The following is a 55553-nucleotide window of genomic DNA, read 5'->3' on the forward strand; positions in this document are numbered from 1 at the left end:
ATCCTGTTCATCAGATTCATCCTGTTCATCAGATTCATCCTGTTCATCAGATTCATCCTGTTCATCAGATTCAGCAACATCCTGAATTACACCAGATTCAGCATCAGATTCATCCTGTTCAACAATTACAGATGCTTCTTCTTGCACATCTTCTTCAACCTTTTCAGGAATAGGAATAAGTATTGATGGGAATTTTTTAGCAACTTTCTCATCTACAAAATTTTCACCAACTTTAATAGGAAGTTTCCTATCATGATTGTCAACAACTAGGTTTGTTGGCACACCTAGTGCATTAAAGTATCTCTTTTTCATCTCTTAATATCCTCCTTTATTCGATATTACCAAATATATTGTTTTCATCAAAATTCAACACATCAGACTTTTGAGCATCAAATTCATCAGATTCATCACTATTATTTATATCAAAAAGATTTTCAACTGCATCAATATCAGTGTTACCAGTGTTAAAATCTTCATGACTATATTCAAATTCTACAACATCAAATTTGTATACCATCTTTTTACCAAATATATAAAAAGCTGTATGTTCATCTTCAATATGTTTTATTTCCATTATCTTATCAGCAAATTCAAAATAAATCAAGTCTGAAACTTGTGGTTTACCACCTAACAAATTATCCACATAGTCTATTTGTGCCGTCCATGTTTGTCTGTCATCAACTTGAAATCCAAATTTACCATATAAATCATTTTGACCAGCAAATTCTGTATATGACTCCAAATATAATTTCATATCTATAGCTTGATTAAACTGTGATAAAGTATCTTCACCAAGTATATAATCAGGATTGACAAGTGTGCGTGGTAAATACTTTACAGGCGCACCATACAGGTCAACACATTCAGCAGACATATTATTATACAAATCATACTCTTGATTATTATCAAAAAAATTAAACATTGTCAAGCCCAAAACATATCAACATTACCAGCATATTCATCTAAAAGTTGTGCTTCAAGCTCATCTTTCATTTCTTTATACTGTGACTGTATATTCTGCCAATTTATAGATATACCCGAAGGTAATGGAGAACCATCATATTTACTAATGTTTCTACCCCATACTATACCAGCAAGTGCTATTGTATACTGCTTAAGCCATCTGTTGTTATATATTGTTTCAACATTTGGAATCTTATGCACAAACAAAGCAACTTTATTACCAACTATATCTGAAACATCATAAAGATAAAATCTTTTTGTTGTACCATTATAATCAAATAAAAGCTTTTTGTCAAAGTAATTAGCTGTTTCTTCATACCTCATTCTGGATATAACAGTATCTACAAGAGAATAGCCACCAGAATAATAGACAAACTCATTTACATACATAGGCTGTGTTACAAGCAATGGTTCATCATTTAAAACTTCTCTTTCTGGAAAAACATATTCAACTGTATATATTTCATCTGGTAGTGTATATTCATTTGTATCAGAATTAGTATCCACAATCAATATACCGTTATCAAGACCATCTACATGATGTTCATAGAATCTATCCAATCCATCCTGTATAACATGTTCCAACTGATTATCAGTTATTTCTATGTTAATGTTTGGACTTCCCAACTCTTCAAGTATATATGTTTTAAATTGAGCCTTTGTTGTAATCATTATTCACCTTAGAATAAGCTTAATATTTCTATAGCACCAGCAATTGTTGTATTACCACCAATAGGAGTAACAACAATTGTTAATGTTTCAGAATCGGTTGCATCATAATTAACTGTTAGAACTTTTTTAGACTTTGCTGAAGCAAGTCCTGTTACTGGTGAAGTATTTGTAGCACCAATATAACCTGAAAAAATAACTGTTCCACCTGTTATAGCTGTTGCGCTAATATCTTTTTCACCTATACAATCTGTATCTATACCAACAAAATTAGCACCAGTTAATGTTCCATTTAAAACAATCTCAATATAACATCCATAGTTACCATTATTAAAAAGTTGATATGATTGTGGTTTAATAATGCCTCTGTTTTCTTTACCATTAAAATGTGTTTTTGGTCTAACAGAAACGATAGGTGTTCTAACACCATTAGAAACTGCTTTTAAAGTTGTGCCTGAATCAGCACTTCTAAAACATCCAGCAACATCAGAAACACCACCTTCAGACATAACAGATGAACATATTTGTTTCATTGAACATGGCTCTGTTGAACTAATATTTTCTATTTCATATCTAACAGGTAAATTAGCAGTAGTCATATAAACAGAATCATTAATATTTGAATTCTTAAATTCATGAACATATATAATCAGACCATCAATATTGAAACCACATCTAACTCTACCAACACCAAGCCATTCCATATCAATCACAAAAATTTGTGCCTTAGAAAAGTCAAATTCTATATCAACACCACCATTAGAATCACCATCAAGATTATCAAGATTCCATTCACTTTGGGGTATACGCTTTTCAGACACAGAACCAGTGGTATAACTTCTGAGAACAACATAATTTATATTATCCGCACCTTTCTCAAAATAAACACCATTCTTTTCATCAAAATATCCAACCCTCTTTCTAACACCTAAAGAGTTAGCACCCATCACACATGATAGATTTATAAATTGACTTTTTGCTGGATTGTATCTAAAATATTCTTTTGTCTGTCTAATAACCTTAGAACCTATATCACCAGTTGTATTAAGACTTAAACTAGCTTCATTAGGTAGATGTGTAGTCGTTCCAGTAGCACCAACATCAAAAATTGTATGCCATAGTGGGGCATAATCCCAATACTCTAACTGAGAATCAAAAAGTGTTACCGCCTCTGATACTCTTGCTTTTCCAAACGCATCAACTGAAGGGGTATCACCAAATTGTATATATTGATTATTTCTTCTTGGTATACTCATTTTATAAATCCTTTAATCTTTGTTTTTAACATATCAATAAAATATCCAACACCAATATCATATATAATTATTGCTAATATTGATATAACCATTCCATCTATTATAGGAGAATGAACCATTTCATATATATTATAACTTTTATTAATATATGCTGTTCCAAATCCTAAAAAGAACACAATACATCTTAATGTTGTTCTTCTTACACCCCTATGCATAATCTTATTAGCAATGGGATTTATAGCAACTTTTACAAACTCCATAACCACTATATTAATGAAAAGTGATATAACTATAAATTCTATATTTAAAAATATTCCCATTATTCACCCTTAATCAGTTTCTTTATCTGCTTTCCAGCCTTTATCAACCTCATCATAAAACTTTTTCTTATCTTCATCACTAAGTTCATTAGGCGATTTAACATTATATTTTGCAAGCATCTTCTCAAAATATTTGTCATATGCTGATTTCTCTTCACTTAATAAAACCTGTATCAAATCTTCTCTTTTCATTTGCTTTCCTCACATATGGTATTTTCATCAGAACATAACTGATTTTTAAAATCATTCCATTGATTCAGACATGATTTTGTAAGTTTAGATTTAACTATGAGTGTTTTTGCATTTGTTTCATCTAAACAATAACTATTGCCACATTTATGGAAAATGACTTTCTTATCTATATTTATACATTTAGGAATTACAGGTACAGATACCTTAACCGTTTCTATCTTGATAACAGGTTTAGGTATATATACTTTTGGGTCTTTCTCAAAACAACCCGTTAAGATTGTTAAGGATAGTATCATCACTATCAATAGCTTTCTCATTTGAATCCCCCAACATATCATTTATTATCTCTTTACAATCATCTTGAACCCTGACTATTCTATCCTTATAGACTGTAACAGTTTCAGGTTCTTGATTCCGAAGCTTATTTATTATAACCAAATTATCATCATTTATAAGTGATAACTCTTTATTTCTATCCATTAAAGTTTCATTGGAAATTTTGTACTCTTGAATGGTCTTTCTCTGTTCTACAAGTTCAATTTTTTTACTATTGATGCTAGTATTTAAAAAGAATATATATACAAATACTCCTATTATAACTGATATCTTTAAAGTATTTTTGTTTAATAATTTACCCAATATGAATGTCATTTTAACCCCTTAGATGTGAGTATAATAGAAAGTATCGTGCCTAAAAAGAATATCAGAGTAGTAAACATGTTACCCATTATCCAATACTGCAATTTAGCCTGTTTATCATCAATTTTTGCTACTTCTGCTTTATAATCATCTGAGTAAGATTTAAAGTCTTTCTTAATATCTTCTTTTATCTTATTATCTTCACTATTTATATGCTTGTATATTTTACCATCTGATATGTTAAGCTCATCAATATTATCTTTCATTTGACTCATGGAATAGTCTATCTTCTGATGAATTAACGCAACTGTTGATTTGAACTCATCACATTGATTGTTACACTTACCTTCAAATTCTTTAAGCTTTTCATTGTGATTTGAACATAAAGGCGATTCACCATCTTTCAACTTAGAAATTTCCTTTTCATGATTTTCAATCTTTTCAAGTATCAAGTCAATTTTAAGGCTAGTTCTTTGAAATTCTTTTTGTGTTTCATGCTGTTCTTCAATTTGTTTTGTAAGTTTATTTAATATATCTGTTTGTAATTTTTGACCGATGGTAATATCACTAATCGTTTGAACACGTTTAGCTTCACGTTCTTCACTAGTTTCAACTATTTTAGCAATACGTTCAACTGTATTAGCCAAAATTTCTAAATGATTAGATATAGAATTAATTTTCTTATCTTGTTCTTCAATTTTATTGTTTAAATGGTTTACTTGCTGTTCCATGTCGATTGCCATATACTAAACACCTTTATTCTCTTTTTATTATTTATCTTTATAGATAAGTTCTACATGCGGATAATCATTAAAAGTTTGGTCGTTATATTCACCATCTCTATCCCAATCTCTACCCCATCTAAGGTAACAATTATCAGGTATGGTGACACCAGTATTCCATTCTTTCATTAAATTAAAAATAGAGTCCATTCTGCCAAACATTACTGCATATCTCATAAGCATATCTGGTGATTCATCCCACATATTATCTTTTGGAGCAATATCAACCGCTTCAGATAGTCCTTGGTCATTTGCTTCATGTTTGGAGACTTTGACCTTTGTGTTAGACCCTGATGAATATAAACTCATTTGCCTTTCATGTGACCTTAGAGTTTCTATCACCTGATAATCATCATACACATCAAGTGTCATTCTAACTACTGCTCGTAGTATAGGGTGGAGTAATTCTATATCTTTATTAATCTTCATAATAATTTATATTATTAAGGGTTTAAATTTGTTACTGTTAATGTAGTATTTACATTTATAGTCACTACTCCAAATGAATGGAATTTGTATGTTGTGAAATCCACAGTGTCAGCGTCTAAATTGTATGTTCCAGTGGGGACATAACAACTTTCTCCTACTGTATCAAAAGCGTTCTGATATGTACTTTCTAATTCCAAATCACCAAACCAAGCCACTGATGGTGGTGATTTGAATAGTCGTTTCCAGCTATAACCAGTTCCATCAAAGATGATACCGTTATCAGCAGTTGTAGAAGCAATACGATTAAATACACCACCTCTTTCTTGGTCTTTAACTAATACTGTTGTTACACCCTTAGGAACTGATGTAAAATCAGCAACAGTATCAATTATAAATTCTATATCTCTTTCATCAAATTTTGACATTTATTTTCTCCTTAAACCATATATACTATGCTTAATGTTAAGTCAGATACACCAGAACTAATACTATCAACTGTTAAAGATGAATCAACTCCCGCTGAAGGTGATTGTCTAAGTTGAATAGCTGATGTCCCATTCAATATGTAACTGGCAACTTCTGAACCTGTATAAGTAAAGTTATCAAGTACAACAGAACCTATGTGAGTTCCAAATGATGCTTCAGGTAATCCTTGAATATATAGGATATTCGTGCCTGTCAATCCTGTTGTATCAATATTATTGAACTGTACTTGAACAAATACCAAATCACCTATCTTTGTGCATTTAGCTGATGTTGCAACACTACCACTTACATTCCCTCCTGTTACAGCATCCGCTATAACTGGTGAAAATGAAATATCTAACTTTGAGAGTACGTTTGCACTATACAAACCACCTGTTCCTGTTAGCGTTCCTATTATTTCTTCATTATAAATCGAACCAACTGGTATTATACTAACATTGTTATAATAAATATCTGCTTCGGTATTTGATGCCCTGAGAGCATTTCCACCTGTTATGTGCCAGTCAGAAAAATTCAGTTCTTTATCTATTTTAGCTGAAATTAATACATTGTAAAAATCAGCACCCACCTCATCAACATCTGTAACATTTTGTGCCATGAAAAGTTTTGTTAATGATAGATTGTAAATTGCTTTAAAATCTGATGTTGCTTTAACATGAATATGTTTTGATGCATATCCATTATTATCACGGTTTGATTCAAAGTAACAGTTATCTACACGCAAATCATAGGTAGGGTTAACCGTAATTACAGCAACGTCAGAGCTTGCATCAGGTGATGCATTACCTTGAAAAGTGCATTGGCTGATATTGACACCATGACAACAATAATTATCAGATGTTCCTATTTTTATACCTCTGTTACCTCTTTCAAGTCTAGTTCTAACTATATTGCAATCCCATGCATCTGTAACTTCCATAAAAAATTCTTGATGATGAGTTGATTCACAATCAATGATGTCTATCTGTTGGATGAATGAGTTTGAAGATGGTAAAGCACTATCTTGTACAAATGGTTTGACAAATTCAAATGAACAATGTTCAAATCTACTTCTATACATCCTACCTAAATTGAAAGCTATACCAAATGACGGTAAAGACGTTGTTGGAGATTCATAAGTGACTTTATCAGCGTTATAAGTATCAAATCCTAAACCTTTAAAAGTCCAATTTTCAGATAAATCACTTGAACCAGACACGCCCGAAAACCCTATAACTCCACCATCTATGAGGAATTTTGATTTTTCACCAACTCCAAAAACTTGCTTACTTACTATATCTCCATAGTGGTCTACCGTATCGGCTGGTAAAAATATTGTTGATGATAATCTATAATCCCCTTCGGGCACAAATATAGAGGTGAATGAGTCTGTCATGCTCGTCAACAAAGTTGAATTGTCTGTTGTTCCATCTCCCACAGCACCGAACCATCTTACATTAACCGCACCACTGTAAATCCTTTCCCATCTACCAGTTCCACCAGCAGTAGGCTCAATAATAGTACCACCGTTATCAACTTCTTCAGACGTCCCATTCCATCTAAATGAACCGCCTCCGCCATCACCAGCAGTGTAATATCCATTTACAAAAATAGTAACACTTAGCCCATTAGGAATAGATGTAACATCATAATCTTTTAGTTCTTGAATCGTGTCAACCTTTACTGTATAATCTGTATAAGGAAGTAAATCTTCAAATTTCTTAAGTGCTGTTTGAAGATTTATAACATCGTCATCCCCGTATTCTTTTTGGAGAGTTCTTTCTCCTGTTTTCTTTATTTTAGCCATTTATACTATTCTCCTTATCTACTTGCTGTTATAGAAAATAAATACATTCCATTACTTGCCAAATTGACTGGTGTTGTGTCTGAACCAGAAATACGGCAGTTATAAGCAACTGAATCATTCTGATTAAGCCATATTTTACCATTCAATGCCATTGGTACGTCATATTGCCCATTATCTAGTGCTAATTCCCTTTCAATAACAAGTCTTTGGATTGAATTAACCCTAACGTCAAGTACGATACCACTATGAGAAGCGGTGAGTCCTGTTATAGGTAACACAATATTTATGTCATAGAATCCATCTTTTATTATCTTGAACGTACCAGTGCCAGTATAATTGAAATCATCTGTGTATGTATCAAGTATACTTAATATTGAAGCATTTGAAGATGAAAAGCTATTTGTCCCACCAGTTATATCAACAATATCGGATTCTGTTGCAGGTATAATAGCATTATAATCAGCTTCCACTTTCCATTGTGACACATCAAGAGACCCGAACACATAACGAGTCATATTTTTAATAGTAGACCCTGATGCCACACCGTCACCAAAGTTATTATTACTCTCCTTGATATTTGCAAGGTCACCAAAGTTAGCCATTGAATACACCCAATATATTGAGTTTCCAGCATCGATTGACCAATTCTGAATTTGGTTATTTGTTATACTCACGCCTTGTAATTTATTAGTTGTTGTTGCCGTTTCAAGTACCCTAATCATACATTTATTAGATGTTAATGAAAGGTCGTATGGTGTGAATATATTGCCATCTATTACACATCCCTTGACCTGCTTAATCCATATATCTTGTCCATGATTCGCTTCCAGTGTACATCCCCTTATAGAAAATCCTCTTGGGATTGAACCTGAAGCAGGTGGTTCTATAGATATACCACCTTCATAGTCTGAAGAACCATTAAGTGAAATGCTACAGTTATCAAATGATATTCCAGCACCACCACCACGATAACCATAAGAACCATTGTTTCTTAATTCACATGAAGTAAATCTAAGTCCCGCTGGTCTAGTTACTATAGCCTTGAAACCACAATCATTATTGTTATTTAAAACCACTTGGTCTAAATGAATATACCCCATAGTGTCATAATCATCTGAACTTGGCGTACCAACCCCATCAACACTCATACCATCATTGAAAAACTTGCATTGAACATCAAGAATTTTACCATGCCACAATCCACGTAGTTTTAGACCATACATAGTATTAGTAGCACCCGAACCTCTAAATGATATACCTTCAATGTTAATATTAAAAGCGTATGCATCTGTTGATAAGTCATCTTCATTAGTGTTTATTTGCATGAAATAATCCACACCTGAGAAACTGTCATTTTCTGTTAAGAATATGGTTTCTTGTGACCCATCTCCCTTAATCACAAGAGTGGGAATATCCAATCCTGCAAGAGAGTAAAATTGAGAAATACTGGTATTGTTTGTACATGAAACAGGTGTTGACCAGTAATATTTACCTTTTGGAGCATAAAAACTTCTTATGCCACTGTCATAAATAGATTGTATAATAGCGCCATTATCAAATGTATTATCGTCAGCTTTAGCACCAAACCATTTAATATTTATTAAACCACTATACACTCTTTCAAATCTTCCGTCACCACCAGCAGTTCTTTGAATTATTGTTCCACCATTATCAGCATCAGTGTTGTCTGGATTCCAATGGAATGTTCCACCACCACCATCACCTTCTGTATAATATCCAAGAACTTCAATAGCCACATCATTTTGATATGGGTTGTAATCTTTAAGTGCTTGAATATTAGGAAGTTTAACTATATAAGCACTAGAATTTACACCAATGAATGAAGGTGGTATTGCAACTTCTTCTATTCTAATCACATCAGTTGTATAAACATCAATTCCTAATTGAATTGTATATCCATCAATTTCCGTAACATCATCTCTTCTCTTACCATTTACATAAACAGCAAGAGCATTATTATTCTGAATATAAGGTGATGAAATAGGAAGAACTATATCTTCACCAGCTAAAATATCAGCACTTGGACTGAATACTTCATTTAAATGTGGAATATATTCATTATTACCAGTAGCACCCTTATCATATAAGAAGAAAAGGTTTTTCATAGTAGCTGTATCAGACCATGTTGCACGAATGTACATATCTGTAAAGCCTTCTGCAACATATATAATTTCATTTAAATCAAATGAAACCCAATCAACATCGTTTAATGAATATTCAAATGAAATATTGGCTTCAGTATCAATATCAGCTTTAAGTGTAAAATGATAAAATGTTGTTGCGCTTGTATCAAGCACCTGAGTTTCTAAAGTGTCACTTGTAGCACCCGTCCAACCTGAATCAGCACCATCCCATGTCGCATCAGTTGTAACTGTTGTAGTATCCTTAAAATCATCATAGTATAATTGTGTATATACTGAATTATTAAGAATTATATTAGCTTCAATATATTCTTCATCTGTTCCAGCACCACCAGTTCCACCAGCGGAGAAAACAAGCATCACGCCATCAGTCTGTGTAACACCCAGAAATACATCTGTTTCAGTATCAGTAGCAACACCAGCAGTAGTAGCAGAAAGATATAATCTTGTACCAGCATCATAAGCATGTCCTGTATTCACAAGACCGCCAAATCTGACAAGACCTTCTGTTACATCAGCATATCCAACTAAATTATAAGAATCAGCACTACCAACTATAGCTTTATAATAAATATTATCAGCTTCAGATTTATAAACCCAATCACCATCAATAACACTTCCATCAAATGTAACATTATAATAATCAACCCATTGAGATGTAAATTCATAGTTCACAGCAGGGTTTTGATATAAACCACCAGCCTTTTCAATAACATCTTTAATGTGTGGATGTGCATTAGGGTCATTATTGTGGTTTGAAACTTCTGTTGCTTGTGTATTAGTAAACGTAGATGTTTCAGATATATTATTAAGATTGATTATAATATCAAAGTTAAAATCTGATACTTCTGTATATGGGAGTGGTATAGGTTGACCAATCCAAAACAGTTTTTCAGCATCGTCTTTATTAGTTATAAATAAATATACCTCTCTAATAGTAAAATCTCCTGTTGGTGTTCCAGCAGGATATTCAGCTTCAGCGGGTATTTCACATGTGATTCTGATTGAATTAGAATCAATTTTTACAAAGGCTGATGGTACAGCCTCATATACAATCGTGTTTGCAGTTGTTCTAGTTACATCCAAAGCACCAACTTCACTAGATACAGCAAATTTGGAAAAATCTATTTTCCATCCATTAGTATCAGCTAAATAAGCTTCATTGATACCATTATTTGTAATTACACCAGCGTATGGACTTGCCATTTATATTTCTCCTTTAACTTGTAAATATATATCTTGGGTTAGGTAATATTCCTGTTGTATTGTTAAGATTTCCAATAAACAGTTCTGTACCAGTTTCAAAATATACTGTATATGAATGTTTAAAAGCACTTGTTATGCTCATGTTACCTTCAAAATATGTATCTAACACAACAGACAAGTTTTCTAAAAATCCAAGAGGTTTTACTTTCTGTAAAAACTCATATATAATAAGAACTGGTTGGTTTATAGTTAATGTGTATTCAAAAGGTCTAATTTCTTCAATTGAATGGGATAAATCTTCAACTGTATATTCATATAAAGTTGATGGGTCTACCCACTTATAACCTTCTAAATAATTAATTATGAAATCATAAATGTTCTTATTACCCTTTGTATTATTTATCCATTTAGCCATTTCAATAAAGGTTCTCAAATTATTATCAGAAAGTTTATAATATTTATCATCTAATAAATCAAAATACTGGTCATAAAATCTTAATAATAGTTCCGATAATATATTATTAACGTTATTGTTTTCAGTAATGTTTATGATTATATTATAAATTTCATCATTCAGGAATTTGAAATAATACTCTAAAAGCTTATCAAACTCTGGATACTCTTCTAATACAGCCTTATTTGAAAGCTCTCTAAATATTATAGATAAATCTTTTTTAATATCCATTTATCACCTTATCACACTATTAAATTGAGTGAAAAATCATTAAAATCTAAAAAAGTCTCTCTAAATAAAGAAAAACTTACTTGATTTGTAAACGTGAATGATATATCAATATCAACACCAAAATCATGAGTGAAAAACATTTCACCAGTGTTATAATATATAGTACCGACTTGACCTGTTCCAACCAGATTTAAATCACCAGTACCATCACCATTATCACTATCAGTAAGAGCGTTTCCACTAACATCAGCTGATATACTACCAATTGTAATTTGATTCCATAACCTTAAAACATCTTGATTGTTATAATATTTAACGGATGTGGTGTAAGAAACATCACTATAATCAATCTTATTAAGGTCATCTATATATCTTGTTAAGTTGGATTTGTTAAAAGTCTTTCTATACCCTATTAAATTGGCTAAATAATTATCTACTATATCAGCCTTAATATCAGCTAAAGTCACATCAAAATTATCACTTAATTTGATATCTATACTAGGTGTGATATAAAGTATATTGGTATATTTAAAATTATTGTTCAGTGTTACAACTTTATAACCATCAACAAAACTGAATATATCATCTATTTCAAGTGATGTTGGGTGTGTTTCATTATCATTTTTGATAGCTGTAAAATACACGTTGCCTATATTCTCTGTTCCATCGGCTTCAGGAACGATATTACTATCAATATCAACAAACTCTTTTTCGCCACCCCACGCAATTATGTTTGCATAAGATTCATAATTAGAGTATCTTTTAAGAACTGCTAAATAATCATCTTCTGTAACAGCCCTATTGTTAGTAACATAAAATTGTGGTGCTGATATCTTAATGCTTTCTATATCTTCTTCATCAACCCCATCAATCAATACATTAGAATCAACATCAAATGTTAAATCTGTACTTCCTGTGAATGCGGATGAAAGTGTTATAGTAGCTGAATTACCATTGTATAAACTACCGTTGGTTTTTAAATATTTAACTGTTACTACATCATTTTCAACAAGTTCAGTACATATAGTACCATTATCAAATTTTACATACATATATTCTAAATATTCTATGTAATAATTCTCATTATTAGGGTCAACACTATTACCATTGAGTAATGTTAGGGGTGTTGTAGATTCTGTTACTGTATCTGTTTCAGAGTCGTAAGGATATTTATAAACAAACAAATAATCGTTGTCTATATACTCCCTATCAGCTAATAAAAATCTTTGATAATCAGTTCCATCTGATGTATATTGTTGAACAGTCCATTCACCTTCTCTAAGTATTATATCGACTGTTGAATTTGCGGGTATTGTAAAGTTATCAACATTAACTAATGTTATGCTACCCATAGCAAAAGAACTATATTTTGGAATGATAACATCATTAACAATGTTTGTATTTGTCACTGACACTGTTATGTTTGCAGACTTTTTTCTCTTAGGTAGATAATTGAGCATATTTGAAAGATTGTATACACTCTTTTCCTGTGTTGCTGTAGCCATAAACATTTCATTCAATACCATATTAAGATAAAATAATTGATATTGTGTGTTAAATGCTAGTGTATCTATAATAACGGAAAGTCCAGATGCATCAAAATTATAATCTTTATATTCATCTTGACTCTGTAAAAACTCTTTAAGCTTGTCCTTGACTCCATCAAAGTCAGCTGGGTATATATTAGCCATTTATTACCTCTGTTGTAATTCTATTGTTAATTCATCATATTCATTTATTATATTTATTTTATAATAAATTTTGATATCCGCTCTATATTCATCAGGATACAAATCTATATCAATACTATCTATTGTGATTCTCGATTCCCAATTTTCCAATGCAAATATTATTTCTTGTTTTGCAACAGATATAAAAGCTGGTGTGAGTTTGTTAAAGAATAATTTTTTAACATTACTACCAAACTGTAAATTATATCTAACAGAACCAATTGGTGTTATGATTATATTAGTCATTGCTTGTTTTATAGCACTTTTATATTCTCTAATCCTGATATCATTAAATTCATTCAGAGTTAGATTTAAATCTATATCTGTATATATTGAATTAGCCATTTATTACCTCGTTTATTGTGGTGTTCCAGTGTTTAATGGACTACCATCATCAGTATATGGGTGTGTATGGTCTGCAAAATTAATACCATCTATACTAACCGCTGGTGAAGTAATACCACCACTAGGGGTCATGCTTGATTTTGTCGCACCAGAACCGCTTTCAATATTCCCATCAGCAATAATATTACCGTTTGATTTTATATTACCTGTAAAAATTGAATCAGGGGTATCCACTGTTACTTTACTACTAGCTGTCACATTAGCTTCGGTGCAGGTTATATTAACATTACCCGTAGCATCAATATTTGTATCATTACCTGTTTCAATAGTAACATCAGTAGTGACCACTAATTTAACATTAGAACCACTTTCAATATTGATATCACCATCAACTTTCTTATTCCAAGCACCTTTAACATGTTCGTTTTCATCAGTCTCAATAATCAAATACTTTTTAGCTTTAACCTTTTCAACTACTGTTCCGTCTGGATGTGTTTCAGTAAAAGAACCAGATTTATGATATATATGAATCCTTTCTTTACCATTAGTATCATCAATTTCAATTATATGACTTTTAGTAGCAATAACTTTATTATAAGGATATTCAGCATCATAAGCAGTAATCGGTTCAATAATATCAACACCACAAGCAGTTGTGGAATCAACATCATCTTTTTTAGTTTGTATGATAGTATCTTCAATTTTTTCATTTCTTGCTAACCTATTTAATGGGGATTCGTCTAACACTGAAGGATATTCACCATTAGGGTCTGAAAACCCTGTTGAAGAGTCTTGTAATTCTTTTGGTATTCTGGGTGCTACACCAAACACAACAGGTTTCTGCATATCAGAATCTTTAAAAAATACATGAACCACTGAACCATTTTTCAAACCATAATAATCACATTGACCATCTATATATGGTGAATTTGGTGGAAATGATAGTTCAGCCCAATACAAATCTTCAGTAGGTAAATCTGTTTTATTATCTGTATGAATACCAAGTATTCTAACCTGAACCCTACCTAATTTTAATGGGTCTATATTATTTTCAACAATACCTTCAAAAAACATTAGACTCTCTCTGTTATATTATCTTGTATAGCAAAATAGTTTGTTTTAACTAATGCTAAATTTTGTTCATATTTACCATCGTTATCAATGGAGTGATTTATATCAGTAATCAACCATTTACCACTAAACAACTCATGATAGTTACTTTTATTATCAATAGTTGGATAATTTTTCATAACAACTGATTGACCAGCATATCTTGAAATTGTACCATGTAACTTGATAACCAAGTTGTTATTAGAAAGACCTTTTATAAAAGGACTTCTATGGTTTATGATATCACTATCATGTGTATTTATATCATTCTCTACTGAATACAATTCATCAACAAACAATCTATTTTTACCCATGTTTGCAAAATTATCCATAATATCACTATAAGTATTTACAGTCTTTTCAATATTATAATTTATATCATCCAAACAATAATTTGTATTACCAAATATTTTAGATTTATAACTTAAAGGCAAATCAAAATAGTTATCAATCTTATATGAAAGTATGTTATCTGTTGAAGCCTGTTTTGATTCATCATATATATCAAATATTATTTCACCATACTCATCAGATAACATATCTTCAAATGTAGTAAACTTAAAAGACTCCATTGTTTCATAAAAGAAATAGTCTGGTCTTATAGCATTGGTAAGTATATAAGCAATATTTTCATATGCAGTCCAATAATTAGACAAATAATTAATATTTTCTGATTGAGTAGATTCAACCAATTTTGAGCTTTCAAAATGTGTCGTAACCTCTGTCAATATACTATCTATGCTTGTGTTAAATCTCTTTGAGAACCGTTTTCTCTCATTTGCTAACATTCCTTTAGATGAAACATATAGTATAACAATCTTTTTCTTTTCATCACGGATTCCAGCTTCATCCCTCTGAATCTTATATATGTCAAATTTCAAATTCTTGATATTATCTTCATCAATACCAAATGATACATTAATGGTTTCACCACCAATAATTGGCATATTCTTAATTATATCAATAGTATCTATAAGTATCAATTTACCTGTTATATTATATGTGAATATTGACTCATATAAATTGAGTGTTAGAAACAATTCTATTAGATTAATTGTTTCGCCTGTGTGAGAAACAAGTTCTAACTTATATATATTAACGTTTTTATATGTTAATGCATCAGCCATTAAATATTAGTCTCCACGAAATCAAATATAACCTGATTAAAAAAGTCTGGTTTTATAATCTGCAACGTTCTTCTATCATCATTTTCAGCATGTCTTATATCGTATATATATGACATAAACTCTCTATAAAATGATGTACTGAAATTATTATCAATCGCATCATTTATTAAACTAATCAATTCTGTTGATGTGTATGACTCAATAAAGCTTCTTAAAGCAACATCATTTAACTTTAAACTATATTCTATTAAATAGTTTTTAGTATTCTTCTCAAGACTATCTGAAAATAGGCTCTGAGTCTCGTTATTTATGCTTCTAATCAACGTTTCTGAATCTAATGGTATATCATATACTAAATCGTTAATGTTGTTTAAAATGGCTAACAGCCACCAATATTCAGCTTTACCGTATTTAGCATAAACAACCGATTCTAAACTATCACCATCATTCATAACATAATATTCGATAAGGTCATCACTAATGTTCAAAACTTTGTAAGCTTCAAATAAATCATCGTATGTAACACCATTAATAGTTATTTCACCAATAATATCAAAATATTTCATATTACATCACTCCTTGACCTCTTTTTAAGTTCAGTGAATGTAAGTCTTAAACTTGCTACCACTGGATGACCAGAATCAAAACTTAAAAATCTTCCATTGGGTTCATAGTCATATGTTATATTCGATAACACACATTGTTGTATGTTGAATAATTCCTGTATAGCATTATTAACAAGGTTTATAGATATAATCCAATATGAAGGATATTCTAATAATGGTGTTGTTGCTGAATTTGAATATTCTGGAATGCTAAGTCTTTCAAAATGTTTAAATATTTCATATAAAATATTTGATTCAGATTCCTGAGATGGAATCATATTTTCCCATGAAAATGTGAATGTTCTAAAATCTGTTCCTGAATATGATAATGTTGCATAATCGTTGAGAAATTGACCTCTTGTAAAATACTTTGAAAGACTTCCTGTTTTTTGTTGAACAGCTTGTCCAGCTTTAGCCAATCCACCACCAGCCAAATCTAATAAACCCTCTTCAGGATTCCAATTAGAATTGACGTTATTAGTCAGTCCTGAATTTGGTAGTGGTAATACAACGGAATCATCTTTTATTTCTTTTCTATTAACGGGAGCTTTAGTTTTAACAGAATCAAAGTTATAAGCATATGGTGTAAACACTATAAAAGGCGCATTACTTTTATCTACATCTAAAGGGAATTGTAACATTTAAATTTCTCTCACTTTTATATATTTATCTTTTTGTAAATTTGTTGTTGACATATATAATTAATTGGTTTATATTTAATTATAAACTAAAAAGAGAGGTTATATTATGGAAATCAAAAACGTAAACAAAATTCAAGTTGTTAATCTGGCTAAAAGAATACTTGCTAATTATCCCGAAGGTTTTATAGAAAGGGAAGAAGTCAGAACACTTGTAGCAGACCTTTTAACCTTTAAATATGGGTCTGGTACACTTGCAAGAGAATCAGATGTTAAAAATATAACTGATTCACTTATGACACAAATTTGAATAAAAAAGAGGGCAGTCTTTTTAGACTGCCCTCTTAAAAAGGATTGGAGGATAAAAATCCTATAGAGGTCTATTAAACAGGAAGGTTATTAATAAGAATCTTCCTAAAGTATTTATCACCGATAGGGTTAGCAACAAGACCATATCTTGTCTGGAAGAAGAGTCTTGGTTGACCATCTTCTTCACCGTTACCCTTCATGATTTTAAGAGGTACATAAGGTGCGTAGTAGAAACCAGCATCCATGTCATTACCTTTGTAACCAAGAAGTACATAAGAACCAGTTGCATAAATGTCAACGTAAACTTTAAGAGTACCGTTAAGAGTACCTACAAATGCTGATTTAGTAAAATCTACACCTGTTTTATCAAGTTTACCTGTCATTTCAAGAGCAGTAAGCACGTTTGGAGTAATGATAATCCAATTTGCTTGCCCTCTTTTTGTATCAACAGCAATTTGTCTTGCTTGTCTGGAAATTACAGCAAGAAGGTTCTGATATTTTTCAATTTCCCATCTACCATCAGCTGTAGAGTAATCCCAAGATGTTACAGCATTTGCAACAGCGAGTTCATTAACTTTAGCAATAAACTCTTGGTTCATTTCAACAGCAATCTCTTCTGAAGCTACTTGTGAAAGCAGTTGTTGAGCATTGATATTGTGAACCGCTCTAAGGTCTTCTTCAAGTTCGTTTGTAAACTTAGCTTTGACTTTTCTTGTTCTTGCTGTAACAGGAACACTTGAAATGTCAAATCCAATTTCTTTCATATCTGTTGAAAGTGCTTCACCATCAGCAGTTGTGTAAGAACCAGAGTAGTTACTAAGTACATATGGAAATGCAGTTTCGTTATCTACAACAGCGGATACTGTGTAAGTCGCTGTGTTAAGGTCTTCTTCTTGGAATGTACCTGAATCAACTCTTACAAGTACAACGTTACCTTCGATATAAAGAACTGTACCAGTAGCACCAGATGTATCGCCTGTAATTGTATCACCAACTGAAAGACCAGTTGAATCAGCAAATACAAGAATTGCAGAGTTGCTTCTTTTTACAGATGTATCACTGTCATTTGTGTAAGATGTCTTAAGTGTGAAAATCTGTTGTGAAGCAGATTGCATTTGCTGTACACCAAAAATATCTGTACCAATGAGAGCAGACATAGAACGTCTGAGAATTGGAAGATATTGTGGAACGTAAACAGCCACATCACCAGATACAGTAGATTCATCAAGGAATCCAAGTTGTTTTGCAATTTCACACTGAGTAGCTAAAAAGTAAGCCTCTTTAAAATCAGTGATTGCTTCAAGGTCTGGAACTTTTTCTCTAAAAATTTTCGCAGACTCTTTTTGTTCATCAGTTTCACCACTGAATTCAAGAACGTGTCTCCATTCATCAATGAGTTGATAAGCACCTTTATCTCTAAGGTCAAATTTCTCTGTGTTAATCATTTATTATTTCTCCTATTATACTAAGTATTTTTTCTTTTCTTTTTTATCTTCTTTCTTTTCTTCAATCTTCTCTTCTTTAGATTCAAATTTTTCTTCAATCACATCCTCTTTATTATCAGTGGAATCTGAAGCGAATCTTTCAATGAGAACACCAGCTTTAGCTTTATAATCTTCCAGTGACTTCACATCAGTCATTTCAAGAACACTTTTAACTTCTTCCTTTTGAACATCTGTGAGTTTATCAGTCATTTCCATGAAAGCTATACTCTTTTCATATTCAAGGATTTGAGCATCTTTCTCAATAGACTCATTCACGGCTTGATTATATTTATCTTTTATGTCATTATTTTCAGCTTCAAGTGATTTTACAACATCTACTTTTTCTTCTGGAATTGTGACATAACACTCTTGGAATGCATCCATAGCAGTTTTCATATACTTTTCAGCCATTTCAACTTTAAATTCTGCTTCCATAGCAACAGTGTTTTCAGCAACAAATTCTGTCATACTTCTATTAAAATATTCTTTCATAGTTGCGAGAATATCATCTTTAAATTCTAAAACAAGTTGCTCTTTTTCTTCCTTAATAACATCAACTTCATCAGCTACTTTTGTTTTAACAGATTCAGCCACAGCAAGGTCAAATTCTGCTTTGAATTTGCTAATAACGTCTTCTGTCATAACATCTTCACCGAGTTTAGCTTTAAACATCTCGATAAGTTGTTCCATTTATTATTTCTCCTTTGTATTCTATTACTTTTTATTATTTATCTTTTTTTAAATTAAGACTTAAACTTATTAAGATAATCTTTCATAACTGACATAACAGCATTCTGAATATCTTCTTTAGATGACTCTTCTATCATCTTTTTGTATTTATCCATTGACTCATTAATTTCTTTTCTAACAAATTTACCATTAACAAGCTCATATTCAACGGACTCCATAAAACCTTTCAAAAATGCGTCTTGTGCGCTAGGGTCTGTAACTATATCACCAAGTGTCACAAGATGATAATTTGCTACATATTTTACACCGTTTGACTCTCTCAGGTTTCCAAGTCCTCTTGATGAAATACCAAGTTGAACACCATCTTCCAAAAGATTTTGAACAATATTACCACAAGGAGTATTTAAAATTTTTGCCTTAGTGATAAAGTTATTCCCATCTTGTCTAACTTCTGTGAAAATATGTGATGCTTCCTTTGGGTCAACATTTGTTCGTCCATCTGTAGGATGGTTCAATTCGCCTAATGCTCTTTTACTATCCATCCATTCAGATTTATATCTATTGACACACTCTTGCATCATTTGTAATGGGTATATACGTCCATTTCTGTTCTTACGTTCAGTCTGGATAGTAATACCTTCAATATACCAAGATTTTTTTCCAGTAGATTCATCAATAACTGAACCCGTTTGGACATCACCTGTATATTCTTTTAACAAATTATAAGACATTCGTTTACCTACTTACTTTTTATTATTTATCTTTTTGTGAATTAAACTTAAAAGCGTTTGGTTTAATATCAGAATCATACTTTTGAGCTACCATTCGTTTAGCAACCACATCAAAACTCTTTTTAAAAGTTAGATAATCTTTATTAACAACACTTTTTAACATATCCATGTACATTACTTCCTCCTAGAATTCATTTTCAGGTTCATCAGAAGCTTCTTCTTTTTCTTTGTCCATCTGTTCCTGTTCTTTGTCTATTTCTTCTTCTGTCATTCCCAATACTTCTTGCATAATAGTTTTCTTAGAAATATAAACACCTTTATAAGCATCTAATCTATCTACCATGTCATATCGTTTTGACATATTTTCCAGTTTTTTAGCTTCAACATAAGTATTATCTTTATTCCATTCTATATATACAGAATCTTCTATATAGTTAGACCAATCTTTATCTGACATAACTTTTGTTATGATAAGATGTTTCTTAAGTGGTTCTAAAAATACTTGACTGAAAATAGACTGAAGTTTTCTACAGAATTTACTGAAACGCATTTCATCATATGGCAATTCCGATGCTCTTGAAAAATCAATCATACTTGGGTTGTCATTTGAAAATCTACCAACTGGAACATTGAAACTGTTGTATAGTTTATTTTTGAAATACTCTATATCCGCAATTTCAGATATATTCATACCACCTTGTAATGTATCAACATCGGTTGACCTTGAATTACTACCTCTTGGTAAAAATATATCCTCTTGCATTGTTAGTGTTGACTTGCGCTGTGATATAGAACCTGAAACAACATCATACGTGAGTCTGTTTCTAAGCTTTTCAGCTATTTCTTTCATATAAGCTTGTGCTTTAGATTTTGATTGGTTTCCTGTGTCAATATAAAAAACCCTTCGCTCAGGCGCACGTGTTAATCTATATATGATAGCCGAATCTTCAAGCAATTTAAGCTGATTTAACGGTTTTATAGTTTTATGAAGATATGAAACATAATAATCATTATCGCCATCAAGTTTACCTGATGGAATGAAAACAATATAATCTTCTGGAATAATTATACCACTCACACCCTTTTCTTTAAACAGACCGTATTGAATGGTAACATCATCTTTCTCATACTGATAATAGATTTTGTTATCATCAACCTTTTGATATCTTTTAATTTTCAGGGGGTCTAATATTTCAATATCAACAATACCCCTTTTTTCATTGTTTGGGTCATATATTAAATATAAATAAAGTCTACCATCAACATACCACTGTCTGAAAATATCATCAGCCCTTTTATTAAATTTGAGAACTTTTAAAATATATTCGAAATTTTCAATAAACTTATTCTTCAGACTCTTGGAAAGTTCAACATTGTCAAGATTAGCTTCGCAAACATTACCTTCTTCATTAACGATACACTCATTAACTATCTCTTGAATAGCATCGTCAACTTCATTATATGCGCTCATATCCCTATAAGTTGATACAAGATTATATATCGAATCAAACTTTTGCGTACCATCGTCAAAATAAAAAGCCCCATTATTCGTATCTATGATAGGAAGTTCTGGGTCATCTAATTCAATTGATAGTGTTCTTATTTTTGATTTAGTAGAATCATCAACATCTTTAAATATACTTTTCAGTTCTTTAAAACTACCAATATTTATATTCATTAATTACATACCTTTATTTCTTTTTAGTATTTATCTTTTTTCTTTGCACGGTAAATCTCTTCTGGATATCGGTATAAATTTGTTGTGCAGAACCACCCACAAATTTAGGTGCGAAATCTTTAGCAAGGCGATACCAATCATCTTCATCAAAGACAAATACATTAGACCTTATATGAGATATTAAATATTTTCTCAGAGCATAATAAGCTAATGCTTGTGGAACTTTAGCTTTCTGAAAAGCTTTTTTAATATCTATATATTTAACTCTACCTTTTTTAGATAGAATATATTTCATAAAGCTAAGTCTTTGTGACCAGCTTATAAAGTGTAAATTTATACCAAACACATGTGTTTTATCAGCATTCAAAATAAGTACAAGTGGTATTGTATCATAATTTGTTTTTTGCCATTTAGGGTCTGGATAATACCACGCACAAAGACTACCTAACTTGATACGCTTATCTTTCTTCTGTAAAGTAGGGTCATTCTTTGTTATCTTTGCTAATAGATAACTAGATTCTGGTGGGTATTTAGCCATTTAAAATTATTAATCCTTTATAACACTTTTCCACTGTTCATTCTTTAAAACAGCATTTTGTAAAATTTCAATAATTTTAGCTTGATTATTAATTATTTTATTCAAATCCTCAATATCTGGTTGATAAACCAAACTGAGATGTGGTATGAATGAAGGATATTTTGATTTAATACCCATTTCAACAAAATCATTGTGTCTAAATTTCAATGATGAACTTGTAAACTGGACAGCAATTGCTTCCCATTTAGAACCAACATTACCCATTCGTTCAATATTAAAAGGTTCGTACATCTTATACACATTATTAGAAATACATCCTTTGATATATGGGTTATTCTCATCATATGCAACTGTTGCATGCATTTCTTCAGGTTCAACTGGATTGGAAACACCAATTGATATTAAAAGGTCATATAGACTATTTGCTGAATCTATATCTAACGAGACACTAACAAATCCAAAATTGCCTCTCTGAAATCCATCAAACAACTCTTGAAAATTTATCATTACATCACATCCTTAAGTGTTAAACCATATTCTTTAAGGCGTGTATTAAAATACATATCGTCTTTGAGAACATCAATAAACTCTTTTTTATCTTTATTTCTAAGTTTTATACTGTTACCATATTTATCTTTCATAAAACCGCCACGTAAGATTTTACGCATGTGAGCAATAAATTCATCCTTAGACTTGATTAATTCTAGTTCTAAGTCAAATATCTTCTCATCACCATACATTATCCATGACATTTCATATAAGTCCTTAAAATCGTTCATATCATCTTATCCGTTATTATTTTAAATCCCATATCATGTTTTTCACAAAACTTTTCAGCAAATTTCCACTTTGCTTGATTGACTATCCAATCATCAACCTTTTTGAGATATGATTTAGTCTTGCGTTTGGGGTTTGCTGGTGGTCTAATAAAAGCATCTGGTTTAATCTCTATGAGATACTTTTTTATATCACCATTCTTATCTTTAACCTTTATATACAAATCAACAAAATATGTATGCCAACGATTAGTTTGTGGTTTAACATATGGAATCTTTACCTCTTCTGATGCAATTTCTATAACAGAAGGTGATGCTTCCAAGAAAGAGAAAATCTTTTTCTCCAAACCACTTCTATATATTACTGGATTCCCATTTGTAATCCATTTTTCAGGGTATACTGGTTTATATATCCCTTGATAATATTTCATTAACCAAATCTAAAAATACTGTCTGTGATATCAGATTCTAGTGTCAAGTCTTCAAGTGCTATATCAAATACAACCTGAATAAGTTCAATAAAAATCATCCTATTCTTAGGAGTATTCTTTTTAAACTCAAGTATCTTGAACATATCCTTTATCTTATATTCGATAGCCTTTGTTATATCTTTTTCAATCTCAATATTCATATATTCTCCTTTTCAATCTCTTTTTATTATTTATCTCATTTCAAATCAATCTTCTTAACCGAATAATCATGTCCTTCACGTTCATAATATTCAACTCTCTGTAAAAAATGTTTCAAGGTATAGTTTTTACGCCTTTTATATCTAAGGTCATCAACTATATCATATATCCTAGCAATAGATTTTGTGTAGTGCTTTCTAAGAATTCTACCAATTGACTGTAGTATAGTTATCTTTGACTTTGTTGATTCTGCAAGCACAATATTATGAAGTTTCTTAATATTAATACCAGTTGAAAAGGTTTTGTATGATGCAACTATGTATATATCTTTTGAACGTTCAGCAATCTTTCTAATTTCTTCACGGTCTTTTGTTTTAGTCAGACCGTCAACATAATAAGCTTCTTTACCTAACTTTTTCAACGCCTCATATATCTTCTTACCATAACCATTTTTAACATCTTTAAACAGTATCAGATTATTCCCTTTTAGCTTGTAACATAGCTTTATAATGAATTTGAATCTATCCTCATGTGCTGTTAAAAAGTCTGATTCCTCTTTAAAGGTCATCCCATACTTATACTTTTTATCACCGTTACCATCTAAATACTCATGCTTCTTTCTTGCAACAGTTTTTCTATCTTCTTGTGAATAGTCTAATACTATGTTTGTTATATGGGTTTTAGTAACAGTTCCATCTTCCATTAAGTCTTTAGTGGAGACATATTGTTTAATATTACCAAATTGAGCTTGAATACTCATCTTTTCAGCATCACCATCGTATAATGTTCCAGTAACACCAAATTTAAATATTGCATTCGTCAGTTGTTCAAGCATTTTTCGAATCTTCTTACCATCATCACCACTTTCACAAACTGAGTGAACTTCATCCACTAAACAAGCATCAAACATATCAAAATACTTTGTATCATTATTTTGTAAACTTTGCCATGTTGATATTACTATATTTGATGATATATCTTTTGTAAAACCTGTGTATATCTTTTGCATCTTTGATTCTATCTCATACTTCTTAGTATTCATTGAATATTCTTTAAAGTCTCCATACATTTGTTCTACAAGTGAAGTCTTTGGAACTAGAATCAATACTTTTATATTACTATCAAGCTTCAATAATATCTGACATATTACATAAAGAATTAACGACTTGCCTGATGATGTGGGGCTTATTGTCACACCTTTATTATCAGTTAAAAACTGCATAATAGCATCAACTTGATATTCTTTAAGTATCAGATTTTCAATTTGTTTGGTGTCAATATTGAAAGCAGTAGGGCGTAAATCATTATGAACAAAATCAATCAGTTCTTGTCTAGTATATCCGAAATCATAGTTTTCTAAATTACCAGAACATTCATACTCATACCCTTTGCTGTTGAATAAGTTTAAAACATCATCTTTAAATCCAATTGGTAATCTAAAATCTTTGAAAAGAGATATAGTACCATCCCATTTCTTGCTTTTATACAGTGGATGAAACCAATAATTCTTAGATTTAAAGCTAAAGGCATTTCTAACCGTTTTAAAAGCATCACCATTGCAATCTATATGTAAAAAACTTTCATTTAATTTCTTAATTGTAATCATTACTATTTACTAAATCTACTCCAATTTGTGATATTCTCATAAAATGTTCATCAGCAACATCTTGTGCAATTTCTGTTATCTCATGTAATAAAAGTGGTATATCATCATGATATTCCATTACAAACAAATTATCATTCGTATTGATATCATGAAACCTATATATTAAATTATAAACAGCCATTTTACACCACCCCGTTAATTCTGTCAAGGTGCACCTGAATGTTCTTTATATCGAAGCTAATCTGCTGTGATTTCTTAACTATAGAATCCAAATAATCAACAATAGCTTTTTGTGAGCAATATTGTTTATAAAGGTCTGCATAATCATCATCTGAATCTATATGAAAGTCTATCTCTTTCTGTGAAAGACTATACGAAAAATCTTCCTTGTAATAGTAATACTTCTTCCTATACATCTGTTTTATCTGTTTATACATGTTTGTATATTTTGTAAACTCTCTTAGATATAAATTCAAATATTTTGAATGTAGTGATGGTGCGGAAAACACCTTCTCTCCTATATTCTCCTTTGTAAAATTAAAATCTTCCTCTACCTCTTTCATAAGCTCTGTTATTTTCATTATTACCCTCCTAAATCCAATCAAATATATTTATACCGCAAAAAATCAGGTGATTGAGATTCCATTCACCTTAAATAATGCGGTAAATACGAGAACATTATCTTCATCAGACACATATGTTAATGCTGGTGGTGATACGTTATAAGGGAATATATCATATAACTTAAATGTTTTCAATACATTTCCTTTATTACTCATAATCATCAATGTTGCATCACTAAATACATTCTTTGTTGTTGAATCCTTATAATTGACAGCCCCAAACATCCAATTCAAAATATTCACATATGAATCATACTCTTCATCAATCAATATAGTGAAACTCATATCACTAATTTCAACACTATCACCCGAATGATATAATGTTTTCATTGGTGTGGGCTGTTCAGCAACCCCTATAGTTATATCAGGGAACGTTAAATCCTGTAAGTTAAATTCAAATGCAGAATTGAAAAAATCATTATGTGCAAAAATTAACTTAAATTTATTATCACTTGTATAATTAAACATTGACAACCTCAAATTTATAGTATATAGTATATTTATCTTGAATGAGAAAAAAGATAAATACTAATGAAACGAAATAAGTGAGGTATTCATGAAAAACGAATGGACACAAACATTAACAGAACAAGTAGAAGGGATGGAAAAACCAGATGCTTACATGGCTGAAATTGAAAAGATTGGTTATAAATATTTTCCAAAAAGTAAGGTAAGTCTTTCAACTGGAACACTTGGTTCAAGTGATGTTTACGTTAGACTGCTTCTTGGTAAAGATAAAACAGAATGGGCTAATGGCATTTTTAATAATGACCCAATGAGTCTTCATTTTGCAGTAAGACTTACATCAAAAGGTTATGTTATAGAGTTTCTCGCAAATAGTATGTATATTACACCTACTGACAAACATCTTGCTTTTGGTAGAAAAAAGATAAATGTTAGAAAATCTACATCAAAGGATTCAAAGGCTCTTATGAAAAACATTGATAAAGTTTTCAAAGTTGCTAAAGATACTGTGAAAGATGCTATAAGCAAAAATGAATTTGATGATGTTTATAAAAACAGAGAACTTCCAAATGGAAAAACTACATTAGAAATGATTAAGAGTAAAGTTTAAATTATTTAAATAAAACTCTTGACAAGATAAATACAATGTATTATAGTTTATAAAATTTAATCCCTGATAGCTCAATAGGCAGAGCAAACGGCTGTTAACCGTTAGGTTGTAGGTTCAAGTCCTACTCAGGGAGTTTAAATATGTTCCATTCGTCTAGTCGGGTCTAGGATAATAGGTTTTCAACCTATTGACACGGGTTCAAATCCCGTATGGAACTTTTTATTGCGGGTTAGAGCAGTTTGGTAGCTCACCAGAGTCATTATCTGGGTGTCATTGGTTCAAATCCAATACCCGCTATTTTTAGGGGATTAGTTCAGTTGGTAGAACGCTTGATTTTGGTTCAAGAGGTCGATGGTTCGAATCCATCATCCTCTGTTTTAGAGGGTTGTCCGAGTTTGGTTTATGGAGCTGGTCTTGAAAACCAGTAACCGTTAATTCGGTTCGTGGGTTCGAATCCCACACCCTCTGTATTTTAAAAAGATAAATAATAAAAAGGTTAGAGGTAACAAATATCAATTTAAAAGCGATTAATAAAGATGTAAAAATTGGAAAATGGATTTCATCAGATACTATTTTACCATTACAGCTTTATGTAAATCAAAATACTAACATTCCTAAACAGTGTGCTGAATTCATTCAATTCCTTGATATTTTACCATCCAATTCCAATAACCCATACGGGTTTGAAAAAATCATCACAGAAGAAAACGTAAAACATTCATTTATAAAAAGAAATAAGAAAGCTAAGAATCATTTCAATCATAATGATAAGAGGATTAAAAATCCTATAAACTATTTTATGGAAATGCTTACATATTCAGATAATGCTTTATTAGACCATATAGAAGACCATATGGACATGTTTAAAGTAAATGATATATCAACATTCATTCAAACAACAACACCGTTTAAAGGGCTATTTAAGACCCATATAAACGATGCTATGATTGAAAGATATAAAGGTGATTTTACTAATCTTAGAAAAGAACTTCTATTCTTTAATATGATGCTTATGCAAATCAGATATCCTGACTTAACATTTACACATGATATTATAGAACAGATATTCGGGCTTAATAAGAATGACACAAGCAAACTATGTGAGAGATATAACCTTAAAGTATCACCAGCACATAGAAAGCTTACATCTATTGAAGCAAGAGATTTAGGTCTACCATCAGCTTCATTAGTATTTGAAAATGAATTTGATGCATACCTTGTGCCTATTGGTTATAATATCAAAGGTAAAGATATTGATGAATCTATTAAGAATCTTCAAGACCGTATCGGTCAAATTCAAGTTAATATGACAGTTTTAGAACAGATTAAAGATAAGATTGAAAATAGAGATTATTACAACAAACTTTTAGACAGAGATGAAATTAAAGAAACTAATGATAAACAAATAGACTATGAAAACAAATTAAGAGAAGATAGATATAATATTAGATTTAACAAAGACAAAGAAATTGATACAGAACAAACTGAGAAAATGAATCAATATACTAAATTTGATTCACACGCTTCATTAGATGAGTATGCTGAAGATATGAACTCTGCAAAATCATCAAATAGGATGTATTTAAAACATTACACATCTAATGACAAATTACAGCGTATACACAACTTTTTACTTTCATATAACATAAGAATGTTCAAAAGATTAAAACTCATTAGAGAGCAATATAACATCATGGCTAGGATTTCCAAATTCATGATGGAAACTGTTAAGCCTTTTGAATTCTTCCTCAATATTAAACCAGTTAAACTTCATATATAATATATCCTTATATTTTATAAGTTACTGATAATATTGTCTTTTTCAAAGTGTAGATTTCTTACACTAATAGGTGAAATTTGTTTAAAATTATTTTAATATAGTTATTAACAAATATTTTACTTATCAAAAATCATTATTCATAAAGTTAGTTGTTTAGGTGGCTCGTCAGAGACGCCTAAACATGCATGTATGGAAGTGTAACGAACATACATGCCATATATTACAAACATATAATCATATATTACACATATAACAAGTTACTTTCAGCAACGCTTACGCTTATGCTGGTAGGTGTTCTCGCTGACACTCGTACACCATACTTCATTGTGATGACATATTTTTTATTCATATTATCATATTAATGCTTGACATATCACAATTATAGGTATATACTTATTCTAATATATTATTAGTGTATACCTATTTTATACACATTTTTATTTGATTATAGGGGGTAAAATAACTTATTATGGGAAAAAGAATTGCTACTGATGGTTTAGACCATTATGTTTCTAACAAAGACTTGTTGAGAGAATTGAAATATTATAACGAAACAGGTGAAATCACAGATGAACTTAGTATCATGATATTCAAAATATGTGATAGATTTGGTTCAAAACACAACTGGTGTGGTTATACTTACAAAGATGATATGGTTGCTGATGCATATATCAAAGTCAGTCAATCTATTCACAAGTTTAATATGACATACAAGTCTGATATACTGTTTAAATGTAAAGAATGTGGTCAAACAACACTTCAACATTTAGATAATAAAAAAACTTGTATGAATAAAGACTGTGATTATGTATCATATGATAATCCTTTCGCATATTTCACATCTATTATATCCAATCAATTCCTTAAATTTCACAATAATGAAGTTTATGAGGATGAAGTGAAATGGAAATCTCTGTATATGCAGAATGAAGCTTATAAAGTTGCTAATGATGGTATGGAGCTTGAAATGCCTCCTGAAGTTAAACAACGCATTCAAAAATATAGTGGTAAATAATATGAAAGTTGGTGTTATAGGCTCAAGAGATTTTGACTGTGAAGACTTTATCTTTGAATGCTTAGATTATATGTTTGATATAGAAAACATCAGCTATATCGTTTCAGGTGGTGCTAGGGGTGTTGATTCTATTGCTGAAAAATATGCTAAACAGCGTGGAATAGAAACAATTATATTTAAAGCTGAATGGGATAAGTATGGTAAGTCAGCAGGGTATAAAAGGAATAAACTGATTGTTGATGAGTGTGATATTGTTGTTGCATTCTGGGATTATCAATCAAAAGGTACTAAACATTCTATTGACTTATGTAAAAAATCTGGCACACAATATATAATAATTGATACAAGAGATGGAACGGAGGATGATATAATATGAAAATAGGAATTATATCTGATTTACATTTAGGTGAATCAGAAGCGATTGACTTTCTTGAATACCAATATAAATCTATGGTATTCTATCTTGAAGAACTTAAAAAACGTGATATCAGCACAATAGTGTTTCTTGGTGATTTTCTGGATGATAGAAAGAAGATAACTTTCATCACATTACAATTCATACAGCAAAAGATTATACCACTTTTATCTGATTTTAATGTGTATATCCTTAGAGGAAATCATGATATCTATTATAAGAACAGTGATGATGTTTGTGGTCTGGATTTACTTTTTAGCGATATACCAAATTTTACAATACCAGATAGAACAGCTGAACTTGTTATAAACAACAAAACTTATCTTTTCATAAACTGGATTAACAGTGAAAACTATGATGATACGGTTAAAACTATTAAGAAATCTAAAGCTGATATTGCATTCGGACATCTGGAACTTGCAAATTTTGAAATGATTAAGGGTATGCTGTGTAAACATGACCAAATTGATAGAAAGCTTTTAAGCAAGTTTCATAAAGTATATAGTGGGCATTTTCATATAGGCGCTACTGATAAGAATATTTGTTATGTTGATACACCTATTCAACATGATTTCAATGATGTCAATGAAGAAAAGGGTATAATTATAATTGATGATGAATCATATGATGAAGAAAAGATTATCAACCCTTATATCAAATATAGAAAGATTATCGTTAATGATGAATCTGATTTAGATGATATTGAACAGAATCAATATATCAAGCTGTATATCAACAATAATGATAAAAAGATACAAAAGAAAATAATCAACTTGACAGACCTTCCAAAACTTAGTATTATTGACAATACATATCAAGCTTCAGAAGATATTGAGATGGATGTATCAAATCTGGACACTGTTGCTATCTGGAATGAGTATTTAGCATTGGCTGATGATATTACTGATAATGACACAGAAGAGATGAATCAAATATTCTATGAAGCTTATAAAGAAGTTGGAGGTGAAAAATAATGTGTGTTAATGTAAAGGTTGATAAAGATAAAATATCAGCATCATTTTATCAACATGATGTAGCTCATACAACTAACAACATAGTAAAACAACTAATGGATAACGCATACGAAGACTTTGAAAAGAGAGTCATTGAAAGTTTACCTGATGAAGCATTAGAAAAACTTTACAGATTGTCATTCAAAGAGTTGTTAAAAAGAGGTGTTCATTTATGAGTGTGTTCTTTACAAGTGACACCCATTTTGACCATAAAAGAATGGCTGAATGGAGACGGTTTGATTCTGTTGAAGAAATGAATGAAACAATTATCGAAAATTGGAATAAGGTTGTGAGAGGCTGTGATACTGTTTATCATTTAGGTGATTTTTTCTGGAAAGAGAATATAGATATTGCTAACAGATTAAATGGTAATGTTAATTGGGTAAAAGGTAATCATGATTATAGAAGCATGTTTAAAGTGGGTAGATTTAACAAGATAACCGATAGTATACATACTATTAAGATTGAAGAACAACCGATTGTATTATGTCACTATCCTTTAAAACAATGGAACAGACAGCCTTACAATGTTTATCATCTTCATGGTCACGCACACGGATGTTTAAAAAGTAGAGAATAATTTTCATGGGATGTTGGTATTGACCACCATCCAGAGTTCAGACCATATTCTTTTGATGAGATAAAAGACATTTTCAAATTTGATGTGGTTGACCATGATAGAATGGGTGGAATATCACCATTTAGAATATATGAGGAATTAAATGAAGTTTAAAAAGGTATCTTTTAAGAATTTTGGTTCGTATGGTAACAAGCTCACAGAGTTTGAATTAGATAATAATGGTATAAATTTGATAACAGGTGTGAATGGTAGAGGCAAGTCAACAGTGTTTTCAGCTGTATATTTTGCTCTATATGGAAAACCTCTTAAAGATGGTGTAAAGAAAGCACAACTTGTTAATACAAAGAATAAAAAAGATTGTTTAGTCATATTAGAGTTTGAGCATGATTCAAACCAATATGAAGTTGAACGTGGTATTAAACCAGATATATTCATTATTAAAAAGAATGGTGAAGAGATAAATCAGGATGCTCATTCAATTGATTATCAAGAAGTCATCAATCAGCTTATCGCAATGGATTATAAGGTTTTCAGAAGTTCTATTATGATGGATGCTTCAACAAAATCATTCCTTAAGAGAACACCAGCAGAGAAAAGAGCTTTTATTGAAAATGTCCTGAGTATCAAAATATATGGTGATATATCTGATGTAATCAAGAAACAGATATCATCTATGAAAACAGAGTTTTATGATGTTGAAAAAGAGATAGAAAAACTTGATAGTAATATACAGATTATTAAAGATTTCAATGAGAAGAAAAAAGCTGAATTCAGTGAAAAGAAATCAGAAATTGATTCTAAAATTAAAGAACTCATTGAACAGAATAAAGATAATGAGAAAGAAGTTGATGATTATAAGGCTCAAAAAGAAAAGTATGTTGAAGCTGAAGATAAATGTAATCAAAAGATTGCTGAACTTAGTAAGTATGAAACTAAACATAAACTTCTTAGGTCTAAATGTAATGATATTAACAAAGATATAGAGTTTTTCAAATCGAATGATGTTTGTCCCACATGTAGACAGGAAATATCATCAGAACTTGTTGAACAGATTGAATCTGGTTATACAACACAACTAAACAAATACAAAGAGGGTATGACTAAACTTGAAGTCGCTCTTTCTCAGATATCTAAAGTGAGTGAGAAGTGTGCAAAAATTACACAGACCATTCGAAACATTGATTCACAGATAACAAGACTGTATTCAGACTATAGAAACAATAATAATAGAATTGATGATTATAAATCTGATTTGAACAAGATTAATAAAGTTCAGAATTCAGAATCTAAAGATGATTCAAAGTATGTAAAACTAAAAGAGTCAAATACAAAGAGAATGGAAGAGATTCAACACAGCATAGTTCTCAGACAGAAAATGATTGAAATTCTCTCAGAAAAGGGTATAAAGAAGTTTATACTCAATAAGTATATTCCAGTTCTAAATTCAATTATTAATGAATATCTTGAATATATGGATGCATTCTATAAGATTGAATTTGATGAAAATATGGATGAAAAGATTGTAGCGGTAGGTTATGAGAAACTTTCATATGATTGTTTTAGTGCAGGAGAGAAACAAAGAGTTGATATAGCTCTTATGTTTGCTTTTCTTGAACTGAGTAGAATGAAAAATAGTGTTAATACCAATCTTATCATGCTTGATGAAATACTTGATATGAGTCTGGATGATACTGGTTTGAATGGTGTGATAACCATTTTTGAGAGATTAAAAGAAAAGGGTTATACGGTCTTTGTAATCAGCTGTAAAGACAATTTACCAGTTGATAGAATAGACAAGGTTATAGAGATTGAAAAGGGTGTATTTAGCATGATTAAGGAGGTTTGATTATGGGTGTTGATTATACTATATTAGACAATGGTAATTGTTTTATTCATTCATTAGTGGTAAAACAATCTGAAAGGCGAAGGGGTGTTGGTACTAAAATGTTAAAAGCTATTGAAGATGAGATGGGTAGTGGTAAAATATTCATTGATGTTCATTTTACTAACACCAACGCTTTTATGTTTTGGTTAAAGAATGGGTTTACATTTGATGGGTGTGTTGATATGGAAGGATATTTCAGCATGACAAAGGGGGTCATATGATTATTGATATAAGTAAGAAAGATTATGAATACTTAAAGTTTCTACAACATGAATTGGAAACACAAGATAATATGTGTACTAATAATCCTATATATGCTGTGTGTTCATATCAAGAAGTACCAACATCAGAAGAATATCAATATTGTTACTTTGTATTGTCTTATAATGATGGTGATTATGAAGAAATATTTTCATCAGATGGCCTGGATTATCATGAACGTAAGATTAAATTCAATGAAACTATGGAACGATATATGATAGATAATTATTTAGAAGATGGTGAACAGATTTCACCTAAAATAAAAGAACTTCTTAATGAAGACCCATATGATTATGAAGAGCATTTAGAAGATATCATATATATGTTTAATGCTGAACATGGTTATAAAATGGAATGTCTAAGTATACATTATATAATGGAACGTAGAGATACAGAACAAACATTTTTAACTGAAGCGGAAGCTAAGAAACATATTGAAATTAATGGACATAACTATAGAAAACCACACATATATGTTCTGAGTGCATTCAGACATAATGAATATGATAGATTAACAAATTTTATAAGGAGTATTGAATGAGTAAAAGTTTTACAATCAGATATGGTGATATTGAAATGGATTGTAATATCAGTAACAAATCAGTTTTTGATTTAGAATATTATGAATTCCTAGAAGGTGATTCAGACCTGTATGAATGGATTGAAGAAGTTTCTAATTTTGGAGAGTGTGTGAAATTTTTTGAAGCTTGTAAGATTGTCAAGGATGGTTAGATAAATATTCCACAAAGGAGTATTTATGAAACCACAAAACAGGAAGACAAAAGGTAAGAAATATGAACAAAAGGTTGCAGACTATTTGCATGAAATGTTCTATGAACACAATAAGACTTATAAAGGTGTTTTTGATAAGTATGGGAATGACCAGCTTAAACCAAGACGGGATTCATCATCAGGAACATTTAATACATCAGTTGGTGATATAGAATTAGGTCTGCTTTCAACCTTTTTTCCATATTCTATAGAGTGTAAACACCATGAGGATTTGAATCTATCTATTAATTCAATCTTTAAGGGTGAAATTAAAAAGGTTATCAACATTTATGAAGAACAATGCGTATTAGCCAGTACGGATGAGCTTAAACCATTATTAGTATTCAAGGCAAACAGAACAAAAGATTTTTGTATGTTTTCACTTGACTATATTAAAAATGATTGCTATACTCATACAACATATTTAAAATATGACAAATACATTATAATGTTGTTCAATGATTTTGTTGATTATTATTTAAGGGGGTAAAAGTTGAATAAAACGTTACAAAAGATTATTAAATCTAGTAAAAATGAATATGCGTTTGTAGCTGATAATGACGATAATATTTATCGTATAAAGAACAGCGTTGACACGGGAGTATACGCATTAAATGCAATGTTATCAGATGGTGATATATTAAAAGGATTCCCACTTGGAAAACGATTCGTGCTTGCTGGTAAGAGTTCAACAGCTAAATCGTTTTTTAGTATGCATATGGCTAAAGCATGGCTTGAATCAGACCCAGAAAGGTTTGTTATTATTTTGGAATCCGAAGGTGCTACTGTAAATGAAATGTGTGATACAGCTGGTCTTGATAAAAGCAGAGTTGTTGTATTTCCTGTTAAATCCATACAGGATGTTAGATTTCAGGTGAATGATACACTTTCAACACTAAAAGAAGAAAAGATACATGAAAAATGCATGTTTATACTTGATTCACTTGGTATGCTTGGTTCTAAGAAACTTCTTGAAGATACAGAAAAACGTAATGAAGCAATGGACATGACCTTTCAGAAATCTGTAAAAGATTTTTGGAGAACAGTATCACTTGATATCAGTCTTACACAGAGTATATTTATTACGGTTGCACACGCATACTCAGAACAAACAATGTATGGTGGTGATAAGGTTGCTGGTGGTGAAGCGGTCGCATATTCTGGTGATATCGTTCTTATGCTTACAAAGGCTAAAGAGAAAGACGGTACTAAACAAGTTGGTGCTGTGATAACACTTAAAAATGTTAAAGACAGATTCAAACCTGAGAATCAGATTATCAAGATTCTACTCAGTTTCAAACATGGTCTATACAAATATTCACATTTACTTGAAGTTGGTAAAGACTTAAACATTATTGTACCAGAAGGACATTCATATATCTTCCCAGATGGTCAAAAAGTGAAAAAGAAAGAGATTTTAGCAAATCCTAAAAAATACTTCACAGAAGAAAACTTAAAAGTAATATCCGAAAAGATATACGCTGAAATGAGTTTTGGTGAAGGCTCTGAATCACTTGAAAACGACTTATCTGAGATTGTCAGCGATGACGAATAACAATCTATATGTTGCAAAGCTTAAAATCAAAGAGGGTGTCTTATTAGACATCTTCTTTGAGATTGTTGATGATTCTATATCATGTAATTATGATGAATCACAACTAGCTAAATATGATTTGACACATGATGATGTTCAATCATATGTGCATGATTTTGTTAATAAGTTGTCGGGTAATATGGAGGATAAATGTCAGTAGATATTGAGAATGATATAATTTTATACAACCTTATAACCAATCAAGAATATGTTTATAAGGTAATGCCACATATGCAAAAGAAATATTTTGCTGATGAGGTAGATTCCAGAATTTTTAGTTTCATAAAGAAGTTTGTTGATAAATATTCAACATTACCTTCTTATAATGTTTTGAAAACACAACTGCATAAGTCTAAGATGACTGAAAATATGACAGAAGCAGTTTTAAATAGAATAGAAGCTCTTAAAGAATTTGATGATAAATATGATTTTGATTGGCTTGTTGATAACACTGAACAATGGGTTAAAAGACAAGCTATGTATGATGCTGTTTTAAAAACAACAGAAGTTATAGAAGACCCCGCTGAATTTGGAAATATTCAGGAATGGATAAAAGAGGCTATGGCTATATCATTTGATAATACCATAGGTCTTGAATTCGGTACATCTGATAATATCATGAAGAACCATGAAAGATATATGAAACCAGACAATAGGTTTTCAACTGGATTTGAATCATTTGATGATATATTGGGTGGTGGTCTACAGGAAAAAACGCTTACACTATTCTTAGCACCTACCCATGCTGGTAAATCTATGGCAAAGATAGCACTAGCATGTAACTATTATAGACAGGGTTATGATGTTCTTTATATTACATTGGAAATGTCTGAAGAGGATATTAACCAGCGTATAGAAGCAAATCTTTTTGATAGGGTAATCAATGATATACCACAAATCAAGGATTTTGGAGAGTATAAAGAGCTTTACACAAGCAATATCAAGTCTGAATATGGTAGAATGGTTATTAAAGAATACCCAACTGCTGGTGCTGATACAAACACTTTTAGAGCATTGATAAATGATTTGAAATTGAAACTATCATTTAGACCAAAGATTGTATTTATTGACTATCTTCAAAACATGAATAGTGTTAGGGTTAGGAATGATAATAGTTATAACACTGTGAAATCTATTGCTGAAGAAGTAAGGGGTTTTATGGTAGAGAATAAGTTTGTAGGTATATCATCTGTTCAGGGTAACAGGGGTTCTTATGAGCAACAAGACATTGATTTGACTAATACATCAGAATCCGTTGGTATTAACTATACAGCTGATAACATGATAGGTATGATTTATCCTGAAGAACTCAGAGACCAGCAAACACAGTTGTGGAAGATGCTTAAAAATAGGGCTGGTGGTATCGTTGGTGATAAGATTGCAATGACAACAGATTTTGAAAAAGCTACATTCAAGGAGAATAAACATCATTTCTTTGAAAGTAAGAAGGTTGAAACTGATGTAACTATTACACAGGATAAGAAAGATAAGAAAGAACGTAGTGTTAGAGTTATTGAAAACATGGACGATGATGTCAATGATTTAATCAGTATTCTGGATGAGGATTAGGATAAATAATAAAAAGACTTAAGGATGTATTAATGGAATATAAAGTTGGTTCAAAAATTGACAAAAAAGATATAGTTTATAAAACTTTTACAAAAGACAATAAAGCTCTTTTTGTAGTTGTAAACCGTGATAACACTGACAAAAAAGGTAAACAAGATGATTATCAAATGTTAGTTGTTGATGGTAGAACGTATGAGATAAAGCAGAATATAGGCTCACACCCTAGTGAAAAGGGTGCTGTGAAATATGCTAAAAATAACAATCTCATTGAAGGTTATGATATAGATTTAAAACAGGTGTTTCTTGAAGGTGTTGATTCAAAGGGAAAATCACTTATTAAAGACATGATTAATAAAGATTCTGAACTATCAAAACTTGCTAAATCAGCAAAAGGTAATGAAGGTAAATTACTTGACCTGTTTGATAAATTTATAAGCAAATATTCAAAGGATATTGAATCATTTAAGAAGAAATACAAAACATCAGATGAGACTATTTCAAATATTATATATGATATAGTACAGGGTTAATAATGCCTACTGTTAATAGCACACTAACAAAATATTTGGCATATCGTTTTGCTGTGTTAATCAAGAAACCATTTACTGAATGGGAAGCTTTCAATCAAGGTTTAATTGATAAAGATGGTGAAGTGATTAAAAAACCATCAACTCCTGAAGAAAAAGATGCACTTGATACACTCAGTAATCTTGTAAGAAAGATTAAAAAGGTTATGGTCAAATATATAGGTGATAACAAGATGATAAATTTTCTTATAGCTTCATATCTGTTAAAAGAAGATGTGTCATATGATATTGATATAAATTCAATTTGCAGTATTGAAGAACAAGAAACATTAAAAAATATATTAGAATTTCTAAGGGAGAAATAGAATAATGCCTACAGCAACAGTGAAATCTTTTGCAGACAAAACAGGTAAATCTGTTGGTGAAGTTGAAAAGCTTTATAATGATGCAAAAGCAATTGTAAAAAAAGAGTACCCTGATATAAAAGAAGGTGATGACAGATTTTATCAATTAGTCATTGGCATTCTTAAAAACATGCTTAAACTTAATGAAGAAACTGCAACAGGCGATGTTGCTATTCCAACACAACCCATGCAATTAAATAAACATGTTGATGGATGTCCAATTTTCGATTGTGAAGATGATACATTTTGGTTTCTTATGGGTAAAAGACGTAATAGAGAATGGTTTAAAAACTTTTATCGTTACCCAGATATGGCTGAATATGCAAGAAAAAACAAAGGTTCTAGGATGTATATTAAAAACACCTCTATTGATGGTGGTATGCTAACTAGAATTGATATATAGGGATGTAAATGGAAAAAATAAATTTTAATGAAGTATACCAAGAAATTATAAGTGAAAGGTTAATCGTTGTAAACAATGATGCTAAATATAATCAAGTATTGATACTTGGTGGTGGTGCTGGTTCTGGTAAAGGGTTTGCAATCAAAAAAATGATTAATTCATCACAATATAAAGTTATTGATACTGATGAACTTAAATCAATGTTGATAAGAATATCAAACCTCAAAGATAAGTATGATTCAATTAAGAATCTTGACCTTAGAAAACCCAATGATGTATTTTACTTACATTCATTTGTTGAGGGTGATTTTGATGCATATAAAAATATGAACCCAGATGACCAAAGAGCATTTGATAATGACAAGGATATAATTTCTCTTAGAAGTGATAAATTGTTCAAATCTATAGGTAGTGCAAAATCTGGTATCAAACCGAATCTTATATTTGATATAACATCTAAAAATGTTAAGAATATTAAAAAGGCAATAACACCAGCTATTGAAATGGGTTATAAATCTGAAGACATTAGTTTAGTGTGGGTTCTTACTAATTATGAACTTGCAATTAAAAATAATGCTGGTAGAAGCCGTGTTGTTCCTCATGATATACTTTTAGCTACTCATGAAGGTGCTAGTATGACTATAACAGACCTTATAGGTGGTAATTCTTCAGAGCTATCTGATATCAATGGTGAAGTATACGTTATATTTAACAATAGAGATTTTACAATCAATTATGAACAAACTGGTAATCAGAAAAGCGATAAAAATACAACACTTAAAAACTTTCTTTATGTTAAAGTAAAAGAAAAGGGTAAACCTTTTAAGAGTATGGATGAAATCAATAAAGACCTTGCATATAAGATTCAAAGTCTTATAGATGATGCGAATGCTGACCAAAAGAAAAGTTTCAAAGACATAAAAGGTAAAGATTTTAAATATATGATACTGTCAAATATACCAAAAACAAAACAGAATCAATATTTATGGAATAAATAATAAAAAACTTGTTGACATATAATTTAAAGGCTGTATATTGATTGTACAGCCTTTTGTTTTTGTGAGGTAAATATGGAATTTAAAAAAGACAAATTTGGGTATTATGACCTTGAAATTTATCGGGGTTATGAATTACGTTACTATGATTCAGACCCATATGACAAAGTAAGAGTTTGGAAAGATGATGAAGTCGTATTCAGCTATTCATGGTTAATAAAAGATTGTGAATTAGAAGCTAAAAAATTTATTAACAAAATACTTGACAAAGAATAGAGTATGATGTATTATTAGTTATCAAGACAAGAGAGGTTTTATTATGTTAATAAAGAATGTGGAAAAGATTAATGAAATAAAAGGTAAAGGTACTTGTATTGGGATAATTAAAACACCAAAAGGAAATATGTCTATAATAGCTGTTGATAAATCAAATGGGTTTTCAACATGATATATACCAAAAAGATTTCTTTATGTTCAACTACCAACTGGCTCAATTTATACAATAACAAAGGATTCATATAACCACTGGAAAAGTGAATTCGATATAGTTTGGTTTGATGGTATAGATTGGTATGATAAATTGGCTTTAAAAAAGTAGTTGACAATGTATTTCAGATATGTTAGTATTAGTTATCAAGACAAGAGAGGTTATATTATGAGTAGATTCATTCCAATCAAAGAAGTTGCTAAAAATCTTAGAGAGTTTCTTAAGAAAAACAAAGAGTTCAAAAACCACAAATTTTCTATCACAACTGATAGAGGAACTTTTACACAGAAAATTTATGTTGCTCTTATGGTATCACCAGAGAACCCATTTAAACCAGAATCAAAATACTATAGTGAAGCTGAAGATGGTTCACTTTATCAGTATGGATGTTATCACTTCACTAAAGACTGTTATGAGCGTTCAGACCTGAATGAAAAGTATATGAAGATGTTCCAGAAGATTAAAGAATTTCTTTGGACTATGAATTATGATGATTCTGATATCATGACTGATTATTTTGATAGAGGTTTCTATGAAGATTATTCAGTCGGCAAATGGGATAAAGATTTTATAATCAAACCCGTTTAATAGACATCTTTAGATAAATATATAAAATAACGAGGTTCATCAAATGAAAGTTCCAGATTTTAGAGAAATGTTCAATGAAGTAAAAAAGGATAAATTCTATTTTACATATAAGGGTATAGATGTTAAAGTAAATGATACTTTGCAACATTCACTCGCATCACGCCTTAAAAGGGCTAGTATCAACATGGACAATTTTATACCAGATATAAAGCAAGCGATAGATAAATCTGATAAACAAGGCGTTTATGCCTATATCAAAAAGGATAAAAACTATAAGTATCTTGCTAAATACAATCCAAGACAGAATGAAATGTTTGTGTTGACTGTATTAAGTCCAACAATGGATAGACTTGATGTTGACTATAAAGTTGTGATAGAATGTTTTGAAGAGTTCTTCAACTTTGAGTTGGCTGAAAATGATTATTATATTATCAGGGATTCTGAAAATGATATGGAATACTTCATGGAAAGTATTGACGGTAATAAAACACTAACTATAATTGATGATGAGAACAATTCATTGTCTATACCAGTTATTGAAATATAAGGTAGGTAATAAATGAGTGAACTAAACAAAGAAAGACTCCAAGAAATATTTCTTGAAAGCACTGAATATGAACTATATCATGATACGTATACATCAGCTATTCAGACTGCATTAGATTATGCTATTAAAAAAGGATATCAGACTGATAAAGAAGAAGTTGCTGATATAGTTGGTCTAAATTCATCAAGACCAAAGAAAGGCAAGACAACACGTGTAACCATACCACTTTATAAAAATGGTAAAGAGCAGAGAAAAGCTTTGCATATTCAAGTTTATGATAGAGGAACTTCCAATAATTCATATGAATTAAATGTTTATATATCTTGACATGAAATAAGATATATTGTACACTTTTATCAAGTGAGGTATTATTATGAAAAGAGAAAATATTATAGAAATTTATGAATCAGTGGAATTTAGAGAATTATTTAGATTGTATAAATCTGGTAATTATTATAAATTTGTAAGTTTGGCTATAGAAAAATACACAGTTGATGGGTTTTCAGACCTTATATCATATTATGAATTTGAAAACTATTTTCAAATAAAAGGATGTGTATTTGAAATAATGGTTAAATTTAGATGGTATAAAGGTAAAAATTCACTGAGTAAATGAGGTAAAGCATGAATACAAATTTTGTAGACATCTTTAATGATGTGATTAATGAAGGTAAAAATAAACTACTCTTTAAAAACGAATATATTTTCAAACTTAAGAGTAGGTATATAATTGATACCAAACACGCATCACAAAGAGTCATAGAGCGTAATGAGCTAACTGAAGATGAACTTGTTGAACTATACAGCAAAATCATTAAAGGGTTTCTTGAAAAGGGTAGCTCATATACTGATAAAGATGGAACTTATCTAATCTTTAGTAAGAGTATGAATCAAGGTATCGTTGTTGGATACCGTAAAGATTATAACAAGATTAATGATAAGAGACATTTTATAGTTGTGACCTTTCTTCCAAGAGGTAGAAAGAATCCAAAACCAGACACAGAGCTTATAACAGTTGAAGCCTTTGAAAATGCATGGGTTTCAAAAGAGTTTATACAGTATATGGAAGATATATCTGTTGATAATACACTGGCTGAATCTGTAATCCCTAATGGGGATAACACATTCAAAGTCAGAGATATATTTGATGAAGAGTATGAATTTTCATTTTACTATGAAGATTCAAAAGTATGGAATTTTGTAAATTCCTTTGAACTGATTGAAATAGATTAATGAGGTAGTGAAATGGAAGATGTACTTAATGTATTTAATGAGGTAACACTTAGTAGGGTTTGGAATCATTTCAAATCTGATAGAGCGGTTGTTATTATGACAGGTTTCAGAGATGAGAAATCTAACAAAGAGAATATACAAGCAAATAAAGCCATTGCATCACAGCTTAAAAACGCTGGGTTTGGTTATGTATTTGTTGATGGGTTCTGGGTTGAAAATCAAGGTACTGCTGATGAAGTTGAAGTAAGCGAAGATTCAATATTTGTAACTGCTGATGCTTCAGAAAAGGATAAACTGATTAAACTTGCACATGAACTTGCAAACAAATATAACCAAGATGCGATATTTGTAAAAGAATCAAAGGATAATGTTTATCTACTTTTTAAAAATGGTAGTAAAGAAAAACTATCTGGTGGACTTAAACCAGATAAAGTTTCTCAATTCTATACTAAACTTAGAGGTAGAGGAAACAGAACATTTGTTTTTGAAAGTGTGAAACCTAGTGTGACACTTTATGGTAAATGGTCAAAAAATTATAAAAAAGATTAAAAAGATGTTGACATGATTGACCTTATGTAGTATGTTTATTATGTAAGGTCAATTAAACAGAGGGTAGATTATGATGACATTTCAAGAAGCAATTGAACACGCCAATAAATGGAAATATAGACTCAATCAAGATAATTTTGTCATATCCGCAAAACCAAAAGGGGATTGTTATCCATATGAAGGAATTATTACTATGGACGGGGGTAATAAACTTGATATCACCAGTGAACAATTTATAGATATAGTAAGAATATTAGCGAAATAGAGGATATATTATGAAAAGAACATGTTATGGATGCAAAGCATTACATTATAATTTGGATAAATGTGATTTAGGATTTGAAACCGCTTGGGTTAGTGTTGATTTAAAAACTTCAAATGGTAAAATATATAAAAACATGAGTGGTAGTTTAAAACCACTTGAAGAATGTCCCAAACCAAAAACAAATGATGAATTAATCATTTGCAATAAACTGAAGCGAGAAGGTAGATTATGAACAACACACTTTTACAAGTTCTAATGATTCTTAAAAATCATTCTAATCACAACTATCTTGTTGGTGGTTGTGTCCGTGATAAACTGTTAGGTAAAGTTCCCCATGATTGGGATATTGTTACAGATGTTCAAATGGATATTATTGAGCAATCTTTTACTGACAACGGTTGGAAAGTTGATGCAACTGGTAAAAATTTTCTTGTTATGAATGTTTCCAAAAATGGGGAAATGTTTGAAATTGCTAACTTTAGAAAAGATGGTTGTTATGCAGATGGAAGAAGACCAGAAACGGTTGAAATCGGTACTATATATGAAGATGCTGAAAGGCGTGATTTCACGTGTAATGCACTTTATTATGAACCATTCACAGATATAATCATAGACCCTCTTAATCAAGGTATAAAAGATATTGAAAATAGAATACTTAGATTTGTGGGTAATCCAAAGGATAGAATTCAAGAAGATTATCTCAGGGTTGCACGATTTTACAGATTTATAGGTAAAGGATTTACACCTGATAAGAAATCTTTGAAAGCATGTAGAACTTACTTTGAGAATATGATGCTTCATACTCCTGCTGAAAGATTAAGAATTGAAATAGAAAAAATGGTGATGGGAAATGATTAAACTAGATATACTTTATATAGTCTTTCATATTGTGTCTATTATGGTGTTTATAAAAATGGGAATGTTTAAACCGACAAGCGCAGATTTTGACGGAGCTAAAGGATGTGACGCATTTTTGATGTTTCTAATTTTAATTGTCCCGTGGGCAGTGTGGGGTATCATGACATTAATGTGGCTTGATGATAATAAAGATACTAAAAAAGCTAAAATAATCAGTTTTGTTTTAGCTATAATAGGAGCAACACCAATTGTCATGATTGCAATAAGAATAATAAAAATAATAAAAATGTCTTGACATGAATATATTATATGTTATACTTAGGTATAATAAAACATGAGGTAAAAAATTATGAATGTAAGACATTTCAAATCGGGTGATATTTATGATAAGGACAATGTGTTCTCAGAAGAAGCTAGAAGTACGCTAGTATCTAAAGATGAAATTATAAAAACATTTGAAGATACTGCAATAGCAATGGTTTTGGATATTACAAATGTATCAGATTTATCTGGATACATAGATAACATGATTAAAAATAAAAATTTGTACGAACATATTTCATTAAACAATAAAAGTTATGTTTATATAAATGATAATCAAGAGAGGAACATCCAACAAAACCTGTTAAAGATATACTCAACAAAAAAGAAGGGTATTTCAGTATATGCTGTTATATACGAGGATGAACTGGCTCATTTTTCAAAAAAATATCCAATTTTTTCAATAGCTGTTTATACAACAAAGGATGAAATTTCAATAGATGATTTTCCATCTGAAACGCCTATTAGTAGAACTCCATTTATCTTTGAAGATGTTAATGATATGTTTAATTATATTAAATCATATTACGACCCGTTTAAAAGTGAAGATTATTATAATGACACCTTGATATCTACAATGGATAGGTTTATAAAAGGAAAATCAAAGATTTGTAAACCAAGTCAGATTTCTATATATAATGTTCCTAGATACAAAGAAGTTATTAGGAAAGTAAGCAATGAAGACAATATTATTAGAGGTATAGAAAAAATTAAAAGTGATGGTGGAAATATTTACAACATTATCGAGAGTAAATTACAATGTCGAGTAAGTGCCGAGATTTTTGTTGCATACTCTAATGTAGATGATGATACACAATATTTACATCATGGCACACCAGATACAAGAATATATCTGCAATACCACTTTTTAATGAAGAATATGCCTGAAAACCAAACTCTTATACTTTTAAGATATGATAATTTTTATATCATATTTAGTGTAAAGGGTAAAATGGATGAATTGAGATTAAAAAACGAATATGTCACTTTCTTAAAAGAGGATGCGGAAAAAGAACTCGGTTGTGATATATGGTAAGGGGGATAAAAAAATAATGTTAAAGGAAAATGTTGAGCAATATTTAGACAGGTTAGAAAGAGAACAAAACATGTATATAAAGGTTAAAAAGTTTAACAAAATATTCTACATAAGAAAGGATGTTTATAGACTTGAAAACATCACATGGAAATTGCCAAACGGTGATTATAGATTAGATGAGAATAAATTTTTTATGATATCAGATTATATTATTGATATAACAACTAATTCTATACTGAAATGTAGGGAAAGTATTGAATATATACTTGATAACATGTGTAATGTTACTGAAGTTAAGGAGGATATCTAATGAGTAGCAAAAGACATTGTGATGTATGTGATGCAATAATTAATGATGGTGATGCAAGTTACACCATAATAATTAACAAGGGCGAATACGAGTGTAAAACTGATGATGTTTGTGTATCCTGTATAAAAAAGATTCAGGATATAGGGGTTAAACTAGACTTACAGAGTAAATTCAGTATAAAAGATGGTAGAGGATTGAGATGAACAAACCACAAATGGTTGAAAACAATAAAATACTTGAATATATGGTGGGTTCACATCTGTATGGACTTGCAACACCTGAATCAGATTTAGACTTTGCTGGTGTTTTCATACCTGATAAAGAATTTATATATGGTTTTCAGAATATTGAGGAAGTAGACCTATCAATTGAATCCAAATCGCCAGATGGTAGAAATGATGCAAATGCAGTTGATAGAAAGATGTATACCGCTCAAAAGTTTCTAAAACTTGCAATGGAGTGCAATCCAAATATAATCGAACAAGTATTCGTTAATGAGAGTAATATTATATATAAAGATACTCTTGGTCAAATGATACTTGATAATAAACATATATTTCCATCTAAACTTATTAAACATAGGTTTGGTGGTTATGCTATATCACAACAAAAGAAAATGCTTGTGAAGCCTGATAATCTGAAAGAGTTGATGGAAGGTAAAGAAATACTTGAAAAATGGCTTGAGCTTGATGCTAAAGAAATGATTGGGAATGAAAGATTTCTGAATCATATGTATAATAATGAAAATGAGAAACCTGTTTTTGAGGATAAGAAAGACCATGTTAAATGTGGTGATTTAAACTTTCAGAAACATGTAATGGTTAAGAAAGCGTATAAAATGATAGATGAGAGGCTATCAAAAGCTTCACATCGAAAGGAAGGGTGGTTGCAACATGGATATGACCTAAAATTTTGCCATCATTATATAAGGCTGTTTTTAGAGGGTATTGAACTTTTTGAAACTGGTTCTCTACAGTTCCCACTTAGACACCATGACTTGCTTATGGATATTAAGACAGGTAAGTATAAACTAAATGAAGTGATGGAAATTGGTGAATTTTTTGATGATGTGTTTAATAGAGCGTATGAAAAAAGTGAATTGCCAAGTAAACCAAATTATGATAAGGTTAACCAACTTTGTATAGATATACATGAACAATTTTTAGAGAGGTGATGATGAGGAATAAAATACAAATCACGAATGATAAATGGTATGGAGAATCAGTATATATTGACCCATGTTGTGATAATCCAAATATACAAACTAAATATTCCAGTTATAATGATACCTATTTTGTTAACTGTGAATCATGCAAGGCTTGGGATAATAATAGATGTTTTTCCGATATAAATTTAGTTAAAACAACAACTAGAGTCCTGAATGATGAAAAATATAAACTTAAAAAAAGATTGGATGAAATTGATAAAAGGTTAGATTGGTTAAATGAACAAAATAGGAGGATAATGATATGATGCTCAAATATGGTAAAACACCAAAATTTAGAGATTTCTATAGTAATATAAAGAAGTGTATGGATTTTCAAGGGATGGATGAGAATGGTTATCCAATCATTTATTCACCAGCTGAATATCCTGATGTTAAAGTAATAGGAAGCCCGAAAGTGCATGGTACAAACGCTGGTATTTCTATACATCCTGATGGGGTGGTTATTGGAATGTCTAAAGAAAATATCCTAGTTGAAATCAGCCCTGACAATGATGTAAAGATTAAAAGTGGTAATGCAAACTTTGAAGATTATGTAATTGCAAATTATGAAACATTCAGAGAGATTAGGCAAACTTTTACAGACCTTAATATAGTTAAACCAAAAGAAATATTTACTATATATGGTGAATGGACTGGTAAAGGTATTCAAAATGGTGTTGCTGTGAACAGTCTCGATAAGTTTTTAATGGTATTCAATATGAAAATGACCACTATAGAAGATGGAAATACTGTGTCACGTTGGATAGATGAAAAAATGTTCAATACATGTTTTCAGCATCTTGACAAATATAACACAATTCGGATGTTCAATATTAAACAATTCACAAATTATGAATTTGTTTTCAATATTAATAATGTTGAAGCTTGTCAAGAATACATGGATGAAAAGACTCTTGAGGTAGAAGAAAATTGCCCCGTTGCATCTTTTGTTGCTGACCATGATAATGTCGAACTTCCAATGACAATTGGTGAAGGTATTGTCTGGATTGCATGGTATAAAAATGAAAGGTTTATCTTTAAAACAAAGGGTGATAAACATACTAAAACCCCTCAAAAATCTAAGAAAACAAGAGTATCAAATATCGACATTGAACAAATGAAAAATATTACAGAGTTCATTGAAACATATTGTACTGAAGATAGAATGGAACAAGGTATTCAACAAATATTTGGTATTGGAAATGATATTGACATTAAACAAATTGGTGATTATATTAGATGGGTTGTAAACGATATTAGAATTGAAGAAGCTGATGTAATTTCTGAATCTGGTTTAGAAATGAAACATATTGGTAAATATATTCAAAATAAAGCTAAAAGATATTTCTTTGATAAGCTTAAAGAGGTGGGATAAAAATTGAAAAGAATAGTATTACTTGACTTTAGTGCTATTGCTCATTCAGATTGGCATGGTGCGGTAAAAAATGAAAAGACTATAGCACATGATGATAAAATGGATTATCATGCTTACATTGTTATGACTCATATTAAGCAGTATATAGCTAAGTTTTTACCAATCGATGAATTTGTTGTCTGTTGTGATGATGGTTCATGGCGGTATGATTTCTATGAGTATTACAAATATAAACGTAATCAAAAGAAAAAGGAAGACCCGCTCACATATGAACTTATGAAAGAGTCAATGGATAATATCCTTACAGCACTTGATAAATATTTTCCTTATAATGTTGTAAAGGTTAAAAAGGCTGAAGGTGATGATGTAATAGGTGCGCTTGTTGAAGAGTTGCATAATGAATTTGATGATATAGTTATTATATCCAGAGATAAAGACTTTCAACAGCTTCAAAAATATAAGAATGTAAGACAGTATAATTACATGAAAGATGAATTTATCGTCTGTGATGACCCTTATGCATATCTGAATGAAATGTATCTGATTGGTGATTCCGATGACGGTGTGCCAAATATGCATAGTCCTGATAATATATTTCTATTACCAGATAGACAGAAACAGATGAATAAGAAAGTCAAATCTGAATATCATGAAGGTATAAAAGAGTATGTGAAGAAACATGACCTGAAGAAAAATTTTATTAGGAATAGGAAACTTGTTGAACTGAGTTCTAAAACAATTCCTAAAAAACTATTTGACAACATTATGTATATGTATTATGATAATAAAAATAATGGTCGTACTAAGATTAATTACATGGGCGTGTTTAAATATTTATCCGCTCATGTTCCAGCTTATGAGACTGATAGTAAAGGATTTGAAATATAAATGGATAATTGGAATCAATTACGTTTTACATGGTCAAGGTGGCGTTCTGGGAGTCCACTAGACTTTTTTACTGAATGTAGGACAAATGCTTTAATTGCCAAAGGTCATATGCTAAGAGAGTATGCAATCGCCTATTGCAACGCAAAAATACTCTCTTGCAGACCTAAAAGAAATCATAAAGCAGTAATGTTTTACAAAGATGGTGAACATTTTTGGTTTCATTTGTCTGATTATGAATTTGATAGAATATTTAAGGAGGTTTTATAATGATAGAGAGACTTGAAGACATCGGATTTTATACTATGGATAATAATAGAGCAAAATCTGTATCAACAGAAACAGACCTTTGGAGGTGTGAACTTATTCTGACTGATACATGCAATTTCAAATGTCCATATTGTAGAGGTGTTGAAAAAGAAAATAAAGGTATGATGTCTTGGGATAAAGTAAAGTTTATTATTGATATGTGGGGTAGTCATAACCTTAGAAATGTTAGATTTTCAGGTGGTGAGCCTACTATGTGGAAATATAAAGGACATTTCTTTGATTATGACCTTGTTGATGTTGTTAAACATGCTAAAAGTGTTGGAATAGATAGAATTGCTATCTCTACTAATGGTTCAGCCGACCAATATTTTTATGAAAGACTTATTCATGCTGGTGTAACAGATTTTAGTATTTCACTTGATGCTTGTTGTGCTGAAGAGGGTGATAAAATGGCTGGTGATATTAAAGGTAGCTGGGATACAGTTATTGGAAATATCAAATTTTGTGCTAGTCATACATATACAACAGTTGGAGTAGTATTCACAGAAGATACAATTAATACATTTAATGATGTTATCGCATTTGCATCAGATGAACTTGGTGTCGATGATATCAGGATTCTAAGCTCTGCACAATGGAATGAAAAGTTCAAAGATATTCATGTTGATGAAAAATATCTTGCTAAACATCCAATTTTAAAGTATCGTGTTGACAATTTTAAAGATGGGAGACATGTTAGAGGTATTGAAGAAGGTGATTGTGACTCATGCAAACTAATGCTTGATGATATGGCAATCCTAGCTGATAAACATTATCCATGTATCATTTATATGAGGGAACAGGGTAAAGCAATTGGTGAAATTGATTATACTAATGACCCATATGAAGAAATGATTAGAATTAGAAAAGAGCGTAAAGAATATATAGAAAAACTGAAGGGTGATTCTATTTGTAAAAAGAATTGTCTTGATGTGTGTATAGATTATAATAATATAGTTGATAAATTTCAAGGAGGATGTTAAAATGGCGAAATATCGTGATGCAAAAGAAAGAGCGAGAATAAAGAGAGATAAAAGACAAAGTGAGATTGATTCAAGACCAACACCAGTTAAAGATACACATCCATATGAGATGATGTTTAACGGCTGGGCTACAAATAAAAATTAAGGAGGTTTTATAATGATTGTTGTATGTAATGAAGAAAATGGTAAAAAGGTTCAATTTGAAAATGCTATTAAAGCGGAAAAATTTGTATTGGATGTTTGGCATATCACACAGGACTTGGAACTAAGATTTGCTCTATATGAGATTGATTGTCCTTTTTATGAATATGATGGTGATTTTAACGATGATAATCTTATAGGAGTTTTTAGAGATTATGAATATATTGCAAAGGGTGACTTATGCAAGAAATAATTGAACAGTGTATAATGGATGGTCTAGTTGTAAAACTTCCATCATTTCAACTTGATAGAAAAGATTATATGAATCTTAAAAAATCGGCTGAAAAAAATGGTGGTAAATGGTCAAGAAAAGAACAAGGTTTCGTGTTTGGCTCTGAAGCTCAAATTGAATCTTTTATGGGTGGTGGAAACCTGAAAAAAGAATATCAATTTTTTCCAACTCCAAAAGATGTTATTGACATTATGCTTCAGAATATTAATATCATTGACAATGATATTATACTTGAACCATCAGCTGGTAAAGGTGATATTATTAAAGCTGTTCAACAACATCTAAATGATTATGGTATTAAAAATACTCAGATTGACTATTGTGAACTAAACCCAGATATGAAGAAACCACTTGAAGAAACAGGTTTTAATATGGTAGGAACTGATTTTCTCAATCTAAACAAACCAAATTTTTATGATGTCGTTATAGCAAATCCACCATTTACAAAAGGTCAAGATATCATACATTTTAAACATATGTATGATTGTTGTAGAAAGGGTGGTGTTGTTTGTAGTGTGATGAGTTCAAGTTTCACGTTCAATTCAACTAAGAAATTTCAAGAGTTTAGAGAGTGGTTAAAAACGGTCAATCATCATATCATTGAACTTGATGAGGGGATGTTTCAAAGTAGTGGAACAAATGTTAAAACTGTGATACTAATAGTTGAAAAATAATTAAAGAGGTATAACAATTCTTATAGTTGACATAATGTATCTTAGATTGCTGTCATTAGACCAATATATAGAGACAAACAACGGCAAATATTTTGCACATTTTAGATGTCCTGTATGTGGTGATTCACATAAATCTAAGTATAAAAAACGTGGATGGGCTTTTAATAATAATACTCTGATTAGTATAGGTTGTTTCAATTGTGGGTATAATGACACATTTTACAACTTTCTCAGAGACCATTACCCAGAAATGTTTGATAGTTATAAGATGGAGTGTTTTAAACAGAAACTTGATAAGTCTGATAAGAAGGTCGTATTTGAAGAACAGAAACCAAAGGAAACAAATATACATAATGATTTGGTAAAGGTATCAGACTTACCACCATTTCATAAGGCTGTTAAATACCTTAAATTCAGGCTTATACCTGAGAAATACTATGATTATATGTACTACACTTCAGACTTTGAAAAGTTCGTTAAATCGCAATTTAAGGAGTCTGATGATGGTATAATAAATGACCCTTCACCTGAAAGAATTGTAATGCCACTGTATACACAGAATAAAAGTATATATGGTTATTGTGGTGCTAGGGTAGATAGAAGTAGTGATAATAAAAAATATATAAATATAAAACTCAAAGAACATAAAAAGGTTTATGGTTTGGAAAGATTAGACCGAACAAAACCTATATATGTTACAGAGGGTATTTTTGATTCGCTTATGGTAGAAAATGGGTTAGCTGTACTTGGGGGGATGGCTAACCTAGATTTTCTATCTGAATATTCAGAATTGGAAAATTTTATCTTACTGTTTGATAATGAAAAACACAACCCAGACACAATGAAGTTCATGGAAAGAGCATTGAAGAAGGGTTTTAAAGTGTGTCTATATCCAAAGACATTCAAATATAAAGACTTAAATAAAGCTCATACAGAAGGATTGACATTAGAAGACATTTCAAATATGATACATACTAATACAGTTCAAGGTCAAAAAGGTTTATTAAAGTTTAAGTTATGGAGGAATCATTGACTAAGTTTTATACAAATATCTGTGTGCATGATGGGAAGGTGTACCACACAGGATTTATAAATGGAAGAAGATTTAGAAAACATCATGAATTTAACCCAACTTGTTGGATACATGACCCGTCAGAGCAATATGATTGGAAAACCATCCATGATGAGTCAGTCCAGCCAATAAATTTTGAATCTATATCTGAGTATAGAAAATATATGTTTAAGAATAAAAACATGTTTCCTATATATGGTGATATCAAGATTGAAACACAAGCAATTTCACATTATTATAAGAAAGAGATAGACTTTGATTATTCTCTAATGAAAGTTTTCTTTATAGATATTGAGACTCCATCAAATCAGGGGTTTCCACAACCTATATATTCACCTGTACCAATTAGGTCAATTGTTGTCAAAGATAAATTTGCTAAAAAGTTTCATGTGTTTGGAGATGCGGTATATTCAGGTAAATTTGATGAAGTTAAAGATGAAATCGTATATTATCACTGTGATGATGAATATGACCTGTTACTCAAATTTGTTCATTTCATGGAAGTTGAAAAACCAGATTGTTTAGTTGCATGGAATGGTATACAATTCGACTATCCTTATATCATTGAAAGATGTAATAAAATCATTGGCAAAGATAATACATCATTACTTTCACCACTTAGAGAGGTTAGATGTCATTGGAGTGTTGATGATAAAGAAAATGATATTGCTAAACCATATATTAAAGGAATTACACTTCTTGACCTTATGGAAATCTTTTCAAAATATTCCAGAACAAAAACAGAAAATAGAAGACTTGACACAGTTGCAACGGCTGTTATAGGTGAAGGTAAATTTGAATATGAGGAAGATAACCTTTGGGATTTGTTTATCAATGATTATGAAACAGCTATCAATTATAACATTATAGACGTTGAAAGAATGGATAACATTGATGACATTGAAGGGTTGTTAGAACTTCATTATAGCCTGTCTTTTATGGCTAAATGTTCTATTGATGATGCTATGGGTAGTATTAATCTTTGGGATGCTTTTATATATAATAGACTGAAAACTGATAAAAAGGTTATACCACCAAAATCAGAACATGATAAACATAGATATGCGGGTGCGTATGTGCATGAACCAAAACAAGGTTTATATAAATGGTTTTTATCATTTGACCTCAATAGTCTATACCCTCATTGTATTATGCAATGGAATATTAGTCCTGAAACATTAATTGATGCTATGATTGAAAATGTTAGAATGGATGCTATTGATGAAAGATTTTTAAATAAAGAAATAGATGTTAAAGATGAAATATTAGCTGGTAATGGTCAATACTTTAGAAAAGATAAAAAAGGTATACTTCCTATGATAATGGAAGAAGTGTATGCACTTAGAAAAGCCATTAAAAAAGAATCTCTTGCACTTAAACAGAGGGTAAAAGATGGTGAAAAACATTTAGAACCTGAGAGAAAGGCTAAAGCAAATAAAGAACTTGCACTTAAGATTATGATTAACAGTTTCTATGGTTGTACAGGTAATAACTATTTCAGATATTATGACCTTAGACAAGCAACAGGAATTACACTTTCAGCACAATTAGCAATTAAATGTGCAATGAAATCAACAACTGAATTTTTTCAAGATAAGTATGGTTATGACCCACTTATTTATGTTGACACAGATTCTATATATTTAAATGTTGAGCCAATAGTAGAAAAGATTAAATCAAAGAAACCAAATATTAAAGATTCTGAAATAGTTGATTTTCTTGATAAATTTGCACAAGAAAGGGTTGAACCCGTTTTGGAAGCTGGTTATAATGATTTGAAAGAGTATCTAAACTGTAATGACAACAAAATGGTTATGAAACGTGAAAAGATTGGTTCTGCTGGCATATGGCTTGGTAAAAAGCGTTATAGCACTATGGTACATGATGAAGAGGGTGTAAGGTTTCCAACACCAGAAATATCCAATACAGGAGTTGAAATC

80 protein-coding genes and 5 tRNA genes (1 of these 85 running past the window's edge) are annotated in these 55553 nt (G+C 30.6%); 51 read left to right on the forward strand and 34 right to left on the reverse strand.

All coding sequences use genetic code 11. The features are described 5' to 3' along the window. The 20 genes from Q0617_RS06795 to Q0617_RS06890 all read right to left on the reverse strand — a co-directional run. The coding region (locus Q0617_RS06795) for a hypothetical protein (RefSeq protein ID WP_298751784.1) at positions 1 to 312 on the reverse strand (312 nt) is incomplete at its 3' end. 16 nt (positions 313 to 328) lie between these two features. Further along, positions 329 to 922 carry a hypothetical protein gene (locus Q0617_RS06800; RefSeq protein WP_298751786.1) on the reverse strand — a complete coding sequence of 198 codons (594 nt, stop codon included), beginning with the start codon at positions 920 to 922 and terminating at the stop codon, positions 329 to 331. Positions 923 to 924: 2 nt separating this feature from the next. Then, positions 925 to 1635 (reverse strand): hypothetical protein, encoded by a 711-nt coding sequence (locus tag Q0617_RS06805; protein WP_298751789.1) that lies wholly within the window; start codon positions 1633 to 1635, stop codon positions 925 to 927. A gap of 8 nt (positions 1636 to 1643) precedes the next feature. Further along, positions 1644 to 2888: a hypothetical protein gene (locus Q0617_RS06810; protein WP_298751792.1), complete on the reverse strand. Its 1245-nt coding sequence runs from the start codon at positions 2886 to 2888 to the stop codon at positions 1644 to 1646. Beyond that, positions 2885 to 3208: a hypothetical protein gene (locus tag Q0617_RS06815; protein WP_298751794.1), complete on the reverse strand. Its 324-nt coding sequence runs from the start codon at positions 3206 to 3208 to the stop codon at positions 2885 to 2887. Before Q0617_RS06815 ends, Q0617_RS06810 begins: the two co-directional genes overlap by 4 nt. A gap of 9 nt (positions 3209 to 3217) precedes the next feature. Continuing rightward, on the reverse strand, positions 3218 to 3400 hold the full coding sequence (locus Q0617_RS06820) for a hypothetical protein (protein ID WP_298751796.1): 183 nt from the start codon (positions 3398 to 3400) through the stop codon (positions 3218 to 3220). Continuing rightward, a complete protein-coding gene (locus tag Q0617_RS06825; RefSeq protein ID WP_298751798.1) occupies positions 3397 to 3696 on the reverse strand; it encodes a hypothetical protein in 300 nt (99 codons plus the stop codon). Before Q0617_RS06825 ends, Q0617_RS06820 begins: the two co-directional genes overlap by 4 nt. Continuing rightward, positions 3659 to 4051, reverse strand: coding sequence for a hypothetical protein (locus Q0617_RS06830; protein ID WP_298751800.1), 393 nt, complete (start codon positions 4049 to 4051; stop codon positions 3659 to 3661). Before Q0617_RS06830 ends, Q0617_RS06825 begins: the two co-directional genes overlap by 38 nt. Continuing rightward, positions 4048 to 4782, reverse strand: a complete 735-nt coding sequence (locus Q0617_RS06835) for a hypothetical protein (RefSeq protein WP_298751804.1) — start codon at positions 4780 to 4782, stop codon at positions 4048 to 4050. Before Q0617_RS06835 ends, Q0617_RS06830 begins: the two co-directional genes overlap by 4 nt. 27 nt (positions 4783 to 4809) lie before the next feature. Beyond that, positions 4810 to 5193 (reverse strand): hypothetical protein, encoded by a 384-nt coding sequence (locus Q0617_RS06840; protein ID WP_298751806.1) that lies wholly within the window; start codon positions 5191 to 5193, stop codon positions 4810 to 4812. Positions 5194 to 5264: 71 nt separating this feature from the next. Next, entirely contained in the window at positions 5265 to 5675 is a 411-nt protein-coding gene (locus tag Q0617_RS06845) for a hypothetical protein (protein WP_298751808.1), read from the reverse strand. A gap of 11 nt (positions 5676 to 5686) precedes the next feature. After that, positions 5687 to 7522 (reverse strand): hypothetical protein, encoded by a 1836-nt coding sequence (locus Q0617_RS06850; protein ID WP_298751810.1) that lies wholly within the window; start codon positions 7520 to 7522, stop codon positions 5687 to 5689. Positions 7523 to 7536: 14 nt separating this feature from the next. After that, a complete protein-coding gene (locus Q0617_RS06855) occupies positions 7537 to 10890 on the reverse strand; it encodes a hypothetical protein (protein WP_298751812.1) in 3354 nt (1117 codons plus the stop codon). A 13-nt stretch (positions 10891 to 10903) separates the two neighbouring features. Beyond that, entirely contained in the window at positions 10904 to 11575 is a 672-nt protein-coding gene (locus Q0617_RS06860; RefSeq protein ID WP_298751814.1) for a hypothetical protein, read from the reverse strand. Positions 11576 to 11586: 11 nt separating this feature from the next. Beyond that, positions 11587 to 13266 (reverse strand): hypothetical protein, encoded by a 1680-nt coding sequence (locus Q0617_RS06865; protein WP_298751816.1) that lies wholly within the window; start codon positions 13264 to 13266, stop codon positions 11587 to 11589. Between the two features lie 3 nt (positions 13267 to 13269). Next, a complete protein-coding gene (locus tag Q0617_RS06870; RefSeq protein ID WP_298751818.1) occupies positions 13270 to 13650 on the reverse strand; it encodes a GPW/gp25 family protein in 381 nt (126 codons plus the stop codon). A gap of 12 nt (positions 13651 to 13662) precedes the next feature. Then, positions 13663 to 14724, reverse strand: a complete 1062-nt coding sequence (locus Q0617_RS06875) for a hypothetical protein (protein ID WP_298751820.1) — start codon at positions 14722 to 14724, stop codon at positions 13663 to 13665. Beyond that, entirely contained in the window at positions 14724 to 15887 is a 1164-nt protein-coding gene (locus tag Q0617_RS06880) for a hypothetical protein (RefSeq protein ID WP_298751821.1), read from the reverse strand. The genes Q0617_RS06875 and Q0617_RS06880 overlap by 1 nt, the downstream gene beginning before the upstream one ends. Next, positions 15887 to 16453, reverse strand: a complete 567-nt coding sequence (locus Q0617_RS06885) for a hypothetical protein (protein ID WP_298751823.1) — start codon at positions 16451 to 16453, stop codon at positions 15887 to 15889. Before Q0617_RS06885 ends, Q0617_RS06880 begins: the two co-directional genes overlap by 1 nt. Beyond that, positions 16450 to 17133, reverse strand: a complete 684-nt coding sequence (locus Q0617_RS06890) for a baseplate tail-tube junction protein (RefSeq protein ID WP_298751824.1) — start codon at positions 17131 to 17133, stop codon at positions 16450 to 16452. Before Q0617_RS06890 ends, Q0617_RS06885 begins: the two co-directional genes overlap by 4 nt. Before the next feature lie 106 nt (positions 17134 to 17239). Between Q0617_RS06890 and Q0617_RS06895 the strand changes: the two genes are divergently transcribed. After that, positions 17240 to 17440 (forward strand): hypothetical protein, encoded by a 201-nt coding sequence (locus Q0617_RS06895; protein ID WP_298751826.1) that lies wholly within the window; start codon positions 17240 to 17242, stop codon positions 17438 to 17440. A 73-nt stretch (positions 17441 to 17513) separates the two neighbouring features. On the opposite strand, the gene Q0617_RS06900 is transcribed toward Q0617_RS06895, so the two are convergent. The 14 genes from Q0617_RS06900 to Q0617_RS06965 are packed head-to-tail and all read right to left on the reverse strand — an operon-like array spanning position 17514 to position 26662. After that, entirely contained in the window at positions 17514 to 18884 is a 1371-nt protein-coding gene (locus Q0617_RS06900) for a hypothetical protein (protein ID WP_298751828.1), read from the reverse strand. A 15-nt stretch (positions 18885 to 18899) separates the two neighbouring features. Next, the gene (locus Q0617_RS06905; RefSeq protein ID WP_298751830.1) at positions 18900 to 19613 is read right to left on the reverse strand and encodes a hypothetical protein; all 714 of its coding nucleotides are present in this window, start codon (positions 19611 to 19613) and stop codon (positions 18900 to 18902) included. A 53-nt stretch (positions 19614 to 19666) separates the two neighbouring features. Next, on the reverse strand, positions 19667 to 20344 hold the full coding sequence (locus Q0617_RS06910; RefSeq protein ID WP_298751832.1) for a hypothetical protein: 678 nt from the start codon (positions 20342 to 20344) through the stop codon (positions 19667 to 19669). A 22-nt stretch (positions 20345 to 20366) separates the two neighbouring features. After that, the gene (locus tag Q0617_RS06915) at positions 20367 to 20513 is read right to left on the reverse strand and encodes a hypothetical protein (protein WP_298751834.1); all 147 of its coding nucleotides are present in this window, start codon (positions 20511 to 20513) and stop codon (positions 20367 to 20369) included. A 15-nt stretch (positions 20514 to 20528) separates the two neighbouring features. Continuing rightward, positions 20529 to 22022, reverse strand: coding sequence for a portal protein (locus Q0617_RS06920; RefSeq protein ID WP_298751836.1), 1494 nt, complete (start codon positions 22020 to 22022; stop codon positions 20529 to 20531). Positions 22023 to 22035: 13 nt separating this feature from the next. Further along, positions 22036 to 22560 (reverse strand): hypothetical protein, encoded by a 525-nt coding sequence (locus tag Q0617_RS06925; RefSeq protein ID WP_298751839.1) that lies wholly within the window; start codon positions 22558 to 22560, stop codon positions 22036 to 22038. A 9-nt stretch (positions 22561 to 22569) separates the two neighbouring features. Beyond that, a complete protein-coding gene (locus Q0617_RS06930) occupies positions 22570 to 23067 on the reverse strand; it encodes a hypothetical protein (RefSeq protein ID WP_298751841.1) in 498 nt (165 codons plus the stop codon). Continuing rightward, on the reverse strand, positions 23067 to 23339 hold the full coding sequence (locus Q0617_RS06935; RefSeq protein WP_298751843.1) for a hypothetical protein: 273 nt from the start codon (positions 23337 to 23339) through the stop codon (positions 23067 to 23069). The genes Q0617_RS06930 and Q0617_RS06935 overlap by 1 nt, the downstream gene beginning before the upstream one ends. Then, on the reverse strand, positions 23336 to 23767 hold the full coding sequence (locus Q0617_RS06940) for a TnsA endonuclease N-terminal domain-containing protein (RefSeq protein WP_298751845.1): 432 nt from the start codon (positions 23765 to 23767) through the stop codon (positions 23336 to 23338). Before Q0617_RS06940 ends, Q0617_RS06935 begins: the two co-directional genes overlap by 4 nt. Further along, entirely contained in the window at positions 23767 to 23967 is a 201-nt protein-coding gene (locus Q0617_RS06945) for a hypothetical protein (protein ID WP_298751847.1), read from the reverse strand. Before Q0617_RS06945 ends, Q0617_RS06940 begins: the two co-directional genes overlap by 1 nt. A gap of 35 nt (positions 23968 to 24002) precedes the next feature. Continuing rightward, positions 24003 to 25571, reverse strand: coding sequence for a DEAD/DEAH box helicase family protein (locus Q0617_RS06950; RefSeq protein ID WP_298751849.1), 1569 nt, complete (start codon positions 25569 to 25571; stop codon positions 24003 to 24005). Further along, positions 25558 to 25779, reverse strand: coding sequence for a hypothetical protein (locus Q0617_RS06955; RefSeq protein ID WP_298751851.1), 222 nt, complete (start codon positions 25777 to 25779; stop codon positions 25558 to 25560). Before Q0617_RS06955 ends, Q0617_RS06950 begins: the two co-directional genes overlap by 14 nt. After that, entirely contained in the window at positions 25754 to 26152 is a 399-nt protein-coding gene (locus Q0617_RS06960; protein WP_298751853.1) for a recombination mediator protein UvsY, read from the reverse strand. Before Q0617_RS06960 ends, Q0617_RS06955 begins: the two co-directional genes overlap by 26 nt. 45 nt (positions 26153 to 26197) lie before the next feature. Beyond that, a complete protein-coding gene (locus tag Q0617_RS06965; protein WP_298751856.1) occupies positions 26198 to 26662 on the reverse strand; it encodes a hypothetical protein in 465 nt (154 codons plus the stop codon). A gap of 88 nt (positions 26663 to 26750) precedes the next feature. Here Q0617_RS06965 and Q0617_RS06970 point away from each other — a divergent pair, with 88 nt between their 5' ends. The 50 genes from Q0617_RS06970 to Q0617_RS07215 form a co-directional block, all read left to right on the forward strand. Next, positions 26751 to 27269: a hypothetical protein gene (locus tag Q0617_RS06970; protein WP_298751858.1), complete on the forward strand. Its 519-nt coding sequence runs from the start codon at positions 26751 to 26753 to the stop codon at positions 27267 to 27269. A 60-nt stretch (positions 27270 to 27329) separates the two neighbouring features. Beyond that, a tRNA-Asn gene (locus tag Q0617_RS06975) sits at positions 27330 to 27402 on the forward strand. 9 nt (positions 27403 to 27411) lie between these two features. Then, a tRNA-Glu gene (locus Q0617_RS06980) sits at positions 27412 to 27486 on the forward strand. 6 nt (positions 27487 to 27492) lie between these two features. Then, a tRNA-Met gene (locus tag Q0617_RS06985) sits at positions 27493 to 27566 on the forward strand. 5 nt (positions 27567 to 27571) lie between these two features. Beyond that, positions 27572 to 27644, forward strand: a tRNA-Gln gene (locus Q0617_RS06990). Positions 27645 to 27648: 4 nt separating this feature from the next. After that, positions 27649 to 27737: transfer RNA gene (locus Q0617_RS06995), tRNA-Ser, on the forward strand. A gap of 331 nt (positions 27738 to 28068) precedes the next feature. Continuing rightward, positions 28069 to 29049, forward strand: coding sequence for a hypothetical protein (locus Q0617_RS07000; RefSeq protein WP_298751860.1), 981 nt, complete (start codon positions 28069 to 28071; stop codon positions 29047 to 29049). A 469-nt stretch (positions 29050 to 29518) separates the two neighbouring features. After that, positions 29519 to 30064, forward strand: a complete 546-nt coding sequence (locus Q0617_RS07005; RefSeq protein ID WP_298751862.1) for a hypothetical protein — start codon at positions 29519 to 29521, stop codon at positions 30062 to 30064. Position 30065: 1 nt separating this feature from the next. Further along, positions 30066 to 30440, forward strand: a complete 375-nt coding sequence (locus tag Q0617_RS07010) for a DUF2493 domain-containing protein (protein WP_298751864.1) — start codon at positions 30066 to 30068, stop codon at positions 30438 to 30440. Continuing rightward, positions 30437 to 31453: a metallophosphoesterase gene (locus Q0617_RS07015; RefSeq protein ID WP_298751866.1), complete on the forward strand. Its 1017-nt coding sequence runs from the start codon at positions 30437 to 30439 to the stop codon at positions 31451 to 31453. The genes Q0617_RS07010 and Q0617_RS07015 overlap by 4 nt, the downstream gene beginning before the upstream one ends. Beyond that, entirely contained in the window at positions 31453 to 31668 is a 216-nt protein-coding gene (locus Q0617_RS07020) for a hypothetical protein (RefSeq protein ID WP_298751868.1), read from the forward strand. The genes Q0617_RS07015 and Q0617_RS07020 overlap by 1 nt, the downstream gene beginning before the upstream one ends. Next, positions 31665 to 32072: a metallophosphoesterase family protein gene (locus tag Q0617_RS07025; RefSeq protein WP_298751870.1), complete on the forward strand. Its 408-nt coding sequence runs from the start codon at positions 31665 to 31667 to the stop codon at positions 32070 to 32072. Before Q0617_RS07020 ends, Q0617_RS07025 begins: the two co-directional genes overlap by 4 nt. A gap of 142 nt (positions 32073 to 32214) precedes the next feature. Further along, positions 32215 to 33918, forward strand: coding sequence for an AAA family ATPase (locus Q0617_RS07030; protein WP_298751872.1), 1704 nt, complete (start codon positions 32215 to 32217; stop codon positions 33916 to 33918). Between the two features lie 2 nt (positions 33919 to 33920). Further along, positions 33921 to 34178, forward strand: coding sequence for a GNAT family N-acetyltransferase (locus Q0617_RS07035; protein ID WP_298751874.1), 258 nt, complete (start codon positions 33921 to 33923; stop codon positions 34176 to 34178). Then, on the forward strand, positions 34175 to 34759 hold the full coding sequence (locus tag Q0617_RS07040; protein WP_298751877.1) for a hypothetical protein: 585 nt from the start codon (positions 34175 to 34177) through the stop codon (positions 34757 to 34759). Before Q0617_RS07035 ends, Q0617_RS07040 begins: the two co-directional genes overlap by 4 nt. Beyond that, a complete protein-coding gene (locus Q0617_RS07045) occupies positions 34756 to 34950 on the forward strand; it encodes a hypothetical protein (protein WP_298751879.1) in 195 nt (64 codons plus the stop codon). The genes Q0617_RS07040 and Q0617_RS07045 overlap by 4 nt, the downstream gene beginning before the upstream one ends. A 25-nt stretch (positions 34951 to 34975) precedes the next feature. Beyond that, the gene (locus Q0617_RS07050) at positions 34976 to 35479 is read left to right on the forward strand and encodes a hypothetical protein (RefSeq protein WP_298751881.1); all 504 of its coding nucleotides are present in this window, start codon (positions 34976 to 34978) and stop codon (positions 35477 to 35479) included. Between the two features lie 228 nt (positions 35480 to 35707). After that, positions 35708 to 36544 carry a hypothetical protein gene (locus Q0617_RS07055; RefSeq protein WP_298751883.1) on the forward strand — a complete coding sequence of 279 codons (837 nt, stop codon included), beginning with the start codon at positions 35708 to 35710 and terminating at the stop codon, positions 36542 to 36544. Continuing rightward, positions 36534 to 36743, forward strand: a complete 210-nt coding sequence (locus Q0617_RS07060; protein ID WP_298751885.1) for a hypothetical protein — start codon at positions 36534 to 36536, stop codon at positions 36741 to 36743. Before Q0617_RS07055 ends, Q0617_RS07060 begins: the two co-directional genes overlap by 11 nt. Beyond that, complete coding sequence (locus Q0617_RS07065) at positions 36734 to 38152, forward strand: DnaB-like helicase C-terminal domain-containing protein (protein ID WP_298751886.1); 1419 nt, start codon at positions 36734 to 36736, stop codon at positions 38150 to 38152. The genes Q0617_RS07060 and Q0617_RS07065 overlap by 10 nt, the downstream gene beginning before the upstream one ends. A gap of 32 nt (positions 38153 to 38184) precedes the next feature. Then, positions 38185 to 38682 carry a hypothetical protein gene (locus tag Q0617_RS07070; protein WP_298751887.1) on the forward strand — a complete coding sequence of 166 codons (498 nt, stop codon included), beginning with the start codon at positions 38185 to 38187 and terminating at the stop codon, positions 38680 to 38682. A 2-nt stretch (positions 38683 to 38684) separates the two neighbouring features. Beyond that, entirely contained in the window at positions 38685 to 39044 is a 360-nt protein-coding gene (locus Q0617_RS07075; RefSeq protein ID WP_298751888.1) for a hypothetical protein, read from the forward strand. 4 nt (positions 39045 to 39048) lie between these two features. Beyond that, on the forward strand, positions 39049 to 39486 hold the full coding sequence (locus tag Q0617_RS07080) for a hypothetical protein (protein WP_298751891.1): 438 nt from the start codon (positions 39049 to 39051) through the stop codon (positions 39484 to 39486). 8 nt (positions 39487 to 39494) lie between these two features. Further along, positions 39495 to 40484 (forward strand): hypothetical protein, encoded by a 990-nt coding sequence (locus Q0617_RS07085; RefSeq protein WP_298751893.1) that lies wholly within the window; start codon positions 39495 to 39497, stop codon positions 40482 to 40484. Positions 40485 to 40556: 72 nt separating this feature from the next. Next, entirely contained in the window at positions 40557 to 40757 is a 201-nt protein-coding gene (locus Q0617_RS07090) for a hypothetical protein (RefSeq protein ID WP_298751895.1), read from the forward strand. A 43-nt stretch (positions 40758 to 40800) separates the two neighbouring features. Further along, positions 40801 to 40929: a hypothetical protein gene (locus tag Q0617_RS07095; RefSeq protein WP_298751897.1), complete on the forward strand. Its 129-nt coding sequence runs from the start codon at positions 40801 to 40803 to the stop codon at positions 40927 to 40929. 207 nt (positions 40930 to 41136) lie between these two features. After that, positions 41137 to 41556, forward strand: a complete 420-nt coding sequence (locus tag Q0617_RS07100) for an LPD29 domain-containing protein (protein ID WP_298751899.1) — start codon at positions 41137 to 41139, stop codon at positions 41554 to 41556. Between the two features lie 184 nt (positions 41557 to 41740). Next, positions 41741 to 42103 (forward strand): hypothetical protein, encoded by a 363-nt coding sequence (locus Q0617_RS07105; protein WP_298751900.1) that lies wholly within the window; start codon positions 41741 to 41743, stop codon positions 42101 to 42103. A 12-nt stretch (positions 42104 to 42115) separates the two neighbouring features. Continuing rightward, on the forward strand, positions 42116 to 42430 hold the full coding sequence (locus tag Q0617_RS07110; RefSeq protein ID WP_298751902.1) for a hypothetical protein: 315 nt from the start codon (positions 42116 to 42118) through the stop codon (positions 42428 to 42430). Between the two features lie 46 nt (positions 42431 to 42476). Then, positions 42477 to 42719 carry a hypothetical protein gene (locus Q0617_RS07115; RefSeq protein ID WP_298751904.1) on the forward strand — a complete coding sequence of 81 codons (243 nt, stop codon included), beginning with the start codon at positions 42477 to 42479 and terminating at the stop codon, positions 42717 to 42719. A gap of 8 nt (positions 42720 to 42727) precedes the next feature. Further along, positions 42728 to 43336, forward strand: a complete 609-nt coding sequence (locus Q0617_RS07120) for a hypothetical protein (protein ID WP_298751906.1) — start codon at positions 42728 to 42730, stop codon at positions 43334 to 43336. Positions 43337 to 43348: 12 nt separating this feature from the next. Then, positions 43349 to 43885 carry a hypothetical protein gene (locus tag Q0617_RS07125; RefSeq protein ID WP_298751907.1) on the forward strand — a complete coding sequence of 179 codons (537 nt, stop codon included), beginning with the start codon at positions 43349 to 43351 and terminating at the stop codon, positions 43883 to 43885. A gap of 70 nt (positions 43886 to 43955) precedes the next feature. Next, the gene (locus Q0617_RS07130; protein WP_298751909.1) at positions 43956 to 44150 is read left to right on the forward strand and encodes a hypothetical protein; all 195 of its coding nucleotides are present in this window, start codon (positions 43956 to 43958) and stop codon (positions 44148 to 44150) included. Positions 44151 to 44160: 10 nt separating this feature from the next. Further along, entirely contained in the window at positions 44161 to 44382 is a 222-nt protein-coding gene (locus tag Q0617_RS07135) for a hypothetical protein (RefSeq protein WP_298751913.1), read from the forward strand. After that, positions 44379 to 45008, forward strand: a complete 630-nt coding sequence (locus Q0617_RS07140) for a CCA tRNA nucleotidyltransferase (protein ID WP_298751915.1) — start codon at positions 44379 to 44381, stop codon at positions 45006 to 45008. Before Q0617_RS07135 ends, Q0617_RS07140 begins: the two co-directional genes overlap by 4 nt. After that, complete coding sequence (locus Q0617_RS07145) at positions 45001 to 45303, forward strand: hypothetical protein (RefSeq protein ID WP_298751917.1); 303 nt, start codon at positions 45001 to 45003, stop codon at positions 45301 to 45303. The genes Q0617_RS07140 and Q0617_RS07145 overlap by 8 nt, the downstream gene beginning before the upstream one ends. A 54-nt stretch (positions 45304 to 45357) precedes the next feature. Beyond that, positions 45358 to 46365, forward strand: a complete 1008-nt coding sequence (locus Q0617_RS07150; protein ID WP_298751919.1) for a hypothetical protein — start codon at positions 45358 to 45360, stop codon at positions 46363 to 46365. Continuing rightward, entirely contained in the window at positions 46352 to 46675 is a 324-nt protein-coding gene (locus tag Q0617_RS07155; protein ID WP_298751922.1) for a hypothetical protein, read from the forward strand. The genes Q0617_RS07150 and Q0617_RS07155 overlap by 14 nt, the downstream gene beginning before the upstream one ends. Continuing rightward, a complete protein-coding gene (locus Q0617_RS07160) occupies positions 46675 to 46878 on the forward strand; it encodes a hypothetical protein (RefSeq protein ID WP_298751924.1) in 204 nt (67 codons plus the stop codon). Before Q0617_RS07155 ends, Q0617_RS07160 begins: the two co-directional genes overlap by 1 nt. Continuing rightward, positions 46875 to 47849, forward strand: coding sequence for a nucleotidyltransferase domain-containing protein (locus tag Q0617_RS07165; RefSeq protein WP_298751926.1), 975 nt, complete (start codon positions 46875 to 46877; stop codon positions 47847 to 47849). The genes Q0617_RS07160 and Q0617_RS07165 overlap by 4 nt, the downstream gene beginning before the upstream one ends. Before the next feature lie 2 nt (positions 47850 to 47851). After that, complete coding sequence (locus tag Q0617_RS07170) at positions 47852 to 48148, forward strand: hypothetical protein (protein ID WP_298751928.1); 297 nt, start codon at positions 47852 to 47854, stop codon at positions 48146 to 48148. Further along, positions 48145 to 49257, forward strand: a complete 1113-nt coding sequence (locus Q0617_RS07175) for an RNA ligase family protein (RefSeq protein ID WP_298751930.1) — start codon at positions 48145 to 48147, stop codon at positions 49255 to 49257. Before Q0617_RS07170 ends, Q0617_RS07175 begins: the two co-directional genes overlap by 4 nt. A 3-nt stretch (positions 49258 to 49260) precedes the next feature. Further along, positions 49261 to 50145: a hypothetical protein gene (locus tag Q0617_RS07180; protein WP_298751932.1), complete on the forward strand. Its 885-nt coding sequence runs from the start codon at positions 49261 to 49263 to the stop codon at positions 50143 to 50145. Beyond that, positions 50146 to 50412, forward strand: a complete 267-nt coding sequence (locus Q0617_RS07185; protein WP_298751933.1) for a hypothetical protein — start codon at positions 50146 to 50148, stop codon at positions 50410 to 50412. Beyond that, entirely contained in the window at positions 50412 to 51434 is a 1023-nt protein-coding gene (locus Q0617_RS07190; RefSeq protein ID WP_298751935.1) for a radical SAM protein, read from the forward strand. The genes Q0617_RS07185 and Q0617_RS07190 overlap by 1 nt, the downstream gene beginning before the upstream one ends. A 1-nt stretch (position 51435) precedes the next feature. Beyond that, the gene (locus Q0617_RS07195) at positions 51436 to 51579 is read left to right on the forward strand and encodes a hypothetical protein (RefSeq protein ID WP_298751937.1); all 144 of its coding nucleotides are present in this window, start codon (positions 51436 to 51438) and stop codon (positions 51577 to 51579) included. A gap of 12 nt (positions 51580 to 51591) precedes the next feature. Continuing rightward, positions 51592 to 51828: a hypothetical protein gene (locus Q0617_RS07200; protein ID WP_298751940.1), complete on the forward strand. Its 237-nt coding sequence runs from the start codon at positions 51592 to 51594 to the stop codon at positions 51826 to 51828. Continuing rightward, positions 51816 to 52541 (forward strand): hypothetical protein, encoded by a 726-nt coding sequence (locus tag Q0617_RS07205; protein WP_298751942.1) that lies wholly within the window; start codon positions 51816 to 51818, stop codon positions 52539 to 52541. The genes Q0617_RS07200 and Q0617_RS07205 overlap by 13 nt, the downstream gene beginning before the upstream one ends. A gap of 34 nt (positions 52542 to 52575) precedes the next feature. Further along, positions 52576 to 53574: a hypothetical protein gene (locus Q0617_RS07210; RefSeq protein WP_298751944.1), complete on the forward strand. Its 999-nt coding sequence runs from the start codon at positions 52576 to 52578 to the stop codon at positions 53572 to 53574. Then, positions 53571 to 55553, forward strand: partial view of a DNA polymerase domain-containing protein gene (locus Q0617_RS07215; RefSeq protein WP_298751946.1) — the 5' portion only. Its footprint extends 510 nt past the window's final position; 1983 of the gene's 2493 nt are visible here — the first part of the coding sequence; its start codon is at positions 53571 to 53573; the stop codon falls past the right edge of the window. The genes Q0617_RS07210 and Q0617_RS07215 overlap by 4 nt, the downstream gene beginning before the upstream one ends.

It is taken from the genome of uncultured Arcobacter sp. (genome assembly GCF_937982575.1).
Lineage (GTDB): Bacteria > Campylobacterota > Campylobacteria > Campylobacterales > Arcobacteraceae > Arcobacter.

Excerpts from the sequence above, each read along its gene's own strand:
- Q0617_RS06800 (WP_298751786.1), bottom strand. The coding sequence starts at position 922 with ATGTTTAATTTTTTTGATAATAATCAAGAGTATGATTTGTATAATAAT.
- Q0617_RS06805 (WP_298751789.1), bottom strand. The coding sequence starts at position 1,635 with ATGATTACAACAAAGGCTCAATTTAAAACATATATACTTGAAGAGTTG.
- Q0617_RS06810 (WP_298751792.1), bottom strand. The coding sequence starts at position 2,888 with ATGAGTATACCAAGAAGAAATAATCAATATATACAATTTGGTGATACC.
- Q0617_RS06815 (WP_298751794.1), bottom strand. The coding sequence starts at position 3,208 with ATGGGAATATTTTTAAATATAGAATTTATAGTTATATCACTTTTCATT.
- Q0617_RS06820 (WP_298751796.1), bottom strand. The coding sequence starts at position 3,400 with ATGAAAAGAGAAGATTTGATACAGGTTTTATTAAGTGAAGAGAAATCA.
- Q0617_RS06825 (WP_298751798.1), bottom strand. The coding sequence starts at position 3,696 with ATGATACTATCCTTAACAATCTTAACGGGTTGTTTTGAGAAAGACCCA.
- Q0617_RS06830 (WP_298751800.1), bottom strand. The coding sequence starts at position 4,051 with ATGACATTCATATTGGGTAAATTATTAAACAAAAATACTTTAAAGATA.
- Q0617_RS06835 (WP_298751804.1), bottom strand. The coding sequence starts at position 4,782 with ATGGCAATCGACATGGAACAGCAAGTAAACCATTTAAACAATAAAATT.
- Q0617_RS06840 (WP_298751806.1), bottom strand. The coding sequence starts at position 5,193 with ATGACACTTGATGTGTATGATGATTATCAGGTGATAGAAACTCTAAGG.
- Q0617_RS06845 (WP_298751808.1), bottom strand. The coding sequence starts at position 5,675 with ATGTCAAAATTTGATGAAAGAGATATAGAATTTATAATTGATACTGTT.
- Q0617_RS06850 (WP_298751810.1), bottom strand. The coding sequence starts at position 7,522 with ATGGCTAAAATAAAGAAAACAGGAGAAAGAACTCTCCAAAAAGAATAC.
- Q0617_RS06855 (WP_298751812.1), bottom strand. The coding sequence starts at position 10,890 with ATGGCAAGTCCATACGCTGGTGTAATTACAAATAATGGTATCAATGAA.
- Q0617_RS06860 (WP_298751814.1), bottom strand. The coding sequence starts at position 11,575 with ATGGATATTAAAAAAGATTTATCTATAATATTTAGAGAGCTTTCAAAT.
- Q0617_RS06865 (WP_298751816.1), bottom strand. The coding sequence starts at position 13,266 with ATGGCTAATATATACCCAGCTGACTTTGATGGAGTCAAGGACAAGCTT.
- Q0617_RS06870 (WP_298751818.1), bottom strand. The coding sequence starts at position 13,650 with ATGGCTAATTCAATATATACAGATATAGATTTAAATCTAACTCTGAAT.
- Q0617_RS06875 (WP_298751820.1), bottom strand. The coding sequence starts at position 14,724 with ATGTTTTTTGAAGGTATTGTTGAAAATAATATAGACCCATTAAAATTA.
- Q0617_RS06880 (WP_298751821.1), bottom strand. The coding sequence starts at position 15,887 with ATGGCTGATGCATTAACATATAAAAACGTTAATATATATAAGTTAGAA.
- Q0617_RS06885 (WP_298751823.1), bottom strand. The coding sequence starts at position 16,453 with ATGAAATATTTTGATATTATTGGTGAAATAACTATTAATGGTGTTACA.
- Q0617_RS06890 (WP_298751824.1), bottom strand. The coding sequence starts at position 17,133 with ATGTTACAATTCCCTTTAGATGTAGATAAAAGTAATGCGCCTTTTATA.
- Q0617_RS06895 (WP_298751826.1), top strand. The coding sequence starts at position 17,240 with ATGGAAATCAAAAACGTAAACAAAATTCAAGTTGTTAATCTGGCTAAA.
- Q0617_RS06900 (WP_298751828.1), bottom strand. The coding sequence starts at position 18,884 with ATGATTAACACAGAGAAATTTGACCTTAGAGATAAAGGTGCTTATCAA.
- Q0617_RS06905 (WP_298751830.1), bottom strand. The coding sequence starts at position 19,613 with ATGGAACAACTTATCGAGATGTTTAAAGCTAAACTCGGTGAAGATGTT.
- Q0617_RS06910 (WP_298751832.1), bottom strand. The coding sequence starts at position 20,344 with ATGTCTTATAATTTGTTAAAAGAATATACAGGTGATGTCCAAACGGGT.
- Q0617_RS06915 (WP_298751834.1), bottom strand. The coding sequence starts at position 20,513 with ATGGATATGTTAAAAAGTGTTGTTAATAAAGATTATCTAACTTTTAAA.
- Q0617_RS06920 (WP_298751836.1), bottom strand. The coding sequence starts at position 22,022 with ATGAATATAAATATTGGTAGTTTTAAAGAACTGAAAAGTATATTTAAA.
- Q0617_RS06925 (WP_298751839.1), bottom strand. The coding sequence starts at position 22,560 with ATGGCTAAATACCCACCAGAATCTAGTTATCTATTAGCAAAGATAACA.
- Q0617_RS06930 (WP_298751841.1), bottom strand. The coding sequence starts at position 23,067 with ATGATAAATTTTCAAGAGTTGTTTGATGGATTTCAGAGAGGCAATTTT.
- Q0617_RS06935 (WP_298751843.1), bottom strand. The coding sequence starts at position 23,339 with ATGAACGATTTTAAGGACTTATATGAAATGTCATGGATAATGTATGGT.
- Q0617_RS06940 (WP_298751845.1), bottom strand. The coding sequence starts at position 23,767 with ATGAAATATTATCAAGGGATATATAAACCAGTATACCCTGAAAAATGG.
- Q0617_RS06945 (WP_298751847.1), bottom strand. The coding sequence starts at position 23,967 with ATGAATATTGAGATTGAAAAAGATATAACAAAGGCTATCGAATATAAG.
- Q0617_RS06950 (WP_298751849.1), bottom strand. The coding sequence starts at position 25,571 with ATGATTACAATTAAGAAATTAAATGAAAGTTTTTTACATATAGATTGC.
- Q0617_RS06960 (WP_298751853.1), bottom strand. The coding sequence starts at position 26,152 with ATGAAAATAACAGAGCTTATGAAAGAGGTAGAGGAAGATTTTAATTTT.
- Q0617_RS06965 (WP_298751856.1), bottom strand. The coding sequence starts at position 26,662 with ATGTTTAATTATACAAGTGATAATAAATTTAAGTTAATTTTTGCACAT.
- Q0617_RS06970 (WP_298751858.1), top strand. The coding sequence starts at position 26,751 with ATGAAAAACGAATGGACACAAACATTAACAGAACAAGTAGAAGGGATG.
- Q0617_RS07000 (WP_298751860.1), top strand. The coding sequence starts at position 28,069 with ATGGAAATGCTTACATATTCAGATAATGCTTTATTAGACCATATAGAA.
- Q0617_RS07005 (WP_298751862.1), top strand. The coding sequence starts at position 29,519 with ATGGGAAAAAGAATTGCTACTGATGGTTTAGACCATTATGTTTCTAAC.
- Q0617_RS07010 (WP_298751864.1), top strand. The coding sequence starts at position 30,066 with ATGAAAGTTGGTGTTATAGGCTCAAGAGATTTTGACTGTGAAGACTTT.
- Q0617_RS07015 (WP_298751866.1), top strand. The coding sequence starts at position 30,437 with ATGAAAATAGGAATTATATCTGATTTACATTTAGGTGAATCAGAAGCG.
- Q0617_RS07020 (WP_298751868.1), top strand. The coding sequence starts at position 31,453 with ATGTGTGTTAATGTAAAGGTTGATAAAGATAAAATATCAGCATCATTT.
- Q0617_RS07025 (WP_298751870.1), top strand. The coding sequence starts at position 31,665 with ATGAGTGTGTTCTTTACAAGTGACACCCATTTTGACCATAAAAGAATG.
- Q0617_RS07030 (WP_298751872.1), top strand. The coding sequence starts at position 32,215 with ATGAAGTTTAAAAAGGTATCTTTTAAGAATTTTGGTTCGTATGGTAAC.
- Q0617_RS07035 (WP_298751874.1), top strand. The coding sequence starts at position 33,921 with ATGGGTGTTGATTATACTATATTAGACAATGGTAATTGTTTTATTCAT.
- Q0617_RS07040 (WP_298751877.1), top strand. The coding sequence starts at position 34,175 with ATGATTATTGATATAAGTAAGAAAGATTATGAATACTTAAAGTTTCTA.
- Q0617_RS07045 (WP_298751879.1), top strand. The coding sequence starts at position 34,756 with ATGAGTAAAAGTTTTACAATCAGATATGGTGATATTGAAATGGATTGT.
- Q0617_RS07050 (WP_298751881.1), top strand. The coding sequence starts at position 34,976 with ATGAAACCACAAAACAGGAAGACAAAAGGTAAGAAATATGAACAAAAG.
- Q0617_RS07055 (WP_298751883.1), top strand. The coding sequence starts at position 35,708 with ATGGCTAAAGCATGGCTTGAATCAGACCCAGAAAGGTTTGTTATTATT.
- Q0617_RS07060 (WP_298751885.1), top strand. The coding sequence starts at position 36,534 with ATGACGAATAACAATCTATATGTTGCAAAGCTTAAAATCAAAGAGGGT.
- Q0617_RS07065 (WP_298751886.1), top strand. The coding sequence starts at position 36,734 with ATGTCAGTAGATATTGAGAATGATATAATTTTATACAACCTTATAACC.
- Q0617_RS07070 (WP_298751887.1), top strand. The coding sequence starts at position 38,185 with ATGGAATATAAAGTTGGTTCAAAAATTGACAAAAAAGATATAGTTTAT.
- Q0617_RS07075 (WP_298751888.1), top strand. The coding sequence starts at position 38,685 with ATGCCTACTGTTAATAGCACACTAACAAAATATTTGGCATATCGTTTT.
- Q0617_RS07080 (WP_298751891.1), top strand. The coding sequence starts at position 39,049 with ATGCCTACAGCAACAGTGAAATCTTTTGCAGACAAAACAGGTAAATCT.
- Q0617_RS07085 (WP_298751893.1), top strand. The coding sequence starts at position 39,495 with ATGGAAAAAATAAATTTTAATGAAGTATACCAAGAAATTATAAGTGAA.
- Q0617_RS07090 (WP_298751895.1), top strand. The coding sequence starts at position 40,557 with ATGGAATTTAAAAAAGACAAATTTGGGTATTATGACCTTGAAATTTAT.
- Q0617_RS07095 (WP_298751897.1), top strand. The coding sequence starts at position 40,801 with ATGTTAATAAAGAATGTGGAAAAGATTAATGAAATAAAAGGTAAAGGT.
- Q0617_RS07100 (WP_298751899.1), top strand. The coding sequence starts at position 41,137 with ATGAGTAGATTCATTCCAATCAAAGAAGTTGCTAAAAATCTTAGAGAG.
- Q0617_RS07105 (WP_298751900.1), top strand. The coding sequence starts at position 41,741 with ATGGACAATTTTATACCAGATATAAAGCAAGCGATAGATAAATCTGAT.
- Q0617_RS07110 (WP_298751902.1), top strand. The coding sequence starts at position 42,116 with ATGAGTGAACTAAACAAAGAAAGACTCCAAGAAATATTTCTTGAAAGC.
- Q0617_RS07115 (WP_298751904.1), top strand. The coding sequence starts at position 42,477 with ATGAAAAGAGAAAATATTATAGAAATTTATGAATCAGTGGAATTTAGA.
- Q0617_RS07120 (WP_298751906.1), top strand. The coding sequence starts at position 42,728 with ATGAATACAAATTTTGTAGACATCTTTAATGATGTGATTAATGAAGGT.
- Q0617_RS07125 (WP_298751907.1), top strand. The coding sequence starts at position 43,349 with ATGGAAGATGTACTTAATGTATTTAATGAGGTAACACTTAGTAGGGTT.
- Q0617_RS07130 (WP_298751909.1), top strand. The coding sequence starts at position 43,956 with ATGATGACATTTCAAGAAGCAATTGAACACGCCAATAAATGGAAATAT.
- Q0617_RS07135 (WP_298751913.1), top strand. The coding sequence starts at position 44,161 with ATGAAAAGAACATGTTATGGATGCAAAGCATTACATTATAATTTGGAT.
- Q0617_RS07140 (WP_298751915.1), top strand. The coding sequence starts at position 44,379 with ATGAACAACACACTTTTACAAGTTCTAATGATTCTTAAAAATCATTCT.
- Q0617_RS07145 (WP_298751917.1), top strand. The coding sequence starts at position 45,001 with ATGATTAAACTAGATATACTTTATATAGTCTTTCATATTGTGTCTATT.
- Q0617_RS07150 (WP_298751919.1), top strand. The coding sequence starts at position 45,358 with ATGAATGTAAGACATTTCAAATCGGGTGATATTTATGATAAGGACAAT.
- Q0617_RS07160 (WP_298751924.1), top strand. The coding sequence starts at position 46,675 with ATGAGTAGCAAAAGACATTGTGATGTATGTGATGCAATAATTAATGAT.
- Q0617_RS07165 (WP_298751926.1), top strand. The coding sequence starts at position 46,875 with ATGAACAAACCACAAATGGTTGAAAACAATAAAATACTTGAATATATG.
- Q0617_RS07170 (WP_298751928.1), top strand. The coding sequence starts at position 47,852 with ATGAGGAATAAAATACAAATCACGAATGATAAATGGTATGGAGAATCA.
- Q0617_RS07175 (WP_298751930.1), top strand. The coding sequence starts at position 48,145 with ATGATGCTCAAATATGGTAAAACACCAAAATTTAGAGATTTCTATAGT.
- Q0617_RS07185 (WP_298751933.1), top strand. The coding sequence starts at position 50,146 with ATGGATAATTGGAATCAATTACGTTTTACATGGTCAAGGTGGCGTTCT.
- Q0617_RS07190 (WP_298751935.1), top strand. The coding sequence starts at position 50,412 with ATGATAGAGAGACTTGAAGACATCGGATTTTATACTATGGATAATAAT.
- Q0617_RS07195 (WP_298751937.1), top strand. The coding sequence starts at position 51,436 with ATGGCGAAATATCGTGATGCAAAAGAAAGAGCGAGAATAAAGAGAGAT.
- Q0617_RS07200 (WP_298751940.1), top strand. The coding sequence starts at position 51,592 with ATGATTGTTGTATGTAATGAAGAAAATGGTAAAAAGGTTCAATTTGAA.
- Q0617_RS07205 (WP_298751942.1), top strand. The coding sequence starts at position 51,816 with ATGCAAGAAATAATTGAACAGTGTATAATGGATGGTCTAGTTGTAAAA.
- Q0617_RS07210 (WP_298751944.1), top strand. The coding sequence starts at position 52,576 with ATGTATCTTAGATTGCTGTCATTAGACCAATATATAGAGACAAACAAC.